This window comes from Cellulomonas soli (assembly GCF_052036975.1).
GTDB lineage: Bacteria > Actinomycetota > Actinomycetes > Actinomycetales > Cellulomonadaceae > Cellulomonas > Cellulomonas soli_A.
Genome location: NZ_JBQIAR010000009.1, coordinates 1 through 55,790, shown reverse-complemented (window position 1 = coordinate 55,790; position 55,790 = coordinate 1). Strand labels below are relative to the sequence as shown.

General features: G+C 71.1%; 53 protein-coding genes and 1 tRNA gene (1 of these 54 running past the window's edge). 35 read left to right on the top strand and 19 right to left on the bottom strand.

All coding sequences use genetic code 11. The features are described 5' to 3' along the window. The 9 genes from ACTHAM_RS11035 to pyk all read left to right on the top strand — a co-directional run. Positions 1–43: the end of a DUF2752 domain-containing protein gene (locus tag ACTHAM_RS11035; protein ID WP_440687329.1), read on the top strand. Its footprint begins 320 nt before the window's first position; only the last 43 of its 363 coding nucleotides appear in the window; its start codon lies beyond the left edge, outside the window; the stop codon is at positions 41–43. Positions 44–61: 18 nt separating this feature from the next. Continuing rightward, the gene (locus tag ACTHAM_RS11030; protein WP_440687327.1) at positions 62–583 is read left to right on the top strand and encodes a DUF4190 domain-containing protein; all 522 of its coding nucleotides are present in this window, start codon (positions 62–64) and stop codon (positions 581–583) included. A gap of 133 nt (positions 584–716) precedes the next feature. Continuing rightward, positions 717–1,532 carry an indole-3-glycerol phosphate synthase TrpC gene (gene trpC, locus ACTHAM_RS11025; RefSeq protein WP_440687325.1) on the top strand — a complete coding sequence of 272 codons (816 nt, stop codon included), beginning with the start codon at positions 717–719 and terminating at the stop codon, positions 1,530–1,532. Between the two features lie 35 nt (positions 1,533–1,567). Then, complete coding sequence (trpB, locus tag ACTHAM_RS11020) at positions 1,568–2,836, top strand: tryptophan synthase subunit beta (RefSeq protein ID WP_440687530.1); 1,269 nt, start codon at positions 1,568–1,570, stop codon at positions 2,834–2,836. Further along, complete coding sequence (gene trpA, locus ACTHAM_RS11015) at positions 2,833–3,666, top strand: tryptophan synthase subunit alpha (RefSeq protein WP_440687323.1); 834 nt, start codon at positions 2,833–2,835, stop codon at positions 3,664–3,666. Before trpB ends, trpA begins: the two co-directional genes overlap by 4 nt. Continuing rightward, a complete protein-coding gene (lgt, locus tag ACTHAM_RS11010; protein WP_440687321.1) occupies positions 3,663–4,550 on the top strand; it encodes a prolipoprotein diacylglyceryl transferase in 888 nt (295 codons plus the stop codon). Before trpA ends, lgt begins: the two co-directional genes overlap by 4 nt. Before the next feature lie 156 nt (positions 4,551–4,706). After that, positions 4,707–9,278: a glutamate synthase large subunit gene (gltB, locus tag ACTHAM_RS11005; RefSeq protein ID WP_440687319.1), complete on the top strand. Its 4,572-nt coding sequence runs from the start codon at positions 4,707–4,709 to the stop codon at positions 9,276–9,278. Further along, entirely contained in the window at positions 9,271–10,746 is a 1,476-nt protein-coding gene (locus tag ACTHAM_RS11000) for a glutamate synthase subunit beta (RefSeq protein WP_440687317.1), read from the top strand. Before gltB ends, ACTHAM_RS11000 begins: the two co-directional genes overlap by 8 nt. Positions 10,747–10,841: 95 nt before the next feature. After that, on the top strand, positions 10,842–12,272 hold the full coding sequence (gene pyk / locus ACTHAM_RS10995) for a pyruvate kinase (protein WP_440687315.1): 1,431 nt from the start codon (positions 10,842–10,844) through the stop codon (positions 12,270–12,272). Positions 12,273–12,437: 165 nt separating this feature from the next. On the opposite strand, the gene ACTHAM_RS10990 is transcribed toward pyk, so the two are convergent. Then, positions 12,438–13,535 carry an EamA family transporter gene (locus ACTHAM_RS10990; RefSeq protein WP_440687313.1) on the bottom strand — a complete coding sequence of 366 codons (1,098 nt, stop codon included), beginning with the start codon at positions 13,533–13,535 and terminating at the stop codon, positions 12,438–12,440. A 39-nt stretch (positions 13,536–13,574) separates the two neighbouring features. Between ACTHAM_RS10990 and ACTHAM_RS10985 the strand changes: the two genes are divergently transcribed. The 3 genes from ACTHAM_RS10985 (at position 13,575) to ACTHAM_RS10975 (ending at position 14,917) form a co-directional block, all read left to right on the top strand. Continuing rightward, the gene (locus ACTHAM_RS10985; RefSeq protein WP_440687311.1) at positions 13,575–14,102 is read left to right on the top strand and encodes a MarR family winged helix-turn-helix transcriptional regulator; all 528 of its coding nucleotides are present in this window, start codon (positions 13,575–13,577) and stop codon (positions 14,100–14,102) included. 98 nt (positions 14,103–14,200) lie between these two features. Next, positions 14,201–14,440, top strand: coding sequence for a DUF1918 domain-containing protein (locus ACTHAM_RS10980; protein ID WP_440687309.1), 240 nt, complete (start codon positions 14,201–14,203; stop codon positions 14,438–14,440). Between the two features lie 90 nt (positions 14,441–14,530). Next, a complete protein-coding gene (locus ACTHAM_RS10975) occupies positions 14,531–14,917 on the top strand; it encodes a hypothetical protein (protein ID WP_440687307.1) in 387 nt (128 codons plus the stop codon). Positions 14,918–14,977: 60 nt separating this feature from the next. Here the strand turns inward: ACTHAM_RS10975 and rpmF are convergent, their stop codons facing one another. Genes rpmF through rpmB form a run of 6 tightly spaced genes read right to left on the bottom strand, consistent with a single transcriptional unit; the run spans position 14,978 to position 16,260 of the window. Next, a complete protein-coding gene (gene rpmF / locus ACTHAM_RS10970; protein WP_440687305.1) occupies positions 14,978–15,148 on the bottom strand; it encodes a 50S ribosomal protein L32 in 171 nt (56 codons plus the stop codon). Then, on the bottom strand, positions 15,148–15,270 hold the full coding sequence (gene ykgO, locus ACTHAM_RS10965) for a type B 50S ribosomal protein L36 (protein WP_440687303.1): 123 nt from the start codon (positions 15,268–15,270) through the stop codon (positions 15,148–15,150). The genes rpmF and ykgO overlap by 1 nt, the downstream gene beginning before the upstream one ends. Then, positions 15,267–15,539, bottom strand: a complete 273-nt coding sequence (locus tag ACTHAM_RS10960; protein WP_440687301.1) for a type B 50S ribosomal protein L31 — start codon at positions 15,537–15,539, stop codon at positions 15,267–15,269. The genes ykgO and ACTHAM_RS10960 overlap by 4 nt, the downstream gene beginning before the upstream one ends. Before the next feature lie 10 nt (positions 15,540–15,549). Next, complete coding sequence (rpsN, locus tag ACTHAM_RS10955) at positions 15,550–15,855, bottom strand: 30S ribosomal protein S14 (protein ID WP_440687299.1); 306 nt, start codon at positions 15,853–15,855, stop codon at positions 15,550–15,552. Position 15,856: 1 nt separating this feature from the next. Beyond that, positions 15,857–16,024, bottom strand: coding sequence for a 50S ribosomal protein L33 (gene rpmG, locus ACTHAM_RS10950; RefSeq protein WP_440687297.1), 168 nt, complete (start codon positions 16,022–16,024; stop codon positions 15,857–15,859). Then, a complete protein-coding gene (gene rpmB / locus ACTHAM_RS10945; RefSeq protein ID WP_440687295.1) occupies positions 16,024–16,260 on the bottom strand; it encodes a 50S ribosomal protein L28 in 237 nt (78 codons plus the stop codon). Before rpmB ends, rpmG begins: the two co-directional genes overlap by 1 nt. A 90-nt stretch (positions 16,261–16,350) precedes the next feature. Between rpmB and ACTHAM_RS10940 the strand changes: the two genes are divergently transcribed. Beyond that, positions 16,351–17,475 carry a CobW family GTP-binding protein gene (locus ACTHAM_RS10940; protein WP_440687293.1) on the top strand — a complete coding sequence of 375 codons (1,125 nt, stop codon included), beginning with the start codon at positions 16,351–16,353 and terminating at the stop codon, positions 17,473–17,475. Positions 17,476–17,481: 6 nt separating this feature from the next. On the opposite strand, the gene trhA is transcribed toward ACTHAM_RS10940, so the two are convergent. Together trhA and ACTHAM_RS10930 are read right to left on the bottom strand one after the other, a co-directional pair. Then, positions 17,482–18,171, bottom strand: coding sequence for a PAQR family membrane homeostasis protein TrhA (gene trhA, locus ACTHAM_RS10935; RefSeq protein ID WP_440687291.1), 690 nt, complete (start codon positions 18,169–18,171; stop codon positions 17,482–17,484). A 166-nt stretch (positions 18,172–18,337) separates the two neighbouring features. Then, positions 18,338–18,411, bottom strand: a tRNA-Leu gene (locus tag ACTHAM_RS10930). A gap of 118 nt (positions 18,412–18,529) precedes the next feature. Between ACTHAM_RS10930 and ACTHAM_RS10925 the strand changes: the two genes are divergently transcribed. After that, entirely contained in the window at positions 18,530–19,216 is a 687-nt protein-coding gene (locus ACTHAM_RS10925) for an ANTAR domain-containing response regulator (RefSeq protein WP_440687289.1), read from the top strand. A gap of 209 nt (positions 19,217–19,425) precedes the next feature. Next, on the top strand, positions 19,426–20,691 hold the full coding sequence (locus tag ACTHAM_RS10920; RefSeq protein WP_440687287.1) for an ABC transporter substrate-binding protein: 1,266 nt from the start codon (positions 19,426–19,428) through the stop codon (positions 20,689–20,691). A 115-nt stretch (positions 20,692–20,806) separates the two neighbouring features. On the opposite strand, the gene ACTHAM_RS10915 is transcribed toward ACTHAM_RS10920, so the two are convergent. The 5 genes from ACTHAM_RS10915 to ACTHAM_RS10895 all read right to left on the bottom strand — a co-directional run bounded on the left by ACTHAM_RS10915 (position 20,807) and on the right by ACTHAM_RS10895 (position 25,916). Then, a complete protein-coding gene (locus ACTHAM_RS10915) occupies positions 20,807–21,634 on the bottom strand; it encodes an alpha/beta fold hydrolase (RefSeq protein ID WP_440687285.1) in 828 nt (275 codons plus the stop codon). Positions 21,635–21,731: 97 nt separating this feature from the next. After that, positions 21,732–22,547: an ABC transporter ATP-binding protein gene (locus ACTHAM_RS10910; RefSeq protein WP_440687283.1), complete on the bottom strand. Its 816-nt coding sequence runs from the start codon at positions 22,545–22,547 to the stop codon at positions 21,732–21,734. After that, positions 22,544–23,512, bottom strand: coding sequence for an ABC transporter ATP-binding protein (locus tag ACTHAM_RS10905; RefSeq protein ID WP_440687281.1), 969 nt, complete (start codon positions 23,510–23,512; stop codon positions 22,544–22,546). Before ACTHAM_RS10905 ends, ACTHAM_RS10910 begins: the two co-directional genes overlap by 4 nt. Then, positions 23,502–24,488, bottom strand: a complete 987-nt coding sequence (locus tag ACTHAM_RS10900; RefSeq protein ID WP_440687279.1) for a branched-chain amino acid ABC transporter permease — start codon at positions 24,486–24,488, stop codon at positions 23,502–23,504. The genes ACTHAM_RS10905 and ACTHAM_RS10900 overlap by 11 nt, the downstream gene beginning before the upstream one ends. Positions 24,489–24,497: 9 nt before the next feature. Beyond that, complete coding sequence (locus ACTHAM_RS10895) at positions 24,498–25,916, bottom strand: branched-chain amino acid ABC transporter permease (protein WP_440687277.1); 1,419 nt, start codon at positions 25,914–25,916, stop codon at positions 24,498–24,500. Between the two features lie 377 nt (positions 25,917–26,293). On the opposite strand from ACTHAM_RS10895, the gene ACTHAM_RS10890 reads away from it, so the two are divergent. Continuing rightward, the gene (locus tag ACTHAM_RS10890; RefSeq protein ID WP_440687275.1) at positions 26,294–26,959 is read left to right on the top strand and encodes an N-acetyltransferase family protein; all 666 of its coding nucleotides are present in this window, start codon (positions 26,294–26,296) and stop codon (positions 26,957–26,959) included. On the opposite strand, the gene ACTHAM_RS10885 is transcribed toward ACTHAM_RS10890, so the two are convergent. Continuing rightward, entirely contained in the window at positions 26,875–27,321 is a 447-nt protein-coding gene (locus ACTHAM_RS10885) for a PaaI family thioesterase (RefSeq protein ID WP_440687273.1), read from the bottom strand. The two genes, ACTHAM_RS10890 and ACTHAM_RS10885, sit on opposite strands and share 85 nt — an antisense overlap. Here ACTHAM_RS10885 and polA point away from each other — a divergent pair. After that, on the top strand, positions 27,320–30,064 hold the full coding sequence (gene polA, locus ACTHAM_RS10880; RefSeq protein ID WP_440687271.1) for a DNA polymerase I: 2,745 nt from the start codon (positions 27,320–27,322) through the stop codon (positions 30,062–30,064). The genes ACTHAM_RS10885 and polA overlap by 2 nt on opposite strands. Before the next feature lie 75 nt (positions 30,065–30,139). Here polA and ACTHAM_RS10875 read toward each other — a convergent pair whose 3' ends face one another. Continuing rightward, the gene (locus ACTHAM_RS10875) at positions 30,140–30,997 is read right to left on the bottom strand and encodes a class I SAM-dependent methyltransferase (protein ID WP_440687269.1); all 858 of its coding nucleotides are present in this window, start codon (positions 30,995–30,997) and stop codon (positions 30,140–30,142) included. A 184-nt stretch (positions 30,998–31,181) separates the two neighbouring features. Here ACTHAM_RS10875 and ACTHAM_RS10870 point away from each other — a divergent pair, with 184 nt between their 5' ends. The 8 genes from ACTHAM_RS10870 (at position 31,182) to ACTHAM_RS10835 (ending at position 40,478) form a co-directional block, all read left to right on the top strand. Then, entirely contained in the window at positions 31,182–32,207 is a 1,026-nt protein-coding gene (locus ACTHAM_RS10870) for a 6-phosphofructokinase (protein ID WP_440687267.1), read from the top strand. A gap of 256 nt (positions 32,208–32,463) precedes the next feature. Next, positions 32,464–33,948, top strand: coding sequence for a 30S ribosomal protein S1 (gene rpsA / locus ACTHAM_RS10865; RefSeq protein ID WP_440687265.1), 1,485 nt, complete (start codon positions 32,464–32,466; stop codon positions 33,946–33,948). 151 nt (positions 33,949–34,099) lie between these two features. Continuing rightward, on the top strand, positions 34,100–34,729 hold the full coding sequence (gene coaE, locus ACTHAM_RS10860) for a dephospho-CoA kinase (RefSeq protein ID WP_440687263.1): 630 nt from the start codon (positions 34,100–34,102) through the stop codon (positions 34,727–34,729). Beyond that, on the top strand, positions 34,726–35,373 hold the full coding sequence (gene pcp, locus ACTHAM_RS10855) for a pyroglutamyl-peptidase I (RefSeq protein WP_440687261.1): 648 nt from the start codon (positions 34,726–34,728) through the stop codon (positions 35,371–35,373). The genes coaE and pcp overlap by 4 nt, the downstream gene beginning before the upstream one ends. A 164-nt stretch (positions 35,374–35,537) precedes the next feature. Next, positions 35,538–35,966 carry a hypothetical protein gene (locus tag ACTHAM_RS10850; RefSeq protein ID WP_440687259.1) on the top strand — a complete coding sequence of 143 codons (429 nt, stop codon included), beginning with the start codon at positions 35,538–35,540 and terminating at the stop codon, positions 35,964–35,966. Positions 35,967–36,089: 123 nt separating this feature from the next. Beyond that, entirely contained in the window at positions 36,090–38,195 is a 2,106-nt protein-coding gene (gene uvrB, locus ACTHAM_RS10845; protein ID WP_440687257.1) for an excinuclease ABC subunit UvrB, read from the top strand. A gap of 263 nt (positions 38,196–38,458) precedes the next feature. Then, positions 38,459–39,466 (top strand): TerC family protein, encoded by a 1,008-nt coding sequence (locus tag ACTHAM_RS10840; protein ID WP_440687255.1) that lies wholly within the window; start codon positions 38,459–38,461, stop codon positions 39,464–39,466. A 10-nt stretch (positions 39,467–39,476) separates the two neighbouring features. Further along, positions 39,477–40,478 carry a TerC family protein gene (locus tag ACTHAM_RS10835; protein WP_440687253.1) on the top strand — a complete coding sequence of 334 codons (1,002 nt, stop codon included), beginning with the start codon at positions 39,477–39,479 and terminating at the stop codon, positions 40,476–40,478. Positions 40,479–40,500: 22 nt separating this feature from the next. Here ACTHAM_RS10835 and ACTHAM_RS10830 read toward each other — a convergent pair whose 3' ends face one another. After that, a complete protein-coding gene (locus ACTHAM_RS10830) occupies positions 40,501–40,791 on the bottom strand; it encodes a YciI family protein (protein ID WP_440687251.1) in 291 nt (96 codons plus the stop codon). Positions 40,792–40,919: 128 nt separating this feature from the next. Here ACTHAM_RS10830 and ACTHAM_RS10825 point away from each other — a divergent pair, with 128 nt between their 5' ends. Continuing rightward, entirely contained in the window at positions 40,920–42,089 is a 1,170-nt protein-coding gene (locus tag ACTHAM_RS10825; protein ID WP_440687249.1) for an acyl-CoA dehydrogenase family protein, read from the top strand. Between the two features lie 48 nt (positions 42,090–42,137). Next, positions 42,138–42,800: a GNAT family N-acetyltransferase gene (locus ACTHAM_RS10820; protein ID WP_440687247.1), complete on the top strand. Its 663-nt coding sequence runs from the start codon at positions 42,138–42,140 to the stop codon at positions 42,798–42,800. Between the two features lie 25 nt (positions 42,801–42,825). On the opposite strand, the gene ACTHAM_RS10815 is transcribed toward ACTHAM_RS10820, so the two are convergent. Beyond that, the gene (locus tag ACTHAM_RS10815; RefSeq protein ID WP_440687244.1) at positions 42,826–43,533 is read right to left on the bottom strand and encodes an MBL fold metallo-hydrolase; all 708 of its coding nucleotides are present in this window, start codon (positions 43,531–43,533) and stop codon (positions 42,826–42,828) included. A gap of 181 nt (positions 43,534–43,714) precedes the next feature. Between ACTHAM_RS10815 and uvrA the strand changes: the two genes are divergently transcribed. Then, entirely contained in the window at positions 43,715–46,582 is a 2,868-nt protein-coding gene (gene uvrA, locus ACTHAM_RS10810; RefSeq protein ID WP_440687242.1) for an excinuclease ABC subunit UvrA, read from the top strand. Between the two features lie 36 nt (positions 46,583–46,618). Here the strand turns inward: uvrA and ACTHAM_RS10805 are convergent, their stop codons facing one another. Continuing rightward, complete coding sequence (locus ACTHAM_RS10805; protein WP_440687240.1) at positions 46,619–47,122, bottom strand: OsmC family protein; 504 nt, start codon at positions 47,120–47,122, stop codon at positions 46,619–46,621. A gap of 145 nt (positions 47,123–47,267) precedes the next feature. Here ACTHAM_RS10805 and uvrC point away from each other — a divergent pair, with 145 nt between their 5' ends. From uvrC to tpiA, 7 genes are all read left to right on the top strand, one after another. Beyond that, entirely contained in the window at positions 47,268–49,295 is a 2,028-nt protein-coding gene (gene uvrC, locus ACTHAM_RS10800; protein ID WP_440687238.1) for an excinuclease ABC subunit UvrC, read from the top strand. A gap of 47 nt (positions 49,296–49,342) precedes the next feature. Continuing rightward, a complete protein-coding gene (rapZ, locus tag ACTHAM_RS10795; protein ID WP_440687236.1) occupies positions 49,343–50,287 on the top strand; it encodes an RNase adapter RapZ in 945 nt (314 codons plus the stop codon). Beyond that, positions 50,284–51,279 (top strand): gluconeogenesis factor YvcK family protein, encoded by a 996-nt coding sequence (locus ACTHAM_RS10790; protein WP_440687234.1) that lies wholly within the window; start codon positions 50,284–50,286, stop codon positions 51,277–51,279. The genes rapZ and ACTHAM_RS10790 overlap by 4 nt, the downstream gene beginning before the upstream one ends. A 70-nt stretch (positions 51,280–51,349) precedes the next feature. Beyond that, a complete protein-coding gene (whiA, locus tag ACTHAM_RS10785; protein WP_440687232.1) occupies positions 51,350–52,330 on the top strand; it encodes a DNA-binding protein WhiA in 981 nt (326 codons plus the stop codon). Between the two features lie 214 nt (positions 52,331–52,544). Then, positions 52,545–53,549 (top strand): type I glyceraldehyde-3-phosphate dehydrogenase, encoded by a 1,005-nt coding sequence (gene gap / locus ACTHAM_RS10780; protein WP_440687230.1) that lies wholly within the window; start codon positions 52,545–52,547, stop codon positions 53,547–53,549. 147 nt (positions 53,550–53,696) lie between these two features. Beyond that, positions 53,697–54,884, top strand: coding sequence for a phosphoglycerate kinase (locus ACTHAM_RS10775; protein ID WP_440687228.1), 1,188 nt, complete (start codon positions 53,697–53,699; stop codon positions 54,882–54,884). Positions 54,885–54,887: 3 nt separating this feature from the next. Next, a complete protein-coding gene (tpiA, locus tag ACTHAM_RS10770) occupies positions 54,888–55,682 on the top strand; it encodes a triose-phosphate isomerase (protein ID WP_440687226.1) in 795 nt (264 codons plus the stop codon). Positions 55,683–55,790: the final 108 nt, after the last annotated feature.

Genomic DNA, 55,790 nt, shown 5'->3' with positions numbered 1-55,790 from the left:
GGCGCGCAACCTGCCAGCCTGGCAGCCGTTCCTCGGTCCCTGACCCGTACGAAGGAGTCCCATGTCGGACCAGCCCGCCTCCGCAGAACCGCAGCCCCCCGCCGAGAGCGGTGCCGCCGTCGGCCCGGTGCCCGGCGCACCGGAGCCGCCGCCGGTCGCCCCTCAGCAGGCCCCGTACCAGCCGGGTGCCTACCCGCAGACCCCGTACCAAGGTGCCTACCCGCAGACCCCGTACCAAGGTACCTACCCGCAGGCCCCGTACCAGGCTGCCTACCCGCAGGGCGCCTCCGTGCAGCCGTACCCCAAGAACGACCTCGCCGTCTGGTCGTTCGTGCTGGGCCTGGCGGGCCTCGTGCTCGGCTGCATGCTGGTGACGGGCATCCCGGCGGTCATCGTCGGCCGGAACGCCCAGCGTGCGGTGGCGGCGGGAGAGGCCAACAACGGCGGCCTCGCCACGGCGGGCATCATCCTGGGTTGGGTGTCCATCGCGTTGACGGCCGTGCTCGTCGTGCTCTTCGGCTTCCTGCTCGTGCTCGGGGTCGCCCTGCCGTTCGCGATCACGCAGTCGTCGTCCGTCGGCTGACCCGCGCGGGGCCGCGTCCCACCCATCGACCCCGTGGTCAAGTGCCGTTCGTCACCCCTCTACGATGGCAAGGGACGGCCGCCGCGCCCAGGGGGCATGTCGGGGTGGCCGCACGAGGGGAAGGGTGACGCCGATGGCGACCGTGCTGGACGAGATCGTCGCAGGGGTACGGGAAGACCTGGCCGTGCGCGAGGCGACGACGCCTCTGGCGGCCCTGAAGGAGCTGGCCGCCCGGCGCACGTCGGCCCTGGACGCCGTGAGCCGGCTCAAGGTGGCCGACGCGGTGACCGTGATCGCCGAGGTCAAGCGCTCGAGCCCGAGCAAGGGTGAGCTCGCCACGATCTCCGACCCGGCGGCACTGGCGGCCGAGTACGAGAAGGGCGGCGCGTGCGTCATCTCGGTGCTCACCGAGCAGCGGCGGTTCCGCGGATCGCTCGCCGACCTCGACGCGGTCCGTGCGCAGGTCGACATCCCCGTGCTGCGCAAGGACTTCGTGGTCACGCCGTATCAGGTGTGGGAGGCGCGGGCGCACGGCGCCGACCTCGTGCTGCTCATCGTGGCGGCGCTCGAGCAGACCGTCCTGGAGTCGTTGGTGGAGCGGGTGCACTCCCTGGGCATGACGGCCCTGGTGGAGGTGCACGACACCGAGGAGGTCGCCCGGGCGGTCGATGCCGGCGCCCGGGTCATCGGCGTGAACGCGCGCAACCTCAAGACGCTCGACGTCGACCGCACGACCTTCTCCCGGGTGGCGCCGGCGATCCCGTCGGACGTGGTGAAGATCGCCGAGTCCGGGGTGCGCGGTCCGCACGACGTCATGGACTTCGCCCGGGCAGGTGCCGACGCGGTGCTGGTCGGTGAGGCGCTGGTCACGGACGACGCCCCGCGACAGTCCGTGGCCGACCTCGTGGCCGCCGGCGCGCACCCCTCGCTGCGGGCGGTGCGCCAGTGAGCGGGCGTCCCGAGCCGACGGACCTGCACCGCACGATGCAGGAGGCGCAGGGCCCGTTGTCGACGCATGCCGGCCCCTACTTCGGCGAGTTCGGTGGTCGGTTCGTCCCCGAGGCGCTCGTCGCCGCGCTCGACGAGCTGGAGACCGCGTTCCACAAGGCGCAGGCCGACCCGGCGTTCGCGGCCGAGCTGGCCCGGTTGCACCGCACGTACACGGGCCGTCCGAGCCCGCTGACCGAGGTCCCGCGGTTCGCGGCTCACGTCGGTGAGCACGTGCGGGTGTTCCTCAAGCGCGAGGACCTCAACCACACGGGTTCGCACAAGATCAACAACGTGCTGGGGCAGGCGCTGCTGGTCAAGCGCATGGGCAAGAAGCGCGTCATCGCCGAGACGGGTGCCGGGCAGCACGGAGTCGCCACGGCCACCGCAGCCGCCCTGCTCGACCTCGAGTGCACGGTGTACATGGGCGAGGAGGACACGCGGCGGCAGGCGCTGAACGTGGCCCGCATGCGCCTGCTCGGTGCCGAGGTGATCCCGGTGACGATCGGCTCGCGCACGCTCAAGGACGCCATCAACGAGGCGTTGCGCGACTGGGTGGCCAACGTCGACACGACGCACTACCTGCTGGGCACGGTGACCGGTCCGCACCCGTTCCCCGAGATGGTGCGCGACTTCCACAAGATCATCGGCGAGGAGGCCCGCGCGCAGCTGCTCGCGGAGACCGGGCGTCTGCCCGAGGCCGTCCTGGCGTGCGTGGGCGGCGGCTCGAACGCCATGGGCATCTTCAACGCGTTCCTCGACGAGCCCTCGGTGCGCCTGTTCGGCTTCGAGGCCGGCGGCCGCGCGATCACCCCTGGCGACCACGCGGCGCGGTTCTCGGGCGGGGTGCCGGGCGTGCTGCAGGGCACGCGCTCGTACCTGCTGCAGGACGAGGACGGCCAGACGATCCCCAGCCACTCGGTCTCCGCGGGGCTCGACTACCCGAGCGTCGGCCCGGAGCACGCGTGGCTGCACGACATCGGGCGCGCGCAGTACCGGCCGGTGTCCGACGAGCAGGCGATGGACGCGTTCTCGCTGCTGTGCCGCACGGAGGGCATCATCCCGGCGATCGAGTCGGCCCATGCCCTGGCCGGTGCGATCCTGCTGGGGCAGGAGGCGTCGACCTGGCCGGTCGAGCACGGGCAGGAGCCGATCCTGCTCGTCAACCTCTCGGGTCGTGGAGACAAGGACGTGGCGACCGCTGCGGCGTGGTTCGGTCTGGTGGACGACACGGCGGCGACGCCGACGGAGGGGGAGCGGCTGTGACCGCTGCGGTGGTGCCGTCGCAGACGGCGGACCTGCTCGACGGCCTGGGACGGGCTGCGCTCGTCGGCTACCTGCCGGTGGGCTACCCCGACGTGCCCACCTCCGTCGAGGCCGTGCGCACGCTCATCGACAACGGTGCCGACGTGGTCGAGCTGGGCATGCCCTACACGGACCCGTTGATGGACGGACCGGTCATCCAGCACGCCGTGGACACGGCGCTGCGCGGGGGCGTGCGGGTGCGCGACACGTTGCGGGCCGTGGAGCAGGTTGCCGGGCGGGGTGCGCCGATCCTGGTGATGACCTACTGGAACCTGGTGCTGCGGTACGGCGTCGAGGCCTTCGCCCGTGACCTGGCGGCGGCCGGTGGTGCGGGCCTGATCACACCCGACCTCATCCCTGACGAGGCGGGTGTGTGGATCGACGCCTCGGACGAGCACGGGCTGGACAGGGTGTTCCTGGTCGCCCCGAGCTCGACGCCTGAGCGTCTGGCCTCGACGGCCGCGGCGTGCCGCGGGTTCGTCTACGCGGCGTCCACCATGGGCGTCACGGGGGAGCGGGCGACGCTCGGGTCGGGAGCGGAGCGGCTCGTCGCGCAGACCCGTGCGGCGGGAGCCGCGCACGTGTGCGTCGGACTAGGTGTCTCGCGCCCCGACCAGGCGGCTCAGGTCGCCGCGTACGCCGACGGCGTCATCGTCGGCTCGGCGCTGGTTCGCGCGGTCAGCGAGGGTGTCCAGGACGGGACGGGCCTGGCGCCGCTGGCCAGGACTACCGCTGCGCTGGCCGACGGCGTGCGCTCGGTCGTCCGTCCTGCGGTCGGTTCGCCGTCATGATCCTGCCCGGCCAGCTGCTGGGCTCCATCCCGAGCCCGTCGCAGGGTGTCTGGCACCTCGGCCCGTTCCCCGTGCGCGCGTACTCCCTGGCGATCCTGCTCGGCATTGCCGCCGCCATCTGGATCACGCGCCGCCGGTGGGCGCAGCGTGGCGGTGAGCCGGACGACGTGCTGGAGATCGCGTTCTGGGCGGTCCCGTTCGGGATCGTCGGTGGCCGGATCTACCACGTCATCAGCTCGCCGCAGCAGTACTTCGGCGAGGGGGGTGACCCGTGGAGCGCGTTCGCGATCTGGGAGGGCGGCCTGGGCATCTGGGGCGCTGTCGCGTTCGGTGCCCTCGGCGCGTGGATCGGCTGTCGACGCCAGGGCGTGAAGCTGCCGCCGTGGGCCGATGCACTGGCACCCGGGTTGCTGGTCGCGCAGGCGTTGGGTCGGTTGGGCAACTGGTTCAACCAGGAGCTCTTCGGCGGGCCCACCACGCTGCCCTGGGGCCTGCAGATCGACGCGGCTCACCTGCCGCCGGGGGTCGATCCCGGCACGCTGTTCCATCCCACGTTCCTGTACGAGATGCTCTGGAACCTGGCGGCGGCTGCCGTGCTGGTCTGGGCCGATCGGCGCTTCCGGCTGGGCCACGGCCGCGTGTTCTGGCTCTACGTCGTGCTCTACACGCTCGGTCGCGGCTGGATCGAGCTGCTGCGCATCGACACGGCCAACCACGTGCTGGGGCTGCGGCTCAACGTCTGGACGTCGATCATCGTGTGCCTCGGTGCGCTGGTAGCGTTCGTGGTGGTCGGACGCCGGCATCCCGGACGTGAGGCGACCGTCCTGCTCACACCCCCCGCCGTGCAGGACGACGAGGAGGACGCGCAGAGTGCCGTGGGCTGATCCCACGGACACGTGCGCTCCATCTCACCAGGCACGCTACGGCCCCGGTGTTTCAGGGCTGTATCGTCGCCACACGGCTGGGCCGACGGCGTCCCACACGTTCCCCCTTTGTTCGTGCTAGACCCCGATCCGTCGGGGTCCGTGAGGACGGTGCTGATGTCGACGTCGCCCGCGAGCCCCGGAGCCATGATGGCGCCTTTCGCGCCTGGTCCGTCGGGGCTCTACGACCCGGCCGCCGAGCACGACGCCTGCGGCTTCGCCTTCGTGGCCACGCTGCGTGGCACCCCCGGTCGCGACATCGTCGACGCGGGCCTGACGGCGCTGCTCAACCTGGACCACCGCGGTGCCGTCGGCGCCGAGGAGGACTCCGGCGACGGCGCCGGCATCCTGACGCAGATCCCCGACGCGTTCTTCCGCGACGTCGTCGACGCGGATCTGCCGCCGGCGGGGTCGTACGCGATCGGCATGGCGTTCCTGCCGGTCGACGAGGCCGAGCGTGCTCGGGCGGTGCAGGCCATCGAGGCCATCGCCGCCGAGGAGAAGCTCGACGTGCTCGCGTGGCGCGACGTCACGGTCACGGCGGACCTGGTCGGTCCGACGGCGCGCTCATCCATGCCGCACTTCCGGCACCTGGTCGTGGCCGACCCTTCGCGTGAGCTGGCAGGCATCGACCTGGACCGGCGCACGTTCCGGCTGCGCAAGCGGGCCGAGCGCGAGGTCGGGGTCTACTTCGCCTCGCTGTCGGCACGCACCATCACCTACAAGGGCATGCTGACCACCGGCCAGCTCGAGCCGTTCTTCGCCGACCTGTCCGACCCGCGCTACGCGAGCGAGATCGCGCTGGTGCACTCGCGGTTCTCGACGAACACGTTCCCCTCGTGGCCGCTGGCGCACCCGTTCCGTCTGATCGCGCACAACGGCGAGATCAACACGGTGCGGGGCAACCGCAACTGGATGGCCGCCCGTGAGGGTCGGCTGTCCAGCGAGCTCATCGGCGACCTGGGCCCCCTCATGCCGGTCTGCACGCCCGGCGGCTCGGACTCGGGCAGCTTCGACGAGGTCCTCGAGCTGCTGCACCTGGCGGGGCGTTCCCTGCCGCACGCGGTGATGATGATGGTCCCCGAGGCGTGGGAGAACCACGCGCAGATGGACCCGGACCGCCGCGCGTTCTACGAGTACCACTCCACGCTCATCGAGCCGTGGGACGGCCCTGCCGCCATCACGTTCACCGACGGCACGCTCATCGGGTCGGTGCAGGACCGCAACGGCCTGCGCCCCGGCCGCTACTGGGTGACCGAGGACGGTCTGGTCGTCATGGCCTCCGAGGCGGGCGTGCTGGACCTCGACCCGGCGACCGTGGTGGCCAAGGGCCGCCTCGAGCCGGGCCGCATGTTCCTCGTCGACACCGGTCAGGGCCGGATCATCGAGGACGACGAGATCAAGGCCCAGCTGGCCGCGCAGCGGCCTTACGCGCAGTGGGTGCGTGAGCACTCGGTCGTCCTGGAGCAGCTGCCCGAGCGCGAGCACGTGGCGCACTCGGCGGCGTCCGTGCGCCGCCGGCAGCGCACGTTCGGGTACACCGAGGAGGAGCTGAAGGTCATCCTCAGCCCCATGGGCGCCACGGGTGCCGAGCCGCTGGGTGCCATGGGTTCGGACACGCCGGTCGCGGTGCTCTCGGCACGCCCCCGTCTGCTGTTCGACTACTTCACGCAGATGTTCGCCCAGGTCACCAACCCGCCGCTGGACGCGATCCGTGAGGAGCTGGTCACCGCGATCGGCGGTGCGATCGGCCCGGAGCCGAACCTGCTCGTCGACGGCCCGGAGCACGCCCGCAAGCTCGTGCTGCCGTTCCCGGTGCTCGACAACGACCAGCTGGCCAAGGTCGTGCACGTGGCCAAGGAGCCCTCGTTGGGGTTCCGTGCCACCACGATCCGGGGCCTGTACAAGGTCGACGGCGGCGGTGCTGCGCTGGAGGCGCGCCTCGAGGAGATCTTCGCCGAGGTCGACCAGGCGATCGCCGACGGCGTGAGCTTCCTGGTCCTGTCCGACCGGAACTCGGATGCGGACCTCGCGCCGATCCCGTCGCTGCTCCTGCTGTCGGCGGTGCACCACCACACGCTGCGGCGGCACACGCGCACGCAGATCTCGCTGGTCGTCGAGGCCGGTGACGTGCGCGAGGTGCACCACGTCGCGCTGCTCATCGGCTACGGCGCCGCCGCGGTGAACCCGTACCTGGCCATGGAGTCGGTCGAGGACCTGGCGCGCGGCGGGTACCTGCCGGGCGTCGCTCCCGAGAAGGCCGTCAAGAACCTCATCAAGGCGCTCGGCAAGGGTGTCCTGAAGGTCATGTCCAAGATGGGCATCTCCACGATCGCCTCGTACCGCGGTGCGCAGGTGTTCGAGGCGATCGGTCTGTCGCAGCCGCTGGTCGACCGGTACTTCGCCGGGACCACGAGCCGGCTGGGCGGCATCGGACTGGACGTCATCGCGGCCGAGGTGGCCGCGCGGCACGCCGACGCGTACCCGGCCAGCGGCAACCGTCAGCCGCACCAGCGGCTGGCTGTGGGTGGCGAGTACCAGTGGCGTCGTGACGGCGAGGACCACCTGTTCGACCCTGAGACGGTCTTCCGCCTGCAGCACGCCACGCGCACACGGCAGATGGACGTGTTCCGCCAGTACACGCAGCGGGTGAACGACCAGTCCTCGCGGCTGATGACCCTGCGTGGTCTGCTGGCGTTCAAGGAGGGCGAGCGCGAGAGCATCCCGCTCGACGAGGTCGAGCCGGTCTCCGAGATCGTCAAGCGGTTCAGCACCGGGGCGATGTCGTACGGGTCCATCTCCGCCGAGGCGCACGAGACCTTGGCCGTGGCGATGAACCAGCTGGGTGCCAAGTCGAACACCGGTGAGGGCGGCGAGGACCCCGAGCGTCTGCACGACCCGCGGCGACGTTCGGCGATCAAGCAGATCGCCTCGGGCCGGTTCGGCGTGACCAGCGAGTACCTGACCAACGCGGACGACATCCAGATCAAGCTCGCGCAGGGCGCCAAGCCCGGTGAGGGTGGTCAGCTGCCGGGCCACAAGGTGTACCCGTGGGTGGCCAAGACCCGGCACTCGACGCCGGGCGTGGGGCTCATCTCGCCCCCGCCGCACCACGACATCTACTCGATCGAGGACCTGGCGCAGCTGATCCACGACGCCAAGAACGCGAACCCGCGTGCGCGGATCCACACCAAGCTCGTCAGCGAGTTCGGTGTGGGAACCGTGGCGGCGGGCGTGACCAAGGCGCACGCCGACGTGGTGCTCATCTCGGGCCACGACGGCGGTACGGGCGCCAGCCCGCTGACGTCGCTGAAGCACGCGGGCACCCCGTGGGAGATCGGCCTGGCCGAGACCCAGCAGACCTTGGTGCTGAACAACCTGCGCGACCGTGTGGTCGTCCAGGTCGACGGTCAGCTCAAGACGGGCCGTGACGTGGTGATCGGGGCCCTGCTGGGCGCCGAGGAGTTCGGCTTCGCGACCGCTCCGCTGGTCGTGTCGGGCTGCATCATGATGCGCGTGTGCCACCTGGACACCTGTCCGGTCGGCGTGGCGACCCAGAACCCCGAGCTGCGGGGACGGTTCACCGGCAAGCCCGAGTTCGTGGTGACCTTCATGGAGTTCATCGCCCAGGAGGTGCGCGAGATCCTCGCGCAGCTGGGCTTCCGGACCCTGCTGGAGGCGGTCGGCCACGTCGAGCTGCTCGACACCCGCGCCGCGGTGGACCACTGGAAGGCCGAGGGGCTCGACCTGGCACCCGTGCTGGCTGTGCCGGAGCCGGCGCCCGGCTCGACCCTCTACCGCACCCGCTCGCAGGAGCACGGTCTGGAGCGCGCGCTCGACAACCAGCTCATCGCCCTGGCAGCGGACGCCCTCGAGCGCCGCGAGCCCGTGCGGATCGCGCTGCCGGTGCGCAACGTGAACCGCACGGTGGGCACGATGCTCGGCCACGAGGTCACACGTCGCTTCGGCGGCGAGGGCCTGCCCGACGACACGATCGACGTGACCCTGACGGGGTCGGCCGGCCAGTCCTTCGGGGCGTTCCTGCCCTCGGGCATCACGCTGCGCCTGTTCGGCGACGCGAACGACTACGTGGGCAAGGGCCTGTCCGGCGGGCGCATCGTGGTGCGCCCCGACCGCTCCGCGGTGCTGGCCTCCGAGCACAACGTCGTGGCCGGCAACGTCATCGGGTACGGGGCGACCACCGGTGAGATCTTCCTGCGCGGCCTGTCAGGCGAGCGGTTCGGCGTGCGCAACTCCGGCGCGACCCTGGTGGTCGAGGGTGTGGGCGACCACGGCTGCGAGTACATGACGGGCGGCACGGTCCTGGTGCTGGGTCGCACGGGGCGTAACTTCGCCGCGGGCATGTCCGGCGGCACTGCCTACGTGCTTGACCTGCAGCCGGCGCTGGTCAACCAGACGGCACTGGCGGCGGGGGAGTTCTCGCTGGCGCCGCTGGACGACGAGGACTGGACGCTGGTGCTCGGGCTGCTGCGCACGCACCTGCAGGAGACCGGTTCGCCGGTGGCCGAGCAGCTGCTGACCGACCCGGCCAGCCGTGCCCGGTTCACCCGGGTGCTGCCGACCGACTTCGACCGTGTGCGGCGCGCGTTGGCGCAGGCCGAGGCCGAGGGCCTCGACCCGTCGGCACCGGGGGTGTGGGACCAGATCCTGGAGGTGGCCCGTGGCTGACCACCGGGGTTTCCTCAAGGTTCGTGAGCGTGAGCTGCCGCCCAACCGCCCGGTTGAGGTGCGCCTGCGTGACTGGAAGGAAGTGCACGCCCACCGGCAGGAGGGTCAGCCGTTCCTGACGGAGCAGGCGGGTCGCTGCATGGACTGCGGCATCCCGTTCTGCCACAACGGCTGCCCGCTGGGGAACCTGATCCCCGAGTGGAACGACCTGGTGTGGCGCGGGCAGTGGTCCGACGCGATCGACCGGTTGCACGCGACGAACAACTTCCCGGAGTTCACGGGCCGCATCTGCCCGGCGCCGTGCGAGTCCAGCTGCGTGCTGGGCATCAACCAGCCGCCGGTCACGATCAAGAACATCGAGGTCTCGATCATCGACGAGGCCTTCGACCGGGGATACGTGACGCCCCAGGTGCCGCAGCGGCTCACCGGCCACACGGTGGCCGTCGTCGGCTCCGGGCCGGCGGGCCTGGCGGCCGCCCAGCAGCTGACGCGGGCCGGGCACACCGTGGTGGTGTACGAGCGGGACGACGCCATCGGCGGCCTGCTGCGGTACGGGGTGCCGGACTTCAAGCTCGAGAAGCACCACATCGACCGTCGTCTGGCGCAGATGGAGGCCGAGGGCACCCGTTTCCGGCCGGGCGTGGAGATCGGTCGGGACGTGACCTGGGCGCAGCTGCAGGCGCGGTTCGACGCGATCGTGGTAGCCACCGGCGCGACGGTTCCGCGCGAGCTGCAGGTCCCCGGGCGTGAGCTGCACGGTGTGCTGCCGGCCATGGAGTTCCTGCACCCGGCGAACGCCGCCGCCGCGGGGCGCCCGGTGCCCGGTCAGGTGACCGCCGAGGGCAAGCACGTGGTGATCATCGGAGGCGGCGACACCGGCTCGGACTGCCTGGGGACGGCGCTGCGCCAGGGGGCGGCCTCCGTCACGACCCTGGCGATCGGCAAGCAGCCGCCGACGCAGCGCCCGGCTCATCAGCCGTGGCCCACGGACCCGATCCTCTTCGAGGTGTCGTCCTCGCACGAGGAGGGCGGCGAGCGCCGCTACCTGGCCTCGACGGTGGCGTTCCTCGGCGGCGACGGGGACGACGCGGGTCACGTGCGTGCGCTGCGACTGGCCACCACCGAGTACCTCCCGGACGGGCGTCGAGTCCCGACCGAGGGCACCGAGCGTGAGATCCCGGCGGATCTCGTGCTCGTCGCGATGGGTTTCACGGGTCCGGAGACGTCGTTGCTGACCGAGCAGATCGGTGTCGGCCTGACCGACCGCGGGCTGCTCACGCGCAGCGACGACTTCGCGACCACCGTCCCCGGCGTGTTCGTCGCCGGTGACGCGGGCCGCGGGCAGTCGCTTGTGGTCTGGGCCATCGCCGAAGGACGTGCCGTCGCGGCGGCCGTCGACTCCTATCTGTCCGGGGCGACAGAGCTGCCCACGCCGGTCTCGGCGAGCACCGCGGCGCTGCGCCCCTGACTCACCCGGACCTGCGCCCTAGCGCCGACCGGCACGGTCGGCCCCGGGACGTTGGGACCGACCACCTGCACCAGGAAGGCAATAGGCTCGCCCTCATGCGTAGAGCAAAGATCGTCTGCACCATCGGACCCGTCACGGAGTCCGCCGAGCAGATCCAGGCCCTCGTCGACGCCGGTATGGACGTCGCACGGATCAACCGCAGCCACGGCGACACCGAGGCGCACGCCAAGGTGTACCAGAACGTGCGCGACGCCGCTCAGGCGTCGGGTCGTTCGGTCGCCGTCCTGGTCGACCTGCAGGGACCGAAGATCCGCCTCGGCCGCTTCGTCGAGGGTAAGCACGACCTCGCCGTGGGTGATGTGTTCACCATCACCACCGACGACGTCCCGGGCACCAAGGAGCTCGTCTCGACGACCCACAAGGGTCTGCCGCAGGACGCGCGCGTCGGCGACCCGCTGCTGATCGACGACGGCAAGGTCCTCGTGCGGGTCACCGCGGTCGAGGGCAACAACGTCGTGACCCGCGTGGAGGTCCCCGGCCCGGTCTCGAACAACAAGGGCATCAACCTGCCCGGCGTGGCCGTGTCGGTCCCCGCCATGAGCGACAAGGACGAGGAGGACCTGCGCTGGGCCCTCCAGATCGGCGCGGACATCATCGCGCTGTCGTTCGTGCGGTCCGCGGCGGACTACGACGACGTGCGTCGGATCATGGAGGAGGAGGGCCGGGTCGTCCCGGTCATCGCCAAGATCGAGAAGCCGCAGGCCGTCGAGAACCTCAACGAGATCGTCCAGGCGTTCGACGGCATTATGGTCGCCCGTGGCGACCTGGGCGTCGAGCTGCCCCTCGAGCAGGTGCCGCTGGTCCAGAAGCGCGCGGTCGAGCTGGCTCGCCGCAATGCCAAGCCGGTGATCGTGGCCACGCAGGTGCTCGAGTCGATGATCACGAACCCGCGCCCGACGCGGGCCGAGGCCTCCGACTGCGCCAACGCGGTGCTCGACGGCGCGGACGCGGTCATGCTCTCGGGCGAGACCAGCGTCGGCGACTACGCGATCGAGGCCGTGCGCACGATGGCGCGGATCATCGAGAACACCGAGGAGTTCGGCGGGGAGCGCATCGCGCCCCTCGGCTCGACGCCCTCGACGCGTGGTGGTGCGCTCACGCGTGCGGCCGCCGAGATCGGCGAGGCGCTCGACGTGAAGTACCTCGTCACGTTCACGCAGTCCGGTGACTCGGCGCGTCGGATGTCGCGCCTGCGTTCGTCGATCCCGCTGCTGGCCTTCACGCCGCGCGAGTCGGTGCGCAACGTCCTCTCGCTCAGCTGGGGCGTGCAGACGTACAACGTGCCGCAGGTCGAGCACTCCGACGCCATGGTCGCGCAGGTGGACCAGATGCTGCGGGCCAACGGCCTGGCCGAGGTCGGCGACTACGTGATCGTCGTGGCCGGTTCGCCGGTGGGCGTGATCGGGTCCACGAACTCGATCGTGGTGCACAAGATCGGCGACGAGAAGGGTGGCGACACGGTCTGAGACCGTTCGTCCTGATCTCGTCACGAAGGGCCCCGGAGCGCGTCTCCGGGGCCCTTCGTCATGTCCTTCCGGGAGGAAGGTCATGCACTTCCCAGGTGTTCCCCAGGCCCTGGTGAAGGGCCCGCGGAACGTGTGCGGCTTCACCCGTCCGCGGGGTCGAAGGTCCTATCGATGGGTGGTCAGAGGGGGACGATCGTGGAGGCATGAGCATGACGACGACGTCGGTTCCGACCCTCCCGCAGCAGAGCTTCCCGCAGTCGAGCTTCCCCCAGGCGACCTCGTTCCGGTCGGCGTTGGCGCCGCGGGCGTCGCGCACGACGCTGGCGCAGATCCTCCTGCTGCAGGCCGAGGACGACGATCTCCCGCAGTTCTGGGACTGATCTCCGCGGCGGGTGAGCGCCAGCGTCTCAGCGTGGCGCCGATCGACGGCTGGCCCAGCAGGACCCCGAGGAGCACGACGACGACGCCAGCGGTCTGCTGGGCGTTCAGGTGTTCGGACGCCACGAGCGTGCCGAGCAGGACCCCCGTGACGGGGTTGAGCAGCCCGACCAGTCCGACCGTGCCGGCGGGCAGGTGCCGAAGCCCTGCGTACCAGGCCAGGTAGGCGACGGCTGTGGCGACGAGCGAGACGTACGCGAACCCGATCAGGGCTCGGGTGTCGAGCTCTGGCGGGGCGCCTTCGACGGCCACCGCGACGGGCAGCAGCACCAGGGCTCCGGCGAGCAGCTGCCAGGCGGTCGACGACACGACGTCGACGCCGCCGCTCCATCGCGTGGCCAGCACGAAGCCGATCGACGACATGGTCATGGCGGCCACGGCGGCGGCCGCGCCCCACGGGTCGACGTCGGCGCCTGCCGTGAGCAGCATCAGGGCGACGCCCACGAGCCCGAGTGCGGCGCCCACGACGGCGAGCACGCGCGGTCGTTGTGCGAGCAGCAGCCAGGCGACGGCGATCATCACGACCGGCGAGGTGGCCATCACGGTCGATGCCACCGAGGTGGGTAGCAGCTGCGCGGCGACGTAGACGAGGGCGAAGAAGGCGCCGGTGGTGAGGGTGCCGAGCACGGCCGATCGCCACCACCACGCGCCGCGGGGCAGGCGACGGGACACGGCGAGCAGCACGATCCCCGCCGGCAGTGCGCGCAGCACCGCACCCCACAGCGGGTGGTCGAGCGGCAGGGCGTGCCGGGTGACCCAGTAGGTGGTTCCCCAGGTGATCGGGGCGATCGCGGTGACAAGCGACCAACGCCAGTTCGCTTCCATGGAAGACACTATAGCTTCCGTGGAAGATAGGCTGACGGGATGACGGTTCCGCACGACCGGCTCGACCGGATCCAGCAGGCCTGGGCGCGAGAACGACCAGACCTGGACGTCTCACCCCAGGGCGTGATCGGCAGGCTGCACCGGGTCGGCCTTCACCTGACGGACGAGCTCGTCGCGGTGTACCGGAAGCACGGGCTGGGGGAGGGTGACTTCGACGTGCTCGCCACCCTGCGCCGCGCCGGCGCGCCCTACGAGCGCACACCGAGCGATCTGGCCGAGAACACCCTTGTCACCTCCGGTGCGATGACCAAGCGGGTGGACCGGCTCGAGCGCGCCGGCCTGGTCAGCCGCCGGCCGAGCGAGCGCGACGGTCGCGGCCGGGTCGTCGCGCTCACCGCCGAGGGGCAGCGGGTCTTCGACGCCGCGTTCACCGAGCACATCGCCAACGAGCACCGCCTGGTCGCTGCGCTGAGTCCCGCCGAGGCGACCCAGCTCGCGGAACTGCTGCGCCGCTGGCTCGTCTCGTTCGAGCCGGCGCACGAGGACGGCCCCGCGACGCACCCGTGACAGCCGGACGCCCGGCCCGGCCTCGGCGGGGTCACGAACCCGCCAGCGATGGCGGACGCGCCCGGCGCTGCCTACCGTGGGTGAAGGAGGTGGGCATCATGCAGGCAGCCGTCGGTGACGAGGTCGTCGTCCACGGTCGCAGCGTCGGCTCGTCCGAACGCCACGGCCGGATCCTCGAGGTCAAGGGGGCAGACGGCGGACCGCCGTACACCGTGCTGTTCGACGACGGCCACGAGAGCCTCGTGTTCCCCGGCCCGGACCTGCAGCTCTACCACCACGAGACGGGGCAGCACGCCGGTGGGCACGCCCACCCCGGGTACGAGCCCGGCCCCCACTGACCTGATGGTCGTCACCGACGCGGCGAGCGTGCATCGCACCGCCCGGTCGTTGCCGTGGTGCGAGACGGCCACCAGCGCTACGGTCGGCCCATGATCCGGTTCCTGATCAGTGCGGGGATCTTCCTGGCCGCTGCCGCGATCGGCCTGCTGGTGGCGAACGCCGTGCTCGACGACTTCTCGGTGACGGCCGCCTCGTTCGTGTGGGTCGTGGTGATCTTCGCCGTGCTGCAGGCCGTGCTCGCGCCGTTCTTCCTCAAGACGACGCGCAAGAACGCGCCTGCGCTCATGGGTGCCACCGGCTTGATCGCGACCTACGTCGCGCTGGTGGTCACCGCGGTGGTCACCGACGGGCTCACCATCAGCGGGCTGAGCACGTGGCTCCTCGCCGGCCTCGTGGTGTGGCTCGCCACGATGCTCGCGGCCTTCCTGCTCCCGCTGGTGCTGGTCCGCAAGGCCGTCGACCAGCGCAGGGAGTAGTCGCACCACCTGCTCGTCGCCACGGGCCGTGCGGCTCGGCCGTGACGTCGTGGCACGGGCTCACCCGAGGTCGACGAGGCCGCGTTCCACCGCTCGGACGAGGCGTCGCGGCACCTCGACCGTGCGGCCGTCCGGGGTGCGGGCGGGCACGAGGTGCGCAGGGCTGGCCTTCCACTGCGACCGGCGTGCACGTGTGCCGCTGCGTGAGAGCTTGCGCTTGGGGACTGCCATCAGCCTTGCCTGGCCTTCCAGCGGGGATTCTTCTTGTTGATCACGAAGGTCTTCCCGTGGCGGCGGACCACGATGGTGCCCTCCTTCTGCTTGAGCGAGCGCAACGACGCGCGGACCTTCATCGGACCTCCTCGGACGGGTCGGGTGTGACGAGGCCGTAGCGCCGGCGGAACTTCTCGACGCGTCCGGCGGTGTCCAGCACGCGGGTGCGGCCGGTGTAGAACGGGTGGCTCGCGCACGACACGTCGATGTCGATGACCGGGTAGGTGTTGCCGTCCTCCCAGTCGATCGTGCGATCGGACGTGGCGGTCGACCGCGTGAGGAACGCGAAGTCCGCCGAGGCGTCCCGGAACACGACGGGTCGGTAGTCGGGGTGGATGCCCTGCTTCATGTCGTGCTCCTCACCAGCTCGACTTCGTGACACCGGGCAGCTCGCCGCGGTGTGCCATCTGGCGCATACGCACCCGTGACAACCCGAACTTGCCGAGGTGGCCGCGCGGGCGGCCGTCGGCGACATCCCGGTTGCGCACGCGCACGGGGCTCGCATCTCTGGGCAGCGCCTGAAGCGCCGCGCGGGCTGCGGCCCGCTCGGGTTCGCCGAGGTGGGGGTTCACCGCGGCGCGCTTGAGCTCGCGGCGGCGCTCGGCGTACCGGGCGACGGTCTCCTGGCGCTGCTCGTTGCGGGCGATCTTCGACTTCTTGGCCATCTCAGCGTTCCTCGCGGAAGTCGACGTGCCGTCGCACGACGGGGTCGTACTTCTTCAGCACGAGCCGTTCGGGGTCGTTGCGACGGTTCTTGCGGGTGACGTAGGTGAACCCGGTGCCGGCGGTGGAGCGCAGCTTGATGACGGGGCGGACGTCGGTGCGCGCGGCCATCAGACCTTCTCCCCGCGGGCGTGGATCCGGGCGACGACGACCTCGATGCCGAGCTTGTCGATGGTCTTGATCCCGCGGGCGCTGACGGTGAGGCGCACGTGCCTGCCCAGTGAGGGAACCCAGTAGCGCTTGTGCTGGATGTTGGGGTCGAACCGGCGCTTGGTGCGCCGGTGGGAGTGCGAGATCGCGTGGCCGAAGCCGGGTGAGGTCCCCAGGACCTGGCAGTGGGCTGACATGCCACGGAGCATACGTAATGAGACTCGTTATCGACAAGCGGCTAGAGTGATTCCCGTCCACCACGCCACGACGGCCCTGAAGGAGCACTCGTGAGAATCCGCAAGCCCCTGCTCGTGCTGGCGACCACCGACCCTGTCCTGCGCGACTCGGCGATCTTCGCCGTGGTCGTCGACCGCCCCGGCACCGTGGTCCTGCGTCACGACATCGTCGACGGGCCCGACGGTGGTGGCATCCGCCGGATCGTCCTCGACTCCAGCGGTGTGCACGAGGACGTGCTCGTGCCCCTCGAGCACGCCTGCCTGAGCTGCTCGGTGCGCGAGGACGCCGTGCCCACGCTCGAGCGCCTGGCGCGGGACGGACGGTGGGACGCGGTGATCCTGGCGCTGCCGGTGGCGGCGGAGTCACTTCCCGTCACGCGCGCCCTGGACGGGGTGATGCGCCATGGCGGACGACTGCGCGGGCTGAGGCTCGCGGCCGTCCTCGCGGTCGTGGACCGCGAGACGTTCGTGCACGACCTGCTCGGTGACGACCTGCTCAGCGAACGCGGCCTGGCGTTGACGCAGGACGACGGGCGCGCGGTCGGCGAGGCCCTGGCCGCCCAGGTCGGACACGCCGACGTGCTGCTCGTCGCCGGTGACACCCCACCCGGCGACGGCGGCCATCAGCAGGATCTCACCGCCTCGGACCTCATCGACCACGTGCGGCCCGGCGACGGCGTGCGGGTCGACGGCCTGTACTCCCTCGACGTGGCGGAGTTGCTGCGCCGGCACCACGACGCCCGGCTGGCCGAGCGCCGCCTCGACCCGCTGCACGCCGTCGCGGCTCCGTCAGCCCCCGAGGCGCACGGCGTCTGGACCGTGCAGCTGCACAGTGAACGGCCCCTGCACCCGGAGCGGATGCTCGACGAGGTGCACCGGCTGGGCAACGGCCCCTACCGCAGCCGCGGCCGGTTCTGGGTGCCCAGCCGCCCCGACTCGATCTGCGTGTGGGACGGCGCCGGCGGGCAGCTCTCGGTCGGGGCCATGGGCCACTGGGGCCGCCAGTCTCCGCACACCCACCTGGTCTTCACCGGCGTCGGAGAAGGGCAGGAGAACCTGCGCACGGCCTTCGAGGACATCCTCATGACCCCCGCGGAGTTCGCTCGAGGCCTGCACCCGTGGCTGGGTCGTGAGGACGTCCTCGAACCGTGGCTGGGGTCGAGATCCGCGGCGTGACCGCGACTACGCCGGCAGGACGTAGAGGTACATGAGCAGGTAGTGCAGGAAGGCGGCCACGACCACCAACGCGTGCCAGATCTCGTGGAAGCCGAAGACCCCCGGCCAGGGGTTCGGCCGCTCGATCACGAAGATCACGAACCCCGCCGAGTACACCAGGCCGCCGGCTGCCATGAGAGCCAGCGCCCCGCCCGGCACCGACATGCCCGATCCGACCAGCACCACCGGCAGCCAGCCCAGGGCGATGTACAGGGTGTTGGTGACGTACTTCGGCAGCTGGCGCAGGAGTGATCGCAGCACGATCCCGATCGCGGCGATGAGCCAGACGGCGCCCAGGACGGTCCAGCCGAACGTCGTGCGCACGAGCACCAGCACCAGCGGCGTGATCGACCCGGCGATCAGCAGGAAGACGGCCGTGTAGTCGAGCGTGCGCAGCACCTCGTTCACCCTCGGTCCGCCGTCGATGCCGTGGTGCAGCGTGCTGGACAGGAACAACGTCACGACCGACAGCCCGTAGACGGCGAACCCGACGATCTTCCACGGGTCGCCCTGCGCGCTCGCCTGGACGATCAGGAGCGCGGCGCCCATGACGGCGAAGCAGGTCGCGAACAGGTGCGAGACGGTGCTGAACCGCTCGTCCGTCACGTGCGGGCTGCCGTCCCGGCTCCGCGCGGCAGTCTCCGTCAGCCCGTCCACGATCCAGCGTCTCCTCACGCGTGTCAGAGCGCTCAGGCTACCGGGCGGAGGGTTGCGCCCGGCCGGGTCGGACTCCTCGTCCCACGCCCACCGTTCGGCGCCGGCTCGGCGGTAGCGTCAGGACGCCGCCAACGATGGGTGCCACTGTTCTTGCAGGTCACACGGGTGCCCCGAGTGGGATTCGAACCCACACTGGATCGGGTTTGAGCCGAACGCCTCTGCCGGTTGGGCTATCGGGGCCGCAGAGCAGGATAGCCCGTTCGGGCGCCCAGCATCGACGGGGTCGGGGCGTGCGGTGTGGGGCGTGTGTCCGGTCACAGGACGGTGCTGCGGCGGTCGGCCTGACGCCGACTACGCTATGCCCGTGACCACTGACGAGACCCCTGACGCGACCGAGGCGAGCGATGCGCTCGACCTGAGCACCACTGCACCCGCCGCCGCGGCGCCCAGCCCGTCGGGTCGCCCGGCCCGCCGTGCGATCGTCGCCGAGGACGAGGCTCTGATCCGCATGGACGTCGTCGAGACGCTGCGTGACGCGGGGTTCGACGTGGTCGGCGAGGCCGGCGACGGTGAGACGGCGGTGGCGCTGGCCACCCAGCTCAAGCCGGACGTCGTGGTCATGGACGTCAAGATGCCCGAGCTGGACGGCATCTCGGCTGCAGAGCGGATCGGCAAGGCGCACCTGGCGCCGGTCGTGCTGCTCACCGCGTTCTCCCAGACCGAGCTGGTGGAGCGTGCACGTGACGCGGGCGCCATGGCCTACGTCGTCAAGCCGTTCAGCCCGGCGGACCTGCTGCCGGCGGTCGAGATCGCGATCTCCCGGTACGCGCAGATCACCGCGCTGGAGTCCGAGGTCGCGGACCTGGCGGAGCGGTTCGAGACGCGCAAGCGGGTGGACCGTGCCAAGGGTCTGCTCATGACGAAGATGGGCCTGAGCGAGCCCGAGTCGTTCCGGTGGATCCAGAAGACGTCGATGGACCGTCGCCTGACGATGCGCGAGGTGGCCGACGCGGTCATCGAGCAGGTCGGTGCCGCGTCGGACTGACGTCCGGCAGCCCTGTCACGGACCCGGTCACGGACCCGGTCGCCCCTCGTCGGGCGGCCGGGTCCTTCCGTTTGTCACAAGTCAGCAACGACACATGGCGATACAACGGCCTTCACATCGTGGACACAAAGCCTCAGTACGTTCGCGCCAACTTGGGAACCCTCGTTGTGGTTCCGGGGACTCGCAGTACTCACAGAGGGGTACCACGGATGATGCGTTCGACACATGCAATGAGGGCTGCTGCCCTGGCAGGTGCCGCGGCACTCGCCCTGGCAGCGTGCAGCAGCTCGGGCACCGCGGACGACGAGACGACGGACGGCGCCGCCGAGTCGAGCCCGCTGATCATCGGCACGCTGCTGCCGCAGACGGGTTCGCTCGCCTTCCTCGGCCCGCCCGAGATCGCCGGCGTCGACCTGGCCATCGAGGAGATCAACGCGGCCGGCGGCGTCCTGGGCGCCGACGTCACCGCCGAGCACACCGACTCCTCGGACGCCGACCACGCCGAGGTCGCCACCCAGTCCGCCACGGAGCTGATCTCGAAGGACGTCTCGGTCGTCATCGGCGCCGCGTCCTCCTCGGTGACGCTCAACGTGATCGACGACATCACGGGCGCGAACATCGTGCAGATCTCGCCGGCCAACACGGCCACGAAGCTGTCGGGGTACTCGCCGTACTACTTCCGCACCGCCCCGCCGGACACCGTCCAGGGCGCTGCGCTGGGCAACCTCATCACCGGTGACGGCCACGCCAACATCGGCTTCCTCGTCTTCAACGACGACTACGGCACCTCGCTGCGGGACGTCGCCCAGGCGACCGTCGAGGAGACCGGTGCCACGGTGACCTACGGTGCCGAGGGTGCCGGCCAGGAGTTCGACCCGGCCGCCAGCAGCTTCTCCACCGACATCACGGCGCTCGTGGCGACCAACCCGGACGCCGTCGCGGTCATCGCGTTCGAGCAGACCAAGCAGATCATCCCCGAGCTGGTCGCGGCGGGCATCCCGTCCTCGGCGATCTACCTGGTCGACGGCAACACGGCCGACTACTCGGCCGACTTCGAGGCCGGCACGCTCGAGGGCGCCCAGGGCACCATCCCGGGTGCGTTCCCGAGCGAGGAGTTCCAGGAGCGGCTCAAGGGCGTCGACTCGTCGCTGACCGACTTCGCCTACGGGCCCGAGTCGTACGACGCGACGATCCTGGCGGCCCTCGCGGCGGTCAAGGGCGGCGCGACGGACGGTGAGACGATCCAGGCCAACATGGCGGCCGTCTCGGGTGCCGACGGCGGCGAGGAGTGCACGACCTTCGCCGACTGCGTCGCCCTGATCGAGGACGGCTCGGACATCCAGTACGTCGGGCAGGCGGGCATCGGCCCGTTCAACGCCGACAACGACCCGTCGTCCGCGTTCATCGGCGTCTACAAGTTCGGTGCCGACAACAAGAACGTCTGGGTGAAGGCCGTGGAGGGTTCGGTCGGCTGACCGGACACCACTCCTGACGAGGGGCCGGTGCGGGGAGAGACCCGCGCCGGCCCTTCGTCACGCCCGCGGAGTGCCGCCGGGGGACTGCCCGGCGACCGCGCCGAACCCGCTGGTGCTAGTCGCGGCCGATCTGCAGCACGCGGGTGAACCCCGGCTCGTCCGGGTCGTCGAGGATCGGGCGCCCGTCCAGCCAGCTGGAGATGACGTGCGCCAGCTCACCGGGGTGGGAGAAGTTCAGGGCGTGCGCCGCTCCCTCGATGAGCGCCACCGTCACGTGCTCCGGTGCGATCCGGCCGACCTCGCGCACGCGGGTGGGTGGCGGCATCAGGGGGTCTCGGGACCCGATGACCGCCAGAGCGGGCACGGCCACCTTCAGCAACCGTTCGAGCGAGGGGAACCGGGTGAGCTCGCCGAACAGGTTCCAGGCGTTCACCGGCCCGAACTGCAGGTAGTCGGGGACCGCGATGCGTGCCATCCGGCGGTCCTCGCGGCGAGCGTCGACCGCCAGCTGACCCACGGCGCGCGACAGCGGCTGGTTGGCTGCCCCGCCGGCGGGGGAGACGAGGACGACGCGGTCCACCCTCTCGGGTGCGTCGTGCGCGACCTCCAGGATGATCGGGCAACCCATCGAGTTGCCGACGAGGACGACCCGGTCCAGGTCGAGGGCGTCGAGCGTGGCCAGCAGCGCGTGCGCCAGGCCGGGGATGCCCAGGGTGTGGTCCCACCGCTCGCTGCGGCCGTAACCCGGCAGGTCGGGGACGAGGTTGGTCGCGCGTGCCGAGAGCCGACGCGCGGTGGGCATCATGTAGGTGCCGGAGATCGCGAAGCCGTGCACGTGCACGATCGGCAGCGCGCCGTCCACCGGCGTGCTCTCCCGGTAGAAGACCCGGTGACCCTCGACCGGGACGAAGCTCTCGACCCACCCCGTCGTGTCCTGCTCCACGAGCCGATCGTGGCAGAGCGGGACGAATCCGGCGACAGCGGAACGGGGAGGGCACCGACCTCGGTGCTCTCCCCGCCTCGGCCGCGTCCGGCCCCGTTCAGCCCTGCTGGTCCTCGGGTGCGGACGACGCCGCCGCCTCGACGTCGGCGGCCAGGGTGCCCAGGTACAGCTCGATGACCTTCGGGTCGTTCATGAGCTCACGCCCGGGACCGGAGTACGCGTTGCGGCCCTGGTCGAGCACGTACGCCCGGTCGCAGATCTGCAGGGCCCGGCGGGCGTTCTGCTCGACGATCACCACCGAGACCCCCGCCTTGTTGATCTTGCGGGTGCGGATGAACGTCTCGTCCTGACGCACGGGGGACAGGCCCGCCGAGGGTTCGTCGAGCAGCAGCACCGACGGGTCCATCATGAGCGCGCGGGCCATCGCGACCATCTGCCGCTCACCGCCCGACAGCGAGCCGGCTCGCTGCTTGCGCCGGTCCCCGAGCGTGGGGAACAGGTCGACGATGAACTCGAACCGCTCCTCGAACCGCTTGGGTGCCTGGAAGATGCCCATCTGCAGGTTCTCCTCGATGCTCAACGAGGGGAACACGTTGTTGGTCTGCGGCACGAAGCCCACACCGCGGCGGACCAACGAGTCCGCGCGGTGGTTGGTGATGTCTTCGTCCTTGAGGGTCACCGAGCCCGCCCGGATCTTCACCAGGCCGAACAGGGCCTTGAGCAGGGTGGACTTGCCGGCGCCGTTCGGCCCGATGATCCCCACCAGCTCACCGGGGTGCACCACGAGGTTGCAGCCGTTGAGGATGTCGACGCCGGGCAGGTACCCGGCGTACACGTCGGTGGCCGCCAGCAGCGGGTCGCCGGCGGGCGCCCCTCGGTGCACGGCGACGTCGCCTGCGGTGGTGGTGCTCATCGCTTCTCCTCGCGCTCGGCGTCCTCGACCAGCTCCTCGGCGGCCAGGTCCTGGGCGACCTCGTCGTCGAGGAGGCTGTCGTCGCCCAGGTCGGTGTCGTGGTGCTTGCCCAGGTACGCGTCGACCACGGCCTGGTCCTGCATGACGGACTCGGGTGGCCCCTCGGCCACGATGCGGCCCTCGGCCATCACCACGACCCAGTCGGAGATGTGCCGGACCATGTGCATGTCGTGCTCGACGAACAGCACCGTCGTGCCCTCGTCGCGCAGGGCCTGGATGTGCCCGAGCAGCGACTGCGTGAGGGCGGGGTTCACGCCGGCCATGGGCTCGTCGAGCATGACCATGGTCGGCTTGCTCATGAGCGCGCGGGCCATCTCGAGCAGCTTGCGCTGACCGCCGGACAGGCTGCCGGCGTAGTCGTCCCGCTTGGCGTCCAGCTTGAACCGGACCAGCAGCTCCTCGGCCTGCTCGGTGATCTCGCGTTCGCGTGCGCGCCACAGCGGTGGCACGAGCGCCTTGACGAGGTTCTCCCCGGGCTGGTCGGTGGCCCCCAGGCGCATGTTCTCGATGACCGTCATCCGGCTCAGCGCCTTGGTCAGCTGGAACGTGCGCACCATGCCCGAGCGGGCCACCCGCGCGGCCGGCACACCCGACAGTGATCGTCCCTCGAACGTCCACCGCCCGGTGCTCGGCTTGTCGAACCCGGTCAGCAGGTTGAACAGCGTGGTCTTGCCGGCACCGTTGGGGCCGATGAGCGCGGTGATCGCGCCGCGCTGCACCTCGAGGTGCTCGACGTCGACGGCCGTCATGCCGCCGAAGTGCCGGGTGACCTCGTCGGCGACGACGATCGCGTCGGGCTTGGGCACCCCAGGACGGTGCTCGACGAACGCCAGGTCGGCCTTGACCAGGTCGCGGCCGTTGGTGGTGGTGGCGGCGCCACGCGTCGGGGCGGACTCAGCGGACATCGATCGCCAGCTCCTTCTTGTCGCCGAGGATCCCTTGTGGTCGGAAGATCACCAGGAGCATGAGCGTGACGCCCACGACGATCCAGCCGAACTGCTCGATCTGCTCGGTGCGCATGATCGACTCGGGGACACCGGCCCGCAGGACCGACTTGATGAGCATCAGTGCGACCCAGAAGATGATCGAGCCGAGCACCGGGCCGAACACCGTGGCTGCCCCGCCGAGCAGCAGGATCGTCCAGATGAAGAACGTCATCGGTCTGCCCATGGAGTCGGGCTGCACCGCCCGGGGGAGCACGTAGATGATGCCCGCCAGCGCCCCGAACACCCCGCCCAGCACCAGCGACTGCATCTTGTAGGAGTAGACGTTCTTGCCGAGCGAGCGCACGGCGTCCTCGTCCTCGCGGATGCCCTTGAGCACACGACCCCACGGTGAGCGCAGCAGCAGCCAGACGAACAGGCACGCCAGCGCGACCACCCCCCAGCCGACCAGACGCACCCACCAGGAGTTCGACATGTTCGTCGCGTACTCGAACGGTCCGATCGCCCAGGTGGTGTCGGGGAACGGTGACAGGTCCTGGAACGTGTCCTTGTACTCGCTGCCGCGCAGGCCCGAGGAAGCGCCCGTCAGCTCGGTCAGCGCCGTCGAACGGCCGACCAGACGCACGATCTCGGCCGCGGCGATCGTCACGATGGCCAGGTAGTCGCCGCGCAGCTTCAGCGTGGGGATGCCCAGGATGATCGCGAAGACGACGGCGGCGGCGATGGCCACCAGCACGGCGGCCCACAGCGGCCACCCGGCGATGGTGGAGATCGCGAACCCGTAGGCGCCGATGAGCAGGAACCCGGCCTGGCCCATGTTCATCAGCCCGGTGAGCCCGAAGTGGATGTTAAGGCCGACGGCGGCGAGCGCGTAGGCGGCGGTCGTCGGGGCGAAGATCTCGCCCGCGGCGTTGGTGAGGATGCCGGACCAGTCCATGACGCTCCCTTAGCCGATCCGCTCCGCCCGGCCCAGGATTCCCTGGGGCCGGAAGAGCAGCACGAGGATGAGGATGAGCAGCGCACCGGCGTACCGCATGTCGCTGGGGATGACGAGGTTGGACATCTCGACGACCAGGCCGATGACGATCGAGCCCGCCAGGGCACCGAATGCCTGGCCCAGGCCACCGAGCGTCACGGCCGCGAACATCAGCAGCAGCAGCGCGCCACCCATGTTCCAGCCGGTCGCGTTCAGGTACAGGCCCATGAGGACGCCACCGAGCGCAGCCAGACCGGCCCCGACGGTCCACACGAGCCGGATGATGCCCTCCACGCTGATGCCGGAGGCCGCGGCCAGGGCCGGGTTGTCCGAGACGGCGCGTGTCGCGCGTCCCACCCGGGTACCCAGCAGGAAGTACGAGACACCGGCGAGCACGACGACGGCGATCAGCAAGGACCACAGGGACGTCTGGCTGATGCGGATCGGGCCGATCGTGACCGTCACCGGGTTCGCGGTCACGATCCGCAGCGCACCGGCGCCGAAGAAGAACTGGTACGTGTACTGCAGGGCCATCGACAGACCGATCGTGACGATCATCTGCTGCGTGGCGCCCACGCGGCGCTTGCGCAGCCGGTGCCACATCCCCGCGTCCTGCAACCACCCGCTCGCCGCGCCGAGCACGACCGCGAGCACACCGGAGACCAGCAGGGGGAGCCCGAGCGTCTGGCAGCCGATGTACGCCAGGATCCCGCCGAGGGTCACCTGCTCGCCGTGCGCGAAGTTGCTCAGGCCCGTCGTGCCGTAGATCAGGGACAGACCCACGGAGGCCAGTGCGAGCAGCACCCCGAAGACCAGACCGTTGGACGCCTGCTGCCAGACCCGCGTCCACGACACCGAGCCGCCGGAGCCCGCAGAGCTGCCCTGCTCCGCGTCCGACGGGCTGCCCGTCGCGTCGTCGGTCGCGTCAGGGGACGGCGCGGTGGTGTCCTGCGTGGGTGCGCCGAGGGGGAACAACGCCCCGGAGGACGCCCCGAGGGTCACCGCGACCGTGCGTGGGTTGGCCGCCGGGTCACGCAGCTGCTCGCCCGCGGGCAGCGTCGCCACGTCGAGCGTCACGGTGTACTCACCCGCGGTGGTCACCGCCGCCGCCCAGCGTCCGTCAGCCCCGGTCGTGGCCTCGGTGCTGGTTCCGGCACCGACGATGCCGAGACGCACGCCCGCGGCGGGTTCGCCGGCGGACGTCCGCACCGTGCCGTTGATGCAGCCCGTCGAGGCGTCCGCCGTGCAACCGGTCGTGGCTGCGGCGTGCGCCGGGGGTGCGAGCAGGACCGTCAGCGCGCACACGGCTGCCAGCAGCGCACCGGCTGCCGCCAGGACCGCGCGGCGGCGCCGGGGGGTCGTGCGGTCCAGGGTGGCGACAGATCGCACCTGGGACCTCCGTCCGTCAGTCGGGAACCGCGCCCGTCGGTGGTCGACGACGCTCGCCGGACGGGCGACGCCCGCCGGGTGTGAGGACCATAGGGACGCTTTGTGTCCTGTTGATTACGACCATGTGCGCGGCGTGGTCCGGCTCGCACGGGCCCCAGGAGCGCGGGTGACGGGCAGCCCGGGGGCGCCCGTCGTGTGAGCGTTCTCCATCCACGATGACCAGGTCGCGGACCGTTGGCGTGCAGGACTAGGCAGCAGCGACCCGGGTGAGACATGATCGTCGTCGGCACCGCCGCAGGGCAGAGGCGTCGCCTGACCATCGGATCCCTACCGTCCGTCCGTCTGGAGGCCAGTCAGCCGTGCGACCTGGTGTCGAAGTGCGCCCCGCCCGTCCCGAGGACCTGGACGACCTGGTCGACCTGTGCCTGGCCGCCCGGCAGGAGTCGGCCGTCGGCGCGCAGCTGTGCACGGACGACGCCCCGCGCCTGCGCGGGCAGATCGGCGCCCTGCTCGCTGCCCCCGGGGGACAGGTGCTGCTCGCCCGGCTCGACGAGGAGCCCGCAGGTCTGCTCATCGGCCGGCTCGTCGGCCCCGGACCCTTCACCGACGTCACCAGCCTCAACCTCGAAGCCGTGTACGTCGTCCCGGACGCACGGCGACGCGGTCTCGGCCACGCGCTGCTCAGCGGGGCGCTCGAGGTCGCCGGCGAGGCCGGGGCGACCGAGGTCTACGCAGCCCCGCTGCCCGGCGCCCGCGGCATGCACCGGTTCCTGGCCCGGCTGGGGTTCGCGCCGGTCGCCGCGCACCGCGTGGTGAGCACCAGTGCCCTGCAGCGGCGCCTCTCACCGGAAGGTGCCGGAGCCGCAGGGCGACGTGCCGCTCGCGGGCTCGAGGACCTCATCGCCCGCCGCCGCCAGGCACGTGCGGCAGGCCTGCCGACCTCGACCGGCCCTGTCGCTCAGGTGCGCGCGTCCACCAGCATGCAGGTCAGCCTCGCGGTGCAGACCGCCCGACCGGTCGAGTCCTCCACCACCACCTGGTAGCTCGCCAGGCTCGACCCCAGGTGCAGGGCCGTCGCCGTCCCCGTCACCACACCCTCGCGCACGGCACGGTGGTGCGAGGCGTTCAGCTCGATCCCCAACGCCACCCGGCCCGGACCGGCATGCGCCTGCGCCGCGTACGAGCCCACCGTCTCGGCCAGCACCGCCGACGCGCCGCCGTGCAGCACCCCGAACGGCTGGGTGTTGCCTGCTACCGGCATGGTCGCCACCGTGCGCTGGGCGCCCACCTCCACCAGCGTGATCCCCATCCGCTCCAGCAACGTCCCGTCCGTGCCCGGGATGCCGGCCGGGACTCCGGCGACCGGCTCAGGGTCCTGCTGCGCGCGTGCGGGGGTGTCGGTCATGCCCGATAGGTTGGCACCCGTGAGCGACGCGCTGCCAGCCGGCACCCCCACGACCCGCCCGAGGCTGCTGCTGGTGGACGGCCACTCGATGGCCTACCGGGCCTACTTCGCCCTCCCGGTCGAGAAGTTCGCCAGCTCCACCGGGCAACCGACCAACGCCGTCTTCGGCTTCACGTCGATGCTCGCCAACCTGCTGCGCGACGAGGCACCCACCCACGTCGCCGTGGCCTTCGACCTGGGCCGCACCACGTTCCGGACCGAGCAGTACCCGCAGTACAAGGGCACCCGCGACGCCTCACCCGAGCCCTTCAAGGGGCAGGTCCCGATCATCCGGCAGCTGCTGGAGACCATGCACGTCGCCGTCCTGGACAAGCCCAACTTCGAGGCCGACGACATCCTGGCCACGCTCGCCGCCCAGGCGCGCGCGCAAGGCATGGAGGTGCTCGTCTGCACCGGCGACCGCGACGCCCTGCAGCTCGTCAACGACGACGTCACCGTGCTGTACCCCGTCAAGGGCGTCTCCGAGCTCGCACGCATGACCCCCGCCGCGGTCGAGGCCAAGTACGGCGTACCGCCCCACCGCTACCCGGACCTGGCCGCACTGGTCGGCGAGTCCAGCGACAACCTGCCCGGCGTGCCCGGCGTCGGCCCCAAGACTGCCGCGAAGTGGATCACCGCCTACGACGGCCTCGACGGCGTGCTGGCCTCCGCCGCCTCCGTCCCCGGCAAGGCCGGCGAGTCGCTGCGCGCGCACCTCGAGCAGGTCGCGATGAACCGGCGGCTCAACCACCTCGTCGACGACCTCGACCTGCCGCTCGGGCCCGCCGACCTGGACGTGCGCCCGTGGGACCGCCCCGCCCTGCACGCGCTGCTCGACGAGCTCGAGTTCCGCACGCTGCGCGACCGGCTCTTCGCGATGCTGCCCGACGACGGCGAGGACGGTGCACCCCTCGCCCCGTCCATCCCGCTCCAGGTCGACGACCTGCCTGCCGGGGGACTGGCCGCCTGGCTCGGTGCCCACGCCGGCGTCCGCCTGGGTCTCGACGTGCGCGGCTCGGGCTCACCCGCAGGTGGCGACGCGTGGGGGGTTGCACTCGCGGACGACGAGCGCCATGCCGTGGTGCTCGACCTGGTCGACCTGGGCAGCGCCGACGAGCTCGCGCTCGCGGCCTGGTTGGCCGACCCTGCCGCACCCAAGGCCGTGCACGCGGCGAAGGTCGCCTGGCATGCGCTGGCCGGTCGGGGGCTGCCTCTGGCGGGCGTCACGTTCGACACCGAGCTCGCCGCGTACCTGTGCCAGCCTGACCGCCGCGCCTACGACCTGGCCGACCTGGCCATCGGGTACCTGCACCGCGAGCTCGGTGCGGACGACGCGTCGGCGGCGCAAGGCTCTCTGGACCTCGAGCTCGGCGGGTCCGACGAGTCGCAGCGGGCTGCCGAGCGGGCTGCGACCGTGCGCGACCTGGCCGAGGTGCTCACCGGCGAGCTCAGGGACCGTGGTGCGGCGGGGCTGCTCGACGGGCTCGAGCTGCCGCTCGTGGACGTGCTGGCGCGCATGGAGCGCACGGGCATCGCGATCGACGTCGAGTACCTGTCCGGCCTGGAACGCTCCTTCGACTCCGCGGTGCAGAACGCCGCCGCCGAGGCGTACGCGGTGATCGGGCGCGAGGTGAACCTCGGCTCGCCCAAGCAGCTGCAGGAGGTCCTCTTCGACCAGCTGGGCATGCCCAAGACGAAGAAGATCAAGACCGGCTACACCACCGACGCCGCGGCGCTGACCGACCTGTTCGCCCGCACGCAGCACCCGTTCCTGGAGCACCTGCTGGCGCACCGTGACGCGATCCGCCTGCGGCAGACCGTCGAGGGGCTGCTGCGGTCGGTGGCCGCCGACGGGCGCATCCACACCACGTTCCAGCAGACCATTGCCGCCACCGGGCGGCTGTCCTCGACCGAGCCGAACCTGCAGAACATCCCCATCCGCACCGAGGCCGGTCGGCAGATCCGGCGGGCGTTCGTCGTGGGTACGGAGCACGAGACGCTGCTCACCGCGGACTACTCGCAGATCGAGATGCGCATCATGGCCCACCTGTCCGGTGACGAGGGCCTCATCGCCGCGTTCCGTTCCGGGGAGGACCTGCACAGCTATGTCGGGTCGCGGGTGTTCGGCGTGCCGACCGACCAGGTGACCCCGGCGATGCGCTCGAAGATCAAGGCGATGAGCTACGGCCTGGCGTACGGGTTGTCGTCGTACGGGCTCTCGCAGCAGCTCTCGGTCGAGGTCGGTGAGGCGTCGGCGCTCATGGCCGACTACTTCGAGCGGTTCGGCGGGGTGCGCGACTACCTGACGGGTGTGGTGGACACCGCGCGGGCGACCGGGTGGACAGCCACGATCCTCGGCCGCCGCCGCTACCTGCCCGACCTGTCCAGCGACAACCGGCAGCGACGTGAGGTCGCCGAGCGGATGGCGCTCAACGCCCCGATCCAGGGCAGTGCCGCCGACCTCATCAAGGTCGCCATGCTCGGCGTCGACCGCGAGCTGACGGCCCGCGGGCTGCGCTCCCGCCTGCTGCTGCAGGTGCACGACGAGCTCGTGCTCGAGGTCGCGGCGGGGGAGCGCGACGAGGTCGAGGACCTGGTCCGCACGCAGATGGGTGCCGCGGGCGATGCGGTCCCCGGGGGCTTCGACGTGCCGCTCGACGTCTCGGTCGGTGTCGGCGAGAGCTGGCACGCGGCAGGGCACTGAGCGGTCCGGGTCGGCGGTCGGCGTCGAGGAGCCCGCGCACCTCGGTCCGCCGGCACAGCGCCGCCGTGGTGAGGCTCAGGTGAGGTGCGTGACGAATATCGCCGTCCCCGGGAGCCGGGCGCCCCGTACCGGTCCCCAACCACCCCAGGTGCGCGTGTGTCCTTCGGGCCAGGTCGGCTCGACCAGGCGGTCGAGGACGAACCCGGCCTCGACCAGGTCGGTCACGTGGTCGCCGAGCGTGCGGTGGTACTCGGCGTACAGCACCCGCCCGGACCGGCCCGTCTCGACGTACGGCCGCCGGTCGAAGTACGAGCGGGTCGCGGTGAGTCCGTGCTCGCCCGGGTCGTCGGGGAACGCCCAGCGCACCGGGTGCGTGACCGCGAACACCCACCGCCCTCCGGGTCGCAGCACCCGTGCCACCTCGGCGTGCACCCGTGCGGTGTCGGGCACGAAGGGGAGGGCGCCGAACGCGGTGAAGGCCACGTCGAACGAGGTGTCCGCGAACGGCAGCGCCCGCGCGTCTGCCTGGACCAGGCTCGTGCGCGTTCCCGTCAGGGCGTCGTAGCGTCGGCCCGCGTGCAGCATGCCGCCGGACACGTCGGTGGCGACCACCCGCACGCCGTGCCCGGCCAGCCACCGCGAGCACTGCGCCGCGCCGGCGCCGACCTCGAGCACGGTGGCCCCGGCGACGTCACCGAGCAGGTGCGCGTCGGCCTCCCGCAGACCTTCGGGGCACCAGCAGAAGTCCGCCGGGCCCAGGAACTCCCCGTGCTCGTCCAGGTACTCCTCGGCGTTCGCGTCCCACCAGCCGCGTCCTGCTCGTCCGCCGTCGTCGTCGGGGACCTCGCGGTAGCCGGCGTCCTCGAGCGTGTCCTCGAACGGTTCGGGCCTCGAGCGGCCCGTCCCGGGCGCGGGGGATGGTGTGGTGCTCATCCGCCCAGTGTCCCCGAGTGCGCACCGCACGAGCGCGACCCGCGGCGCGCCTGGGACCGAAGGCACGGCCGGGCCGCGCATCGCTCGATAGGCTGAACGCACGGAAGCCCGACGACGCGCTCCGTTCCCCCTGATCAGCCCTGAAGCGGGACCCGTGGGTCCCGGTGTCGAAGGAGTGCCCAGCGTGCGAGTCGGACTGCTGACCGGTGGCGGCGACGTCCCGGGCCTGAACGCCGCGATCCGAGCGGTCGTCAAGCGAGGCGAAGGGGAGCACGGCCACTCGATCGTCGGCTTCCGCAACGGGTGGCGGGGGGTCGTGGACGGTGACGTCCAGCCGTTGACCCGCGGCCACATCCGCAACGTGCTGTCGGTGGGCGGCACGCTCCTGGGCACCGCGCGGTACCACCCCCACTCCTCGGACGGTGGCCTGGACGCGGTGATGGCCACGCTGGAGGCGGAGCGGATCGAGGCGCTGATCTGCATCGGCGGTGACGGCACGCTGCACGCGGCGTCGAAGGTGGCCGAGGCCGGGGTGAAGATCGTCGCGATCCCCAAGACCATCGACAACGACGTGTGGGGCACCGACCGTTCGATCGGCTTCGACTCCGCGGTGTCCATCGCGACCGAGGCGGTCGACCGGATCCACACCACGGCCGAGTCCCACAACCGCGTCATGATCGTCGAGGTCATGGGCCGCACCGCGGGCTGGATCGCGGTCACGGCGGGTATCGCCGGCGGTGCCGAGCTGGTGCTGGCGCCCGAGGACCCGTTCGACATCGAGAAGGTGGTGCGGTTCCTCAAGCACCGTCACCGCGCGCACGCGAACTTCTCCATCGTGGTGGTCGCCGAGGGGGCCGTGCCCGCCGAGGGCACCGCCATGCACTACGAGACGCAGGTCGGCAAGTTCGGCGAGATCGTCGCCGGCGCGATCGGCGAGCGGCTCAAGGCCGAGATCGAGGCGCGCACCGGGTTCGACACGCGTGTCACGGTGCTGGGTCACACGCAGCGCGGTGGCGTTCCCACGCCGACCGACCGGATCCTGGGCTCGCGGTTCGGGGTCGCGGCGATCGACGCGATCACCCGCGGTGAGTCGAACGTGATGACTGCGCTGCGTGGCGAGGAGGTCGTGCTCGTCCCGCTGAGCGAGGTCGCCGGCAAGGTCAAGCACGTCCCGGCCAGCCTCCTGGACGTGGCCCGGGCGCTCGCCTGACCGGTCCGAGCGGTGCGGCGGCGGCCGCTGGACGTCGTGATGTCCGGCTGCCGCCGTGCCACTCCGGTGACACTGCGGTCGAGGGCCCCCGGCCCTTTGACCACCCCTCGTCCCACCGATAGGGTGGACGGCGGTGCCGCGCGCCTTCATGCACTCGCAGAGGCGGGCCCCGCACCGCACCACGCAGGTCCCGTGCCGTCCGGCACGCACCCTTCTGTCCGCACAACTTCCTGTCCGTATCGGAGCCCATCCCTACATGAGCATCTCCACCCCCGCGAAGCCCGCAAGCCCGCAGGTCGCGGTCAACGACATCGGCTCGGCCGAGGACTTCCTCGCAGCCGTCGACGCCACCATCAAGTACTTCAACGATGGCGACATCGTCGAGGGCACCATCGTCAAGGTCGACCGCGACGAGGTCCTTCTCGACATCGGCTACAAGACCGAGGGCGTCATCCCCTCCCGTGAGCTGTCCATCAAGCACGACGTGGACCCCGGTGAGGTCGTCAAGGTCGGCGACGCGGTCGAGGCCCTGGTTCTCCAGAAGGAGGACAAGGAAGGCCGGCTGATCCTGTCGAAGAAGCGTGCGCAGTACGAGCGCGCGTGGGGCACGATCGAGAAGATCAAGGAGGAGGACGGCGTCGTCACCGGCACCGTCATCGAGGTCGTCAAGGGCGGCCTCATCCTCGACATCGGTCTGCGCGGCTTCCTGCCCGCCTCGCTCGTCGAGATGCGTCGTGTGCGCGACCTCCAGCCGTACGTCGGCAAGGAGATCGAGGCCAAGATCATCGAGCTCGACAAGAACCGCAACAACGTGGTCCTGTCGCGCCGTGCCTGGCTCGAGCAGACGCAGTCCGAGGTCCGCTCGACCTTCCTGCAGACGCTGCAGAAGGGCCAGGTCCGGCCCGGTGTCGTGTCCTCGATCGTCAACTTCGGTGCGTTCGTCGACCTGGGTGGCGTGGACGGCCTCGTGCACGTCTCCGAGCTGTCCTGGAAGCACATCGACCACCCGTCCGAGGTCGTCGAGGTCGGCCAGGAGGTCACCGTCGAGGTGCTCGACGTCGACTTCGACCGCGAGCGTGTCTCCCTGTCGCTGAAGGCGACGCAGGAGGACCCGTGGCAGGCCTTCGCCCGCACGCACGCCATCGGCCAGGTCGTCCCCGGCAAGGTCACCAAGCTCGTCCCGTTCGGTGCGTTCGTGCGCGTCGAGGACGGCATCGAGGGCCTGGTGCACATCTCGGAGCTGGCCGTGCGCCACGTCGAGATCCCGGAGCAGGTCGTCCAGGTCGGCGACGACGTCTTCGTCAAGGTCATCGACATCGACCTGGAGCGTCGCCGCATCTCGCTGTCGCTCAAGCAGGCGAACGAGGGCTTCGACCCGGCCAGCGAGGACTTCGACCCCGCGCTGTACGGCATGGCGGCGGAGTACGACGAGGCCGGCAACTACAAGTACCCCGAGGGCTTCGACTCGGCCACGAACGAGTGGCTCGAGGGCTTCGAGACGCAGCGTGAGGCGTGGGAGGCGGAGTACGCCAAGGCCCACGAGCGCTGGGAGGCTCACCGCAAGCAGGTCGCCGACGCCGCCAAGGCGGACGCCGAGGCCGCTGGCGAGGCGTCGACCGGTGGCGCCGGTGGCGGCGGGGCCGTCCCGTCGACCTACTCGTCCTCGACGGAGGAGGCCACCGGCACCCTCGCGTCCGACGAGGCGCTCGCCGCTCTGCGCGAGAAGCTCACGGGCAACTGACCTCGCGGGGCATCGCCCCGCCCGGTTCCTTCGACGGGCCGGTCACCCTCCGGGGTGGCCGGCCCGTCGGCGTTGTGCCTGCCCCGACCGTGGGCGCACCGCGCAGGTGTGACGCACTGCGCGCGCCGACGACCTCGGGCAGGATGGGGCGATGCAACGGATCGGGTTGACCGGGGGGATCGCGGCAGGCAAGTCCGTCGCGGCCCGACGTCTGACCGAGCTCGGGGCGGTGGTCGTGGACAGTGACGCGCTGGCCCGGGAGGCCGTTGCGCCGGGCACCCCCGGGTTGGAGGCCGTCGTCGAGGAGTTCGGGGCCGGTGTGCTGGCGGAGGACGGTTCGCTCGACCGGGCGGCGCTGGCGGACGTGGTGTTCGCCGACGGTGCCGCCCTGGCGCGGCTGAACGCGATCGTGCACCCGATCGTGCGGCGCCTGGCCGCTGAGCGCGAGGCTGCTGCCGCCGCCGCGGACCGTGGCGCGGTCGTGGTGCACGACATCCCGCTGCTGGTGGAGACCGGGCAGGCGGACACGTTCCACGTGCTCGTGGTCGTGCACGCGCCGGCGGTGCTGCGCGTCGAACGCCTGGTGCGGCTGCGGGGGATGCCACGTGAGCAGGCCGAGGCGCGGGTGGCGGCGCAGGCCGCGGACGAGGAGCGGTTGGCGGTGGCCGACGTCGTGCTTGACGGCGAGGGGTCGGACGACGACCTGCGCGCCCAGGTCGACGCGCTCTGGGAGCGACTGGCGGTCGAGCGCGCCGACGAGCTGTCGGCTGACGTGCTGTGAGTCGGGTCCTGCTGACCGGTTTCGGCCCGTTCGAGAACCAGCCGCTGAACGCCTCGTGGCGAGCCGTGCTGGGTGTCGCCGCGGTCTGGGACGACCGGACCGAGGGTGCCGAGCTCGTGGTGCGCGAGCTCCCGGTCTCGTTCCGCCGCGCTCCGACGGTCCTGGAGTCGGCGATCGTGGACCTGCGACCTGACGTGGTGGTCTGCGTCGGCGAGGCGGGAGGTCGCGCGGCGGTCGGCGTGGAACGACTCGCGGTGAACCTGGTCGATGCGAGGATCGCCGACGTCGACGGTGCCGCGCCGATCGACGTGCCGGTGGTCCCAGGGGCGGCGGTCGCGCACCTCTCGACGTTGCCGGTGAAAGCGTGCGTGGAGGCGGTGCGTGCCGTCGGCGTCGCAGCCGAGGTCTCGATGTCGGCGGGGACGTACGTGTGCAACGCGACGTTCTTCGCCCTGATGCACACCTTGCGTGCCGAGCCCACGACCCGCGCGGGGTTCGTGCATGTGCCGCGGCTGCCCGAGCAGGTGGCTCCGGGTGCGCCGAGCCTGGCCGCGGAAGGAGCCGTCGCGGCGCTGCTGGCGGTGCTGCGTGCAGCGATCACCGTGACGCAGGACCTACCGGTCTCTGCCGGCTCGTTGTCCTGAGGCGCGGATCGCGTCGGCCGTCGTACAGCCGACCGGGTGAAGACGCGGTCCGGTCGGTGGCCGCCCCCTCGTGGACGGGCGCCCATGTTCGCTACGGTGCGTCCAGGTCCGGTCATGGCGGTGTCGACGGCGACACCGCACCGGCAGATCCTGGAGGGGCCTCGATGGTGAAGCCTGCACAGACCCGCGCGTCCGTGTCGATCGGGACGAGCCTGCCTGCGCCGCGTGTGCTCGAGCTGGCCGAGCAGGCCGTGCGGGGCGTGAGCGACCCCGACCGGCGTCTGCGCGCGGTGGAGCGGACCTCCTCGGCGGTCGACCTGGTGGTTCGCCCGCTGGGTGAGAAGACGGAGATCCTGCGCTTCGACGTGCGGGTCGACCGGGGCGGCGGGCGGACGACCGTGCGGACCTCGATCGTGGACTTCGGCCTGGAGACCGGCGCCATGAAGGCGCTGGTACCTGCTGTGCGCCGCAAGATCCTCGGGTTCTCGATGTACCAGACCTACATGCAGCAGCTGGCCTCGGCGGTGCAGACCGAGGACCCGATGGCGACCGTCACCCTGACCTCCGGCGACTGGCGTGAGACGGACACCTGATCGGCCGGTGAGAGGGCACGGGTCGGCTGCCGGCGGGCGGCTGCCGGGCCGCTGACCGGTGGGCGGGTGCAGGGCGGACGGCGGCCCGGCGCCGGTGTCGGTGGGGGCACGTACCGTGGTCCCATGCGACCTGTCACCGAGCTGCAGCGGACCGTCGCCCCGTTCGAGGTGGTGTCCGAGTACACCCCGTCGGGCGACCAGCCCACGGCCATCGCCGAGCTGACCGCACGGCTGCGTGCGGGGGAGAAGGACATCGTCCTGCTGGGTGCCACCGGCACCGGCAAGTCGGCGACCACGGCCTGGTTGATCGAGCAGGTGCAGCGCCCGACGCTGGTCATGGCGCCGAACAAGACGCTGGCGGCGCAGCTGGCGACCGAGTTCCGCGAGCTGCTGCCGAACAACGCCGTCGAGTACTTCGTGTCGTACTACGACTACTACCAGCCCGAGGCGTACATCGCCCAGACGGACACCTACATCGAGAAGGACTCCTCGATCAACGACGAGGTCGAGCGGCTGCGGCACTCGGCGACGAGCTCCCTGCTGACGCGCCGCGACGTGGTGGTCGTGGCTACCGTGTCGTGCATCTACGGCCTGGGCACCCCTCAGGAGTACGTCGACCGGATGGTGACCCTCGCCGTGGGTGACCAGGTCGACCGCGATCAGCTGCTGCGGCAGTTCGTGACGATGCAGTACACGCGCAACGACCTGGCGTTCACCCGGGGGACGTTCCGGGTGCGGGGCGACACCGTGGAGATCATCCCGGTGTACGAGGAGCTGGCGATCCGGATCGAGTTCTTCGGCGACGAGATCGAGGCGATCGCCACGCTGCACCCGCTGACGGGTGACGTGGTGCGGTCCGAGCGGCAGATGCACATCTTCCCGGCCACCCACTACGTCGCCGGCCCGGAGCGCATGGAGCGGGCGATCGGGGGCATCGAGGCCGAGCTCGCCGACCGCCTGGACGAGCTGGAGCGGCAGAACAAGCTGCTCGAGGCGCAGCGGCTGCGCATGCGCACCACGTACGACATCGAGATGATGCGCCAGATCGGTTCGTGCTCCGGCATCGAGAACTACTCGCGGCACATCGACGGTCGGGCCCCGGGTTCGGCGCCGAACACCCTGATCGACTACTTCCCGGAGGACTTCCTCCTGGTCATCGACGAGTCGCACGTGACCGTTCCGCAGATCGGTGCGATGTACGAGGGCGACCGTTCCCGCAAGCGTGCCCTGGTCGACCACGGCTTCCGGCTGCCGAGCGCGGTGGACAACCGACCCTTGCGCTGGGACGAGTTCGTCGAGCGCATCGGTCAGGCCGTGTACCTGTCGGCGACACCGGGCAGCTACGAGATGTCGATGTCCGACGGGTTCGTCGAGCAGATCATCCGGCCGACCGGGCTGGTCGACCCCGAGGTCGTGGTCAAGCCGACGCAGGGGCAGATCGACGACCTGCTCGGTGAGATCCGCGATCGTGCGCAGCGCAACGAGCGTGTGCTGGTGACCACCCTGACCAAGAAGATGGCCGAGGACCTCACCGACTACCTGCTCGAGAAGGGTGTGCGGGTGCGCTACCTGCACTCCGAGGTCGACACGCTGCGGCGCGTCGAGCTGCTGCGTGAGCTGCGCATGGGCGAGTACGACGTGCTGATCGGCATCAACCTGCTGCGGGAGGGTCTCGACCTGCCGGAGGTGTCCCTCGTGGCGATCCTCGATGCCGACAAGGAGGGGTTCCTGCGTTCGGGTACCTCGCTGATCCAGACGATCGGTCGCGCGGCCCGCAACGTGTCGGGTCAGGTGCACATGTATGCCGACCGCGTCACGGCGGGCATGGCGCTGGCCATCGAGGAGACCACCCGTCGCCGGGAGCGGCAGGTGGCCTACAACCTGGAGCACGGGATCGACCCCACGCCGCTGCGCAAGAAGATCGGCGACATCACCGACCTGCTGGCTCGTGAGGACGCCGACACCGCCGAGCTGCTGGGGGGTGCTGGCCGGCAGGCGAGTCGCGGCAAGGCGCCGGTGCCGGGCTTCGGGTCGAAGGCCGCTGCGCCGTCCGAAAGGACCAGGCTGACCGGTGCGGCGGCCGGCGAGCTGGCCGACCTGATCCAGGAGCTGACCGGGCAGATGCACGCGGCGGCCGGCGAGCTGCAGTTCGAGCTGGCGGCACGGCTGCGCGACGAGATCTCCGGGCTGAAGAAGGAGCTGCGTCAGATGCAGGCGGCGACGGCCTGAGCGACGGCAGGGGCACGGTGCCGCCCGCGCGCCCTCGGGCGTTGCTGGCGTGCCCGGGTGCCGCGTTCCGCGCTCCGCGGTGCGGACGGGCTGAGGGCCTCGGGCAGGATGCCCTATGCTTGGGCGCGCAGTGGAGGGGAGTATCCCGACACGGTGCTCCCGTCATCACGGCCGACGTCGACGTCTGCCCGGGGGCATCGGCCCGGCAGTCGCCAGGGCGGGAGAGACCTCCGGTACCTACCCCTACGTACCGGAGGTGACCTATGTCTGTTGACCTGTGGGTCTGGCTCGTGACCGCGGCCGCCGTGGTCGGCATGGTCGTGTTCGACTTCTACGCGCACGTGCGCACGCCGCACGCCCCGAGCTTCAGCGAGTCGGCGCGGTGGTCGGTGTTCTACATCGCCCTGGCCGTCGTGTTCGGCATCGGCCTGGGGATCGTGTGGGGTTGGGGGCACGGCTCGGAGTACTTCGCGGGTTACATCACCGAGAAGAGCCTGTCCGTCGACAACCTCTTCGTCTTCCTCATCATCATGACGAAGTTCGCGGTGCCTCGGGAGTACCAGCAGAAGGTCCTGCTGGTGGGCGTGGTGATCGCCCTGGTGCTGCGGACCGTGTTCATCCTGCTCGGTGCCGCGGCCATCGCCCAGTTCTCCTGGGTGTTCTACCTGTTCGGTGCGTTCCTCATCTACACCGCGATCAAGCTCGCCCGCGAGAACCACGACTCCGACGGTGACGTGCGCGACGAGCCCGCCCCGGGTGGTTTCGCCGTGCGCACGCTCAAGCGCTTCGTGCCGACCACCGAGGAGTACCACGGTGACCGGCTGTCGGTCCGGATCGACGGCAAGCGCTACCTGACCCCGATGCTCGTGGTGATGGTGGCGATCGGCTCCACCGACGTGCTCTTCGCCCTCGACTCGATCCCGGCGATCTACGGCCTGACCAAGGAGCCGTACATCGTCTTCACCACCAACGCCTTCGCGCTGCTGGGCCTGCGCCAGCTGTACTTCCTGCTCGGCGGGCTGCTCGAGCGGCTGGTGTACCTCTCCCAGGGCCTGTCGGTGATCCTCGGGTTCATCGGCGTGAAGCTGCTGCTGGAGGCGTTGCACACCAACGAGGTCCCGTTCATCAACGGCGGTGAGCACGTCGAGTGGGCGCCCGAGATCCCGATCTGGCTGTCCATGACCGTCATCCTGGGCACGTTGGCCGTCGCCACGGTCGCGAGCCTCTACGCCACCCGCAACGACCGCAAGCCTGCGGTCACCGAGAGCTGAGGTCCACCCGGTGCACGTCGAACCCCTTGTCTGGCTGGTCTCCCTCGGACTGGTCGGAGCGCTGCTGTTCGTCGACGTGGCCGTGGTGGGGCGCCGACCGCACGTCCCGACGACGTCGGAGTGCCTGCGCTACCTCGCGTTCTACGTGGGGCTGGCAGTGGTCTTCGGCGTCGTCGTGTGGGCGCTGTGGGGTGGGCAGTACGCGGGGGAGTTCTACGCCGGCTGGATCACCGAGTACTCGTTGTCGGTGGACAACCTGTTCGTGTTCCTGCTGATCATGAGCCGGTTCGCCGTCCCCCGGCAGTACCAGCAGGCGGCGCTGCTCGTCGGGATCATCCTGGCGCTGGTGTTCCGCGGGGTGTTCATCGCCGCGGGTGCCGCCGTGATCTCCGCGTTCAGCTGGGTGTTCTACCTGTTCGGCGCGTTCCTGGTGTGGACGGCGTGGAAGGTGGGCCGCGAGGGCGACACCGACGGCGAGGAGGAGTTCCACCCGCCGCTGCTGCTGCGCCTGGTGCAGAAGTGGTTCCCGTCGACGCCCGACTACCACGGCGTACGGCTGACGGTCGTGGAGAACGGTCGGCGGCTGGTGACACCCATGCTCATCGTGCTGGTGGCGTTGGGCGCCACGGACCTGCTGTTCGCCTTCGACTCGATCCCGGCGATCTTCGGCCTGACGAGCGAGCCGTACCTGGTGCTCATGGCGAACCTGTTCGCCCTGATGGGCCTGCGGCAGCTGTACTTCCTGCTGGGGGGTCTGCTGACGCGCCTGGTCTACCTCAACGTCGGGCTCGCGGTGCTGCTGGGCTTCATCGGCGTGAAGCTGGTGCTGCACGCGCTGCACGAGAACGAGGTGCCGTTCATCAACGGCGGTCAGCCGGTGAGCGGCCTGCCGGAGATCTCCATCGGTGTCTCGCTCGCGGCGATCGTCGTGATCCTGTCGGTGACGACCGCGGCGAGCCTGGCCCGTTCGCGCCGTGACGAGCGCGCGGCGGCGGCAGCCGGCGAGGACTGAGACGGCGGCTGGTGCCGCCCGCTCACAGTCCTGCTGACCAGGGGCCGATGACCGGCGACCACTCGCGCACGTCGGTCCGCGAGATCAGGTGGTGCTGCGCGAAGGGGTCGCCGGCCAGCGCCGCCTCGAGCGAGGCGCGGTCGCTCGTGCGCAGGACGAGCAGCGCACCGGCCTCACCGCCGACGAACGGTCCGGTGCCGAGCGCGACGCCGGACTCGGCCAGTGCACCCAGGTAGGCGCGGTGCTCGGGGCGGACCGCGTCGAGCGCGGCAGGATCGGTGACGTAGGTGTACGTGACGGCGTAGACGGGCATGTCTCGATCCTGCCGCACCGACGGATGCGGTGGGAGAGTGATCCCATGACGTCTTCGAACGATGGCACCGGCATGCCTGCGGGCACCCGGTCGCCGCACATCTCCTCCTCCTTCGGGGCGTGAGCGCCATGACGACGCCCCCGACGCCGCTTCCGGTGCTGTCCGAGGAGCTGCTGGCCCGCATCCACTCCCGCGCCGACGGTCACGACCGTGACAACACGTTCCCGCACGAGGACCTGGCCGACCTGGCCGAGGTCGGTTACCTGCGTGCGTTCGTGCCGCACGAGCTCGGCGGTCTGGGGCTCACTCTCGAGCAGGTGGCGCGCGAGCAGGTGCGCCTGGCGGCGGCCGCCCCGGCGACCGCGCTGTCGGTCAACATGCACCTGGTCGTCACCGGTATCGCCGCGGTGCTCGACGCCCGGGGCGACGACAGCCTGCACTTCGTCCTGGAGGACGCCGCCGCCGGTGAGGTGTTCGCGTTCGGCAACTCCGAGGGCGGCAACGACCTGGTCATGTTCGACTCGCGCACCCGGGCGCAGCGCCAGCCGGACGGTGCCTACCGGTACACGGGGACGAAGATCTTCACCTCGCTGTCGCCGGTGTGGACCCGATTGGCCACCTTCGGCCGGGACGACGACGCCGAGGGCGGCCCGGTGCTGGTGCACGCAGTGGTGCCCCGCGACGCTGCCGGGATCACCGTGAAGGACGACTGGGACACCGTCGGGATGCGGGCGACCCAGAGCTGCACGACCGTGCTGGACGGTGTCCTTGCCCCCGCCGAGCGCGTCTACCGGGTGCTGCCGGTCGGGCCCAGCCGGGACCCGTTCGTCTTCGCGCTGTTCGCGGTCTTCGAGATCCTGCTGGCCGCCTGCTACACGGGGATCGGTCGACGTGCGCTCGAGCTGGCGGTGGCCGCGGCGCAGCGACGGACCTCGATGAAGAACGGCGGGCGCACCTACGCCCAGGACCCGGACATCCGGTGGAAGGTCGCCGAGGCGGCCATCGCGCAGGACGGCATCGAGCCCCAGGTGTGGTCGCTGGCCAGGGACGTCGACGAGCAGGTCGACCACGGTGCCCAGTGGTTCCCGCGGCTCGTGGGGCTCAAGGTGCGTGCCACGGAGAACGCCCGCGTCGTGGTCGACCAGGCGATCCGTGTCGCCGGAGGGTCGAGCTACTTCACCGGCAACGAGCTCGGCAGGCTCTACCGCGACGTCCTTGCGGGCATCTTCCACCCCTCCGACGGGGAGTCCGCGCACTCCACCGTCGCGAACGCCTGGCTGGGCCCCGTCGAACCCTGACCTGCCAAAGGACTGGACCGGTCGCGCTGCGGGGGCCAGGGTCGGGGCATGACGACGATCCTGGCCCCCGCGGTCTGGCCGTTCCCCGCGCTGCGGGTCACCTGCGGCGACGTGGAGCTGCGCTACATGGACGACGAGCTGCTGCACGCGCTGGCAGCCGTCGCGGCCGCCGGCGTGCACGACCCGAGTGCCATGCCCTTCACCGTCCCGTGGACGCGGGGGACGCCGCAGGAGGTCGCCCGCTCCACCCTGACCTACCACTGGGGCACCCGGGCGGGTCTGGGTGGCAGCTCGTGGTCGTTGGAGCTGGCCGTGCTGCACGAGGGGCGTCCTGTGGGCATCCAGGCCATCGCCGCACGCGACTACCCGGTGACCCGGACCGTGACGTCCGGCTCGTGGCTCGGCCGCACGTACCAGGGCCGGGGGATCGGCACGCGGATGCGGCTCGCGGTGCTGCACCTGGCCTTCGACGGCCTCGGGGCGCAGGTGGCCTGCACCGACGCGTTCGCCGACAACGCCGCGTCGAACGGGGTGACCCGCCGGATCGGGTACCTGGCCGACGGGCAGGAGATCCTCGAGCGGGAGGGTCTGCCGGCGCTCTCGCTGCGCTACCGCCTGGAACGCGCGGACTGGGACCGGCGCCCGCCAGAGCTGCGGCCCGAGGTGAGCCTCGACGGCGCGGACGCGGTGCGGGAGTTCCTGGGCGGCTGACCGGCGCCCGGGCCGCGCCACCACCTCACCATCCTCGTGCGCGCCACTCCTCCAGGTGCACCCTCTCGGCCCCGAGCGTGGTGTCGCGTCCGTGGCCGGGGTACACCCAGGTGTCGTCGCCGAACCGGTCGAACAGGCGCGTGCGCACGTCCTCGAACAGCTGCGCGAAGCGGCGGGGGTCCCCTCCGGTGGCCCCGATCCCGCCGGGGAACAGCGAGTCTCCGGTGAACAGGTGCGCCCGCCCGGCCACCGCCCCCGGCGCGGCGACGTGCTCCGGCTCGCGGTACACCAGCGCCACCGAACCGGGCGTGTGACCGCGCAGTGCGACGACCTCCAGGCACACGTGACCGAGGGTCAGCGTGTCGCCGTGGTGCAGCCGCCGGGCCACGTGCACCTCGGTCGACCGCTCGACGGCCTCGGCGTCGTCCGCGCCGACCGCCAGCGGGGCGCCCGTCACCGCGACCAGGGACGGTAGCGCGCGCAGGTGGTCGGGGTGCCGGTGCGTGGTGACGACGTGGTCGAGGCGTGTGCGCGCGGAGCCCTCGCGGACCAGCTCGACGAGCCGGTCGGGCTCGTCCGCGGCGTCCACGAGCAGCTGGGCCCCGTCGCGTCGGCACGTCAGCAGGTACACGTCGTTGTCCTGCGGCCCGACGGCGAGCTTGCGGATCTCGACCTCGTCGAGGACCCGCAGGTCGCTGCGACCACCGCGGATCACGTCGCCGGTGTACTGCACGGGTCACCTCCTGCGGCAGGGGCGGCGTGCCCCCGTGAGCATTGTCGACCTGGGCGGTCCTCGGCGCGCACGGTGCCGGCAGGCGCAGCCCTGTCGCCTGCTCGCGCGGCGGTGTGACCGGACCGTGACGTGACATCGAACACGTGTGCGAATGTCGGTCGTGCGACGTAGACTTCCGCGGGTGAACGACCGACTGGTGGTGCAGGGCGCCCGAGAGCACAACCTGCGCAACGTGGACCTCGACCTCCCGCGCGACAGGCTCATCGTCTTCACCGGCCTGTCCGGCTCGGGGAAGTCCTCGCTGGCCTTCGACACGATCTTCGCCGAGGGGCAGCGCCGCTACGTCGAGTCGCTGTCCGCCTACGCCCGCCAGTTCCTCGGGCAGATGGACAAGCCCGATGTCGACTTCATCGAGGGCCTCTCGCCCGCGGTGTCGATCGACCAGAAGTCCACCAACCGCAACCCTCGCTCGACCGTCGGCACCATCACCGAGGTCTACGACTACCTGCGCCTGCTGTTCGCCCGTGCCGGCACCCAGCACTGCCCGCAGTGCGGCGAACGTGTCACCGCGCAGACACCGCAGCAGATCGTCGACCGCCTGCTGGAGCTGCCTGAGGGCACCCGCTACCAGGTGCTGGCACCCGTGGTCCGCGGACGCAAGGGCGAGTACGCGGACCTGTTCCGCGAGCTGCAGACCAAGGGCTTCGCTCGCGCCCGCGTCGACGGAGAGGTCGTCCAGCTCACCGACCCCCCGGCCCTGGAGAAGAAGCTCAAGCACGACATCGAGGTGGTCGTCGACCGCCTCGTCTCCCGCGAGGGCGTCAAGCGACGGCTGACCGACTCCGTCGAGACGGCACTCGGTCTGGCCGCCGGCCTGCTCGTCGTCGAGCTCGTCGACGCCGACGCGGACGACCCGGCACGCGAACGCCGGTTCTCCGAGCACCGCGCCTGCCCGAACGACCACGTGCTCACGCTCGACGAGATCGAGCCCCGGACCTTCTCGTTCAACGCGCCCTACGGGGCCTGCCCCGAGTGCACCGGCATCGGCTCACGCCTCGAGGTCGACCCGGACCTGGTCGTCCCCGATGAGGACCTCTCGCTCGCCCAGGGCGCGGTCGCCCCCTGGGCACAGGTCTCCAGCGAGTACTTCACGCGCGTGCTGTCGGCGCTCGCGGACGACCTGGGCTTCTCGATGGACGTGCCGTGGCGGGCGCTGCCACAGCGGGCCAAGGACGCCGTGCTGCACGGGCAGAACCACGAGGTGCACGTCCGCTACAAGAACCGCTGGGGTCGCGAGCGCCAGTACTCCACGGGTTTCGAGGGTGTGCTGACCTTCCTCGAGCGGCGGCACTCGGAGACCGAGTCCGACTGGAGCAAGGAGAAGTACGAGGCCTACATGCGGGAGGTCCCGTGCCCGGTGTGCCGGGGCGCTCGGCTCAAGCCCGAGGTGCTGGCCGTCCGGGTCGGCGGCCGGTCGATCGCGGAGGTCTGCGATCTGCCGATCCGGGAGGCGGCCGGGTTCCTCGACGGTCTGGTGCTGGGTGAGCGCGAGGCGGCCATCGCCGCGCAGGTGCTCAAGGAGATCCAGGCGCGGCTCGGGTTCCTGCTCGACGTCGGCCTGGACTACCTCTCGCTCATGCGGCCCGCGGCGACCCTGTCCGGCGGCGAGGCCCAGCGCATCCGCCTGGCCACGCAGATCGGCTCGGGGCTGGTCGGCGTGCTGTACGTGCTGGACGAGCCCTCGATCGGCCTGCACCAGCGGGACAACCGCCGCCTGATCGACACGCTCACCCGGCTGCGCGACCTGGGCAACACCCTGATCGTGGTCGAGCACGACGAGGACACCATCCGCACTGCCGACTGGATCGTCGACATCGGTCCGGGCGCAGGGGAGCACGGCGGGTACGTCGTGCACTCCGGTGACCTTGACGGGCTGCTGGCCTCGCAGGACTCCATCACCGGCGCGTACCTGTCGGGGCGGCGCACCATCCCCATGCCGGCCACGCGCCGACCGGTCGACCCGCAGCGGATGCTGACGGTCGTCGGCGCACGCGAGCACAACTTGCGGGGCATCGACGTCTCGTTCCCGCTGGGCACGCTGACCGCCGTCACGGGGGTGTCCGGCTCGGGCAAGTCGACGTTGGTGAACTCGATCCTCTACACGGTGCTGGCCAACGAGCTCAACGGCGCACGGCAGGTGGCTGGTCGGCACAAGCGCGTCACGGGTCTGGAGCACCTGGACAAGGTCGTGCACGTCGACCAGGGCCCGATCGGTCGTACGCCGCGGTCGAACCCGGCGACGTACACCGGTGTGTGGGACCACGTGCGCAAGCTGTTCGCGGAGACCACCGAGGCGAAGGTCCGTGGATACACGCCCGGGCGGTTCTCGTTCAACGTCAAGGGTGGGCGCTGCGAGGCCTGCTCGGGTGACGGCACGCTCAAGATCGAGATGAACTTCCTGCCCGACGTGTACGTCCCGTGCGAGGTGTGCCACGGTGCGCGCTACAACCGCGAGACGCTCGAGGTGCACTTCAAGGGCAAGACCGTCGCCGACGTGCTGGACATGCCGATCGAGGAGGCGGCCGAGTTCTTCGCGGCCGTACCGGCGATCGCGCGGCACCTGCGCACCCTCGTCGACGTGGGCCTGGGGTACGTCCGTCTGGGCCAGCCCGCGCCCACGCTGTCGGGTGGCGAGGCGCAGCGTGTCAAGCTGGCGGCCGAGCTGCAGCGCCGCTCGACGGGTCGCACCATCTACGTGCTCGACGAGCCGACCACCGGCCTGCACTTCGAGGACATCCGCAAGCTGCTCGGCGTGCTGCAGTCGCTGGTCGAGAAGGGCAACTCGGTGCTGGTCATCGAGCACAACCTCGACGTGATCAAGAACGCCGACTGGGTGGTCGACATGGGGCCCGAGGGTGGCAACGGCGGTGGGTCGGTCGTGGCCGAGGGGACCCCCGAGCACGTGGCCACGGTCGCCGCGAGCCACACCGGGAGGTTCCTGGCTGAGGTGCTCTCGACGGAGAAGGACCTCGAGGTCGTGCCGGCCTGAGTGCCAACCGCCCGAGCGGCGCTGGAACGCGTCGGTTCAGGCGCGCACAAGGGCGACGGGCACGGGTTCGTGCCGCACCGGGAAGTTCACCGAGCGGGCGATGAAGCAGTGCTCGTGCGCGCGGTGGTGCAGCTCGGCGAGCACCGCGTCGGTGACGGCGCGTCCGTCCGGCAGGTGTGTGCCCGAGCCGAGCATCACGCGCGGGTGCAGCACGACCTCGGAGAAGTGCCCGTGCCCGGCGGCCTCGATCCGCATGGTCCCTGTCGCGTGGTCGCTGTAGCCGACCACCTGCACACCCGCGGCAGCGGCCAGGTGCAGGAACCAGAGCATGTGGCACTGCGAGAGCGACCCGACCAGGAGGTCCTCGGGCGACCACCGGGTGGGGTCGCCGCGGAACGCAGGGTCCGACGTGCCCAGCAGCGGCGGTTTGCCCTCACCGGTCAGCTCGTGGTCGCGCCCGTAGGACGTGTAGCTCGTCGTGCCGGTGCTCCCGGCGCCGGTCCAGGTCAGGTCGACGGAGTACGCGTGAACGATGCCCATGCCTCACGCTATCCCGCGGCACGTCGCCGGTCCCGGTGGGCCGTCTGGCGTGCCGATGACGCGGGCTGTGCGCCGTCCCCGGCCGGTGCCCAGGGCCCGGGTCCGTGGCGCGGTCGCGTCGGTGGGGCGAACTAGGCTCGACGCCATGGCCGATCCCGCGACCTACCGCCCCGCCCCGGGAGAGATCCCGGACTCCCCGGGCGTGTACCGCTTCCGCGACGAGCACGGCCGGGTGGTCTACGTCGGCAAGGCCAAGAGCCTGCGCCAGCGGCTGAGCAGCTACTTCCAGGACCTGGCGAACCTGCACCCGCGCACCCAGCAGATGGTGACCACGGCGGCGTCCGTGCAGTGGACCGTGGTGGGTACGGAGGTCGAGGCGCTCGCCCTGGAGTACTCCTGGATCAAGGAGTTCGACCCGCGGTTCAACGTGAAGTACCGCGACGACAAGTCCTACCCGTACCTGGCCGTGACGATGGCCGAGGAGTTCCCGCGGGTGCAGGTACTGCGCGGCACGAAGCGCGCCGGCACCCGTTACTTCGGCCCGTACGCGCACGCGTGGGCCATCCGCGAGACGGTGGACCTGCTGCTGCGGGTGTTCCCGGTCCGCACATGCTCGGCGGGGGTGTTCCGGCGTGCCGCCCAGCAGGGTCGCCCGTGCCTGCTGGGGTACATCGACAAGTGCTCGGCGCCCTGCGTGGGGCGGATCACGCCGGACGACCACCGTGCGCTCGCCCAGGACTTCTGCGACTTCATGGCAGGGGACACCGCCCGGTTCACCCGCCGGCTGACCGCGCGGATGAAGGAGGCCGCCGCCGATCTCGACTACGAGCGGGCGGCCCGGCTGCGTGACGACATCGCCACCCTCGAGACGGCCATGCAGAAGAACGCGGTGGTGCTCCCCGACGGCACGGAGGCGGACGTGTTCGCCCTGTCCGGTGACGAGCTCGAGGCGGCCGTTCAGGTCTTCCACGTGCGCGACGGCAGGATCCGCGGGCAGCGCGGCTGGGTGGTGGAGAAGGTCGAGGACGTCACGGATGCCGAGCTGGTCGAGCACCTCCTGCAGCAGGTGTACGGCGGTGAGGACGTGCAGGCCGGCGCCGTGCCGCGGGAGGTGCTGGTCCCCGAGCTGCCCCCGGAGGTCGAGCAGGTCGAGGCGTGGCTGTCCGGTCTGCGCGGCAGCCGTGTGCACGTGCGGGTCCCGCAGCGCGGCGACAAGCGCGAGCTGGCGGCCACCGTCCGCAAGAACGCCGAGCACGCCCTGGCGCTGCACCGCACGCGACGTGCCGGTGATCTGACCACCCGCAGCCAGGCGTTGCGTGAGATCCAGGAGGCGCTCGACCTGCCGACGGCGCCGCTGCGGATCGAGTGCTACGACGTGTCCCACAACCAGGGCACGTACCAGTCGGCGTCGATGGTCGTCTTCGAGGACGGCATGGCGCGCAAGAGCGAGTACCGGCTGTTCACGGTGCGCGGCCCCGAGGGCGAGGGTGCCCGGGACGACACCGCGGCGATGCACGAGGTCATCACCCGCCGGTTCCGGCGGTACCTGGCCGACCGGGCAGCCTCGGGTGAGGCAGAGCTGGGCCTCGGGGGCGACGGAGACGACGAGGAGGGCCTGCGGTCGGGTCCGGTGGATGCCGACACGGGCCGGCCGACCCGCTTCGCGTACCCACCGAACCTGGTGGTGGTCGACGGTGGCCCACCGCAGGTGGCTGCTGCCGCGGCGGCGTTGGCCGAGCTCGGGGTGGACGACGTGGCGCTGTGCGGGCTGGCCAAGCGGCTCGAGGAGGTGTGGCTGCCGGGGGAGGAGTACCCCGTGATCCTGCGCCGCGGCTCGGAGGGCCTGTACCTGCTGCAGCGGCTGCGTGACGAGGCGCACCGGTTCGCGATCACGGCGCACCGCAAGCGGCGCAGCAAGGGCATGACGGTCTCGGTGCTCGACGACGTCCCCGGTCTGGGGCCGGCGCGGCAGGCTGCCCTGCTGCGGCACTTCGGGTCGGTCAAGCGGCTGCGCCTGGCGTCGCTCGAGGAGATCGCGACGGTGCCGGGCATGGGCGAGCGCACCGCTGCGGCCGTCGTGGCCGCGTTGCGCGGCACCGGTGAGCCGCCGGCCGGGCCCCTCCCGGGGCCCGTGCCGGACGCGGGCACCGTCTCGGACACGCCGGTCGTGTAAGGGTCGCGGGACGCCGACGGCGTGGCCGTGGCTGGCATGCTGGAGGCATGACGACCGAGCCTGCGCCGCTGTCCGTCCCGCACGGCATCCCGGCCCTGGAGGCGTCCACGCCGGGTCCGCGCAACGAGGAGCCCGAGGTCCTGGTGATCACGGGCATGTCCGGTGCCGGTCGCACGCGTGCCGCTGCGGTGCTGGAGGACCTGGGCTGGTACGTCGTCGACAACCTGCCCGCGCAGATGCTCACCCATCTGGTCGGCATGCTCACCAGCGGTGCGGCGGGCGCCGGTGCCCAGCGGCTGGCCGCCGTGGTCGACGTGCGCGGCCGCGAGTTCTTCGCCGACCTCGCCCAGGTGCTCACGGCGCTGCGGGCTTCCGGGGTGCAGTACCGCGTGCTGTTCCTCGACGCCTCCGACGAGGTGCTGGTGCGCCGCTACGAGCAGGTGCGTCGCCCGCACCCGCTGCAGGGTGACGGGCGGATCCTGGACGGCATCGGTGCCGAGCGGGCGCTCCTGGAGGAGATCCGCCAGCGTGCGGACCTGCTCATCGACACCTCCACGCTCAACGTGCACGACCTCGCCCGCGAGGTGCGCGCGGCGATCGCCCGCCCTGCCGACGACGCGCTGCGCGTCTCGGTCGTCTCCTTCGGCTTCAAGTACGGCATCCCGCTCGATGCCGATCACGTGGTCGACGTGCGGTTCCTCGCGAACCCGTACTGGGTGACCGAGCTGCGCCACCTGACGGGCCGCGACGCCCCTGTGCGCGACTACGTGCTGGGGCTGCCCGGTGCCCGCACGTTCGTCGAGCGGTACGTGGAAGCACTGGAACCCGTGCTCGCCGGGTACGTGCACGAGGAGAAGCGCTACGTGACCATCGCGGTCGGTTGCACGGGCGGCAAGCATCGCTCGGTCGCGATCAGCGAGGCGATCGGTCGCCGCCTGGTGGCACTCGGGCACTCGGTGACGGTCGCCGCACGCGACCTCGGCCGCGAATGAGGACCTCGCGCGTGCCGCACCCGGCCGTCGTCGCGCTGGGTGGCGGGCACGGGCTGTCCGCGACGCTCTCGGCGCTGCGCCTGATGACGGACCGCATCACGGCCGTGGTGACCGTCGCCGACGACGGTGGCTCCTCGGGTCGCCTGCGCGAGGAGCTGGACGTGCTGCCCCCGGGTGATCTGCGCATGGCGCTGGCCGCGTTGTGCGACGACTCCGACTGGGGACGGACGTGGCGCGACGTCATGCAGCACCGGTTCGCCTCGACGGGCAGCCTCGACCAGCACGCCGTGGGCAACCTGCTCATCGTGGCCATCTGGGAGCTGCTCGGCGACACCGTCGAGGGTCTGGACCTGGTGGGCCGGCTGCTGGGTGCCCGCGGTCGGGTGCTGCCGATGGCGGCGGTGCCGTTGGAGATCGAGGCGGACGTGCAGCATCCGGACGGTGCGTGCACCCAGGTGCGCGGGCAGAGCACGGTGGCGCTGACAGCCGACCCGATCACCCGGGTGCGCCTGGTCCCTGCCGACCCGCCGGCCTGCCCGGAGGCGTTGGCGGCGGTCGCTGCGGCCGACTGGGTCGTGCTGGGGCCCGGGTCCTGGTACACCTCCGTGCTTCCGCACCTGCTGGTGCCGGCGCTGCGTGACGCGCTCCTGGCGACGTCGGCGCCGATCATCCTGACGCTCAACCTGGAGCCGGAGGCGCAGGGGGAGACGGACGGGATGCGCGCCGAGGCGCACCTGGACGCGCTGCGCGTGCATGCCCCGACGCTGCGGGTGCACACGATCGTGGCCGACCCGGCGGCGGTGGAGGACGTGGATGCGGTCACCGAGCGAGCGCACGCCATGGGTGCCCGGCTGCTGCTGCGGCAGGTGAGCCGCGGTGACGGCACCGCGCGCCACGACCCGTTGCGCCTGGCTGCGGCGTACCGCGACGCCATGGAAGGGTTCCTGGGTGACGTGGGTCGCGCGCACCCTGCACGCCCGGCCTTCCCGTGAGAAGCGGCTGAGATCGTCGAGGACGTCGGCGGGGACCCCTGGGCCCTCCGTCAGATGGCAGGATGACGCCATGGCGTTGACGGCACAGGTGAAGGACGAGCTCGCCCGGTTGAAGGTGGACAAGACGTCCTGCCGGAAGGCCGAGGTCGCGGCCACCTTGCGGTTCGCCGGCGGGCTGCACATCATCTCCGGCCGCATCGTCATCGAGGCCGAGCTGGACACGGGTATCGCCGCCCGGCGGCTGCGGCAGGCGATCTCCGAGATCTACGGCCACGAGAGCGACATCATCGTCGTCTCCGGTGGTGGGCTGCGCCGGGGGAGCCGCTACGTGGTGCGGGTGGTCAAGGACGGTGAGTCCCTCGCGCGGCAGACCGGGTTGCTCGACAACCGAGGCCGACCGGTGCGTGGGCTGCCCCCGCAGGTCGTCTCTGCCGGTGTCGGCGAGGCGGAGGCGGCGTGGCGTGGTGCGTTCCTGGCCCACGGTTCGTTGACGGAGCCGGGGCGTTCGTCGTCGCTGGAGGTGACGTGCCCTGGCCCCGAGGCGGCCCTCGCGCTCGTCGGTGCGGCGCGTCGGCTCAGCATCGCGGCCAAGGCCCGCGAGGTCCGCGGCATCGACCGGGTGGTCATTCGTGACGGTGACGCGATCGCCGCGATGCTGGCGCGGCTCGGCGCCCACGAGACGATGCTCGTGTGGGAGGAGCGGCGGGTGCGCCGCGAGGTCCGGGGGACCGCGAACCGCCTGGCGAACTTCGACGACGCGAACCTGCGCCGCTCGGCGCGGGCCGCGGTGGCGGCGGGCGCCCGGGTGGAGCGGGCGTTCGAGATCCTCGGCGAGGACCTGCCCGAGCACCTGCGCCAGGCCGGCGAGCTGCGCCTGGCGCACAAGGAGGCCTCGCTCGAGGAGCTCGGCAAGCTGGCCGACCCGGTGCTCACCAAGGACGCCGTGGCCGGTCGTATCCGCCGTCTGCTGGCCACGGCCGACAAGCGCGCCTCGGAGCTGGGGATCCCCGACACCGAGGCCGGACTGAGCCCTGACCTGCTGGATCTGTAGCTGCAGGCCCGCGGGGTGGACGGTGCGTCTCGCCGTGAGACCTACGTCCCGTGGATAAACGGCCGTTCGGTATAGGCTCATGCCATCCGCAGGTCGGTGGTCGGCAATGAGTTGGACGGCCGTCACACCGCACCCGGACAGCGCACAGCGGCGTGCGTGAACCCATCACCAACTGTGTGCGCCGACCTTGTTCGGCGCGTGCCGAGGAGGGCAAGTGACCATCAAGGTCGGCATCAACGGCTTCGGCCGCATCGGTCGCAACTTCTACCGGGCGATCATCGCCTCGGGCGCTGACATCGAGATCGTCGGCGTGAACGACCTGACGGACAACAAGACGCTCGCGCACCTGCTGAAGTACGACACGGTGCTCGGTCGCTTCCCGCTGAGCGTGGACTTCGACGACGAGAACATCATCGTCGACGGCAAGAACATCCGTGCCCTCGCTGAGCGCAACCCCGCCGACCTGCCCTGGGCCGAGCTGGGTGCCGACATCGTCATCGAGTCGACCGGCTTCTTCACGGACGCCACCAAGGCCAAGGCCCACATCGAGGCCGGCGCCAAGAAGGTCATCATCTCGGCGCCCGCGTCGAACGAGGACGCCACGTTCGTCATGGGTGTCAACCACACCGACTACGACGCGGCCGCGCACCACATCATCTCCAACGCGTCCTGCACCACGAACTGCCTGGCCCCCATGGCCAAGGCGCTCAACGACGCGATCGGCATCGAGCGTGGTCTCATGACCACGATCCACGCCTACACGGGTGACCAGAACCTGCAGGACGGCCCGCACCGCGACCTGCGTCGTGCCCGTGCCGCCGCGCAGAACATCGTCCCCACCTCGACGGGTGCTGCGAAGGCTGTCGCCCTCGTCCTCCCCGAGCTCAAGGGCAAGCTCGACGGCTTCGCGATGCGCGTGCCGACGATCACTGGCTCGGCCACGGACCTGACCTTCACCGCTTCGCGCGAGGTCACGGTCGCCGAGGTCAACGCCGCCGTCAAGGCTGCCGCCGAGGGCCCGCTCAAGGGCGTTCTGTCCTACACCGAGGACGACATCGTCTCGAGCGACATCGTCACCGACCCGCACCAGAGCATCTTCGACGCCAAGCTCACCAAGGTGTCGGGCGACCTGGTCAAGGTCGTCGCCTGGTACGACAACGAGTGGGGCTACTCCAACAGCCTCGTCTCGCTCACGAGCTACGTCGGCGAGCGTCTCTGACGACTCCGACGCTCTCGTAGCGACGGTCCTGCGTCCGCGTGCGCCGGCGGCCCCCCGGCCCCGGTGCACGCGGACGCAGCCATGTGTGAGCAGGTGCGTTCCCCTCGGCACGCCCTCGGCGGCGGCCGCCCGGCAAGGTAGGAGATCATGAAGACCATCGAGGACCTCGGCGACCTGCGCGGCAAGCGCGTGCTCGTCCGTTCGGACTTCAACGTGCCGCTCGACGGCACGACCATCACCGACGACGGCCGTGTGCGCGCGGCCCTGCCGACGCTGCAGGGGCTGCTGGCCGCTGGTGCGCGCGTCGTCGTGACGGCCCACCTCGGACGCCCGAAGGGCGCCCCGGAGGCCAAGTACTCCCTCGCGCCGGTCGCCGCCCGACTGTCCGAGCTGCTCGGCCAGCCGGTCGCCCTCGCCGAGGACACGATCGGCGAGTCGGCCAAGGCCACCGTGGCCGCCCTCGAGGACGGCCAGATCGCCCTGCTCGAGAACATCCGCTTCGACGCCCGCGAGACGTCCAAGGACGACGCAGTGCGCGGCGAGCTCGCCGACGAGCTGGCCGCCCTGGCCGACGCGTTCGTGTCCGACGGCTTCGGCGTCGTGCACCGCAAGCAGGCTTCCGTGTACGACGTGGCCCTGCGCCTGCCGCACGCGGCCGGTTCGCTGGTGCTGGCCGAGGTCGAGGCCCTGCGCAAGGCCGTGGAGGACCCGGAGCGTCCCTACGTCGTCGTGCTCGGCGGTGCGAAGGTCTCCGACAAGCTCGGCGTGATCGGCAACCTGCTCACCAAGGCCGACAAGCTCCTCATCGGTGGCGGCATGATGTTCACCTTCCTCAAGGCCCAGGGCCACGAGGTCGGCTCCTCGCTGCTCGAGGAGGACCAGGTCGAGACGGTCAAGGGCTACCTCGCCCAGGCCGCCGAGGCCGGCGTCGAGATCGTCCTGCCGGTGGACGTGCTGGTCGCCCCGGAGTTCGGCTCGGACGACGCCGAGACGGTCGCCGTCGACGCCATCCCGACCGACAAGATGGGCCTGGACATCGGTCCGAAGTCGGGTGAGCTGTTCCGTGCCGCGATCCTCGGTGCGAAGACCATCGCCTGGAACGGTCCGATGGGCGTGTTCGAGCGTCCGACCTACGCCGGCGGCACCAAGGCTGTTGCGCAGGCGCTCGTCGACACCGAGGGCTTCTCGATCGTGGGCGGTGGCGACTCCGCTGCGGCCGTGCGTCTGCTCGGCTTCGACGAGGCCGGCTTCGGTCACATCTCGACGGGTGGCGGCGCCTCCCTCGAGCTGCTCGAGGGCAAGACCCTCCCCGGCATCGCAGTTCTGGAGGACTGAGACATGGCGACCCGTATCCCGCTGATGGCGGGCAACTGGAAGATGAACCTGGACCACCACCAGGCCACCCACACGCTGCAGAAGCTCGCGTGGACGCTCAAGGACGCCAAGCACGACTTCGGCGCCGTCGAGGTCGCGGTCCTGCCGCCGTTCACGGACCTGCGCAGCGTGCAGACCCTGGTCGACGCCGACAAGCTGGAGATCGGCTACGGCGCGCAGGACGTGTCGGCGCACGAGTCCGGCGCGTACACCGGCGAGATCTCGCCGTTGTTCCTGGCCAAGCTCGGTGTGAAGTACGTGGCGATCGGTCACTCCGAGCGTCGTCAGTACCACCACGAGGACGAGCCGATCGTCAACGCGAAGATCAAGTCGGCGCTGGGTGCGGGCATCGTCCCGATCCTGTGCGTGGGCGAGGAGCTCGAGGTCCGCAAGGCCGGCGAGCACGTGCCTCACACGCTGCGTCAGCTGGACGGCGCGCTCGAGGGTCTCACGGCCGAGCAGGTCGCCACGATCGTCGTCGCGTACGAGCCCGTGTGGGCCATCGGCACCGGCGAGACCGCGACGCCCGAGGATGCCCAGGAGCTGTGCGGGGCCATCCGTGTCCGCATCGCCGAGCTGTACGACCAGGCCACGGCCGACGCCGTGCGCGTGCTCTACGGCGGTTCGGTGAAGTCGTCCAACGTCGCCTCGATCATGGCGAAGCCGGACGTCGACGGCGCCCTGGTCGGCGGTGCGAGCCTCGACCCCGAGGAGTTCGCCAAGATCGCCCGCTACCAGGCGCACGCGACCGGTCTCTGACCGCTCGCCTCAGGTGCGCAGGCGGGTCCCGCGCCCCGGATCGTTCCGGGGCTGTCTCTTATACACATCTCGCAGGGGATAGTCAGATGACGCTGCCGACGACTCCGC

Bases quoted from the DNA above. Each gene is read 5' to 3' on its own strand.
- ACTHAM_RS11030 (WP_440687327.1), top strand. From the start codon at position 62: ATGTCGGACCAGCCCGCCTCCGCAGAACCGCAGCCCCCCGCCGAGAGC.
- trpC (WP_440687325.1), top strand. From the start codon at position 717: ATGGCGACCGTGCTGGACGAGATCGTCGCAGGGGTACGGGAAGACCTG.
- trpB (WP_440687530.1), top strand. From the start codon at position 1,568: ATGCAGGAGGCGCAGGGCCCGTTGTCGACGCATGCCGGCCCCTACTTC.
- lgt (WP_440687321.1), top strand. From the start codon at position 3,663: ATGATCCTGCCCGGCCAGCTGCTGGGCTCCATCCCGAGCCCGTCGCAG.
- gltB (WP_440687319.1), top strand. From the start codon at position 4,707: ATGTCGACGTCGCCCGCGAGCCCCGGAGCCATGATGGCGCCTTTCGCG.
- pyk (WP_440687315.1), top strand. From the start codon at position 10,842: ATGCGTAGAGCAAAGATCGTCTGCACCATCGGACCCGTCACGGAGTCC.
- ACTHAM_RS10990 (WP_440687313.1), bottom strand. From the start codon at position 13,535: ATGGAAGCGAACTGGCGTTGGTCGCTTGTCACCGCGATCGCCCCGATC.
- ACTHAM_RS10985 (WP_440687311.1), top strand. From the start codon at position 13,575: ATGACGGTTCCGCACGACCGGCTCGACCGGATCCAGCAGGCCTGGGCG.
- ACTHAM_RS10980 (WP_440687309.1), top strand. From the start codon at position 14,201: ATGCAGGCAGCCGTCGGTGACGAGGTCGTCGTCCACGGTCGCAGCGTC.
- ACTHAM_RS10975 (WP_440687307.1), top strand. From the start codon at position 14,531: ATGATCCGGTTCCTGATCAGTGCGGGGATCTTCCTGGCCGCTGCCGCG.
- rpmF (WP_440687305.1), bottom strand. From the start codon at position 15,148: ATGGCAGTCCCCAAGCGCAAGCTCTCACGCAGCGGCACACGTGCACGC.
- ykgO (WP_440687303.1), bottom strand. From the start codon at position 15,270: ATGAAGGTCCGCGCGTCGTTGCGCTCGCTCAAGCAGAAGGAGGGCACC.
- ACTHAM_RS10960 (WP_440687301.1), bottom strand. From the start codon at position 15,539: ATGAAGCAGGGCATCCACCCCGACTACCGACCCGTCGTGTTCCGGGAC.
- rpsN (WP_440687299.1), bottom strand. From the start codon at position 15,855: ATGGCCAAGAAGTCGAAGATCGCCCGCAACGAGCAGCGCCAGGAGACC.
- rpmG (WP_440687297.1), bottom strand. From the start codon at position 16,024: ATGGCCGCGCGCACCGACGTCCGCCCCGTCATCAAGCTGCGCTCCACC.
- rpmB (WP_440687295.1), bottom strand. From the start codon at position 16,260: ATGTCAGCCCACTGCCAGGTCCTGGGGACCTCACCCGGCTTCGGCCAC.
- ACTHAM_RS10925 (WP_440687289.1), top strand. From the start codon at position 18,530: ATGCCCGTGACCACTGACGAGACCCCTGACGCGACCGAGGCGAGCGAT.
- ACTHAM_RS10920 (WP_440687287.1), top strand. From the start codon at position 19,426: ATGATGCGTTCGACACATGCAATGAGGGCTGCTGCCCTGGCAGGTGCC.
- ACTHAM_RS10910 (WP_440687283.1), bottom strand. From the start codon at position 22,547: ATGAGCACCACCACCGCAGGCGACGTCGCCGTGCACCGAGGGGCGCCC.
- ACTHAM_RS10905 (WP_440687281.1), bottom strand. From the start codon at position 23,512: ATGTCCGCTGAGTCCGCCCCGACGCGTGGCGCCGCCACCACCACCAAC.
- ACTHAM_RS10900 (WP_440687279.1), bottom strand. From the start codon at position 24,488: ATGGACTGGTCCGGCATCCTCACCAACGCCGCGGGCGAGATCTTCGCC.
- polA (WP_440687271.1), top strand. From the start codon at position 27,320: ATGCCCGATAGGTTGGCACCCGTGAGCGACGCGCTGCCAGCCGGCACC.
- ACTHAM_RS10885 (WP_440687273.1), bottom strand. From the start codon at position 27,321: ATGACCGACACCCCCGCACGCGCGCAGCAGGACCCTGAGCCGGTCGCC.
- ACTHAM_RS10875 (WP_440687269.1), bottom strand. From the start codon at position 30,997: ATGAGCACCACACCATCCCCCGCGCCCGGGACGGGCCGCTCGAGGCCC.
- rpsA (WP_440687265.1), top strand. From the start codon at position 32,464: ATGAGCATCTCCACCCCCGCGAAGCCCGCAAGCCCGCAGGTCGCGGTC.
- coaE (WP_440687263.1), top strand. From the start codon at position 34,100: ATGCAACGGATCGGGTTGACCGGGGGGATCGCGGCAGGCAAGTCCGTC.
- ACTHAM_RS10850 (WP_440687259.1), top strand. From the start codon at position 35,538: ATGGTGAAGCCTGCACAGACCCGCGCGTCCGTGTCGATCGGGACGAGC.
- uvrB (WP_440687257.1), top strand. From the start codon at position 36,090: ATGCGACCTGTCACCGAGCTGCAGCGGACCGTCGCCCCGTTCGAGGTG.
- ACTHAM_RS10840 (WP_440687255.1), top strand. From the start codon at position 38,459: ATGTCTGTTGACCTGTGGGTCTGGCTCGTGACCGCGGCCGCCGTGGTC.
- ACTHAM_RS10830 (WP_440687251.1), bottom strand. From the start codon at position 40,791: ATGCCCGTCTACGCCGTCACGTACACCTACGTCACCGATCCTGCCGCG.
- ACTHAM_RS10825 (WP_440687249.1), top strand. From the start codon at position 40,920: ATGACGACGCCCCCGACGCCGCTTCCGGTGCTGTCCGAGGAGCTGCTG.
- ACTHAM_RS10820 (WP_440687247.1), top strand. From the start codon at position 42,138: ATGACGACGATCCTGGCCCCCGCGGTCTGGCCGTTCCCCGCGCTGCGG.
- ACTHAM_RS10805 (WP_440687240.1), bottom strand. From the start codon at position 47,122: ATGGGCATCGTTCACGCGTACTCCGTCGACCTGACCTGGACCGGCGCC.
- uvrC (WP_440687238.1), top strand. From the start codon at position 47,268: ATGGCCGATCCCGCGACCTACCGCCCCGCCCCGGGAGAGATCCCGGAC.
- rapZ (WP_440687236.1), top strand. From the start codon at position 49,343: ATGACGACCGAGCCTGCGCCGCTGTCCGTCCCGCACGGCATCCCGGCC.
- ACTHAM_RS10790 (WP_440687234.1), top strand. From the start codon at position 50,284: ATGAGGACCTCGCGCGTGCCGCACCCGGCCGTCGTCGCGCTGGGTGGC.
- whiA (WP_440687232.1), top strand. From the start codon at position 51,350: ATGGCGTTGACGGCACAGGTGAAGGACGAGCTCGCCCGGTTGAAGGTG.
- ACTHAM_RS10775 (WP_440687228.1), top strand. From the start codon at position 53,697: ATGAAGACCATCGAGGACCTCGGCGACCTGCGCGGCAAGCGCGTGCTC.
- tpiA (WP_440687226.1), top strand. From the start codon at position 54,888: ATGGCGACCCGTATCCCGCTGATGGCGGGCAACTGGAAGATGAACCTG.